This is a genomic window from Halomonas sp. BN3-1 (genome assembly GCF_003056325.1).
GTDB lineage: Bacteria > Pseudomonadota > Gammaproteobacteria > Pseudomonadales > Halomonadaceae > Halomonas > Halomonas litopenaei.
Map to the genome: position 1 here is coordinate 57,672 of NZ_PYVV01000018.1, position 57,671 is coordinate 115,342.

Annotated in this window: 50 protein-coding genes, 2 tRNA genes and 1 other RNA gene (2 of these 53 cut by a window edge); 16 read left to right on the forward strand and 37 right to left on the reverse strand. The window is 62.1% G+C overall.

Annotation, left to right across the window (positions count from 1 at the left end; all coding sequences use genetic code 11):
- The 15 genes from pnp to rlmE all read right to left on the reverse strand — a co-directional run.
- On the reverse strand, window positions 1-1,387 hold the 5' portion of the coding sequence (pnp, locus tag C9F12_RS20135) for a polyribonucleotide nucleotidyltransferase (protein ID WP_045992263.1). The gene continues 746 nt to the left of window position 1, outside the view; the window shows 1,387 of its 2,133 coding nt (coding positions 1-1,387); its start codon is at window positions 1,385-1,387; the stop codon falls past the left edge of the window.
- Window positions 1,388-1,707: 320 nt separating this feature from the next.
- Window positions 1,708-1,977 (reverse strand): 30S ribosomal protein S15, encoded by a 270-nt coding sequence (gene rpsO / locus C9F12_RS20140; RefSeq protein ID WP_045992264.1) that lies wholly within the window; start codon window positions 1,975-1,977, stop codon window positions 1,708-1,710.
- Window positions 1,978-2,067: 90 nt separating this feature from the next.
- Window positions 2,068-3,021 (reverse strand): tRNA pseudouridine(55) synthase TruB, encoded by a 954-nt coding sequence (truB, locus tag C9F12_RS20145; RefSeq protein ID WP_108450010.1) that lies wholly within the window; start codon window positions 3,019-3,021, stop codon window positions 2,068-2,070.
- Window positions 3,021-3,437, reverse strand: a complete 417-nt coding sequence (rbfA, locus tag C9F12_RS20150; RefSeq protein ID WP_108131787.1) for a 30S ribosome-binding factor RbfA — start codon at window positions 3,435-3,437, stop codon at window positions 3,021-3,023. Before rbfA ends, truB begins: the two co-directional genes overlap by 1 nt.
- Window positions 3,438-3,458: 21 nt before the next feature.
- Window positions 3,459-5,996, reverse strand: coding sequence for a translation initiation factor IF-2 (infB, locus tag C9F12_RS20155; RefSeq protein ID WP_045992267.1), 2,538 nt, complete (start codon window positions 5,994-5,996; stop codon window positions 3,459-3,461).
- 27 nt (window positions 5,997-6,023) lie between these two features.
- A complete protein-coding gene (nusA, locus tag C9F12_RS20160) occupies window positions 6,024-7,517 on the reverse strand; it encodes a transcription termination factor NusA (protein ID WP_108131788.1) in 1,494 nt (497 codons plus the stop codon).
- A 73-nt stretch (window positions 7,518-7,590) separates the two neighbouring features.
- Complete coding sequence (gene rimP, locus C9F12_RS20165; RefSeq protein WP_045992269.1) at window positions 7,591-8,052, reverse strand: ribosome maturation factor RimP; 462 nt, start codon at window positions 8,050-8,052, stop codon at window positions 7,591-7,593.
- Between the two features lie 211 nt (window positions 8,053-8,263).
- Window positions 8,264-8,340, reverse strand: a tRNA-Met gene (locus tag C9F12_RS20170).
- 136 nt (window positions 8,341-8,476) lie between these two features.
- A tRNA-Leu gene (locus tag C9F12_RS20175) sits at window positions 8,477-8,563 on the reverse strand.
- 17 nt (window positions 8,564-8,580) lie between these two features.
- On the reverse strand, window positions 8,581-9,015 hold the full coding sequence (gene secG, locus C9F12_RS20180; protein ID WP_045992270.1) for a preprotein translocase subunit SecG: 435 nt from the start codon (window positions 9,013-9,015) through the stop codon (window positions 8,581-8,583).
- Between the two features lie 4 nt (window positions 9,016-9,019).
- Window positions 9,020-9,766 carry a triose-phosphate isomerase gene (gene tpiA, locus C9F12_RS20185; protein WP_108131789.1) on the reverse strand — a complete coding sequence of 249 codons (747 nt, stop codon included), beginning with the start codon at window positions 9,764-9,766 and terminating at the stop codon, window positions 9,020-9,022.
- Between the two features lie 182 nt (window positions 9,767-9,948).
- A complete protein-coding gene (gene glmM, locus C9F12_RS20190) occupies window positions 9,949-11,298 on the reverse strand; it encodes a phosphoglucosamine mutase (protein WP_108450011.1) in 1,350 nt (449 codons plus the stop codon).
- The gene (folP, locus tag C9F12_RS20195; protein WP_108131904.1) at window positions 11,291-12,085 is read right to left on the reverse strand and encodes a dihydropteroate synthase; all 795 of its coding nucleotides are present in this window, start codon (window positions 12,083-12,085) and stop codon (window positions 11,291-11,293) included. The genes glmM and folP overlap by 8 nt, the downstream gene beginning before the upstream one ends.
- 181 nt (window positions 12,086-12,266) lie before the next feature.
- The gene (gene ftsH / locus C9F12_RS20200) at window positions 12,267-14,258 is read right to left on the reverse strand and encodes an ATP-dependent zinc metalloprotease FtsH (RefSeq protein WP_108450012.1); all 1,992 of its coding nucleotides are present in this window, start codon (window positions 14,256-14,258) and stop codon (window positions 12,267-12,269) included.
- Between the two features lie 303 nt (window positions 14,259-14,561).
- Window positions 14,562-15,230, reverse strand: a complete 669-nt coding sequence (gene rlmE, locus C9F12_RS20205) for a 23S rRNA (uridine(2552)-2'-O)-methyltransferase RlmE (RefSeq protein WP_045992275.1) — start codon at window positions 15,228-15,230, stop codon at window positions 14,562-14,564.
- A 282-nt stretch (window positions 15,231-15,512) separates the two neighbouring features.
- Between rlmE and yhbY the strand changes: the two genes are divergently transcribed.
- Window positions 15,513-15,839 carry a ribosome assembly RNA-binding protein YhbY gene (gene yhbY, locus C9F12_RS20210; protein ID WP_045992299.1) on the forward strand — a complete coding sequence of 109 codons (327 nt, stop codon included), beginning with the start codon at window positions 15,513-15,515 and terminating at the stop codon, window positions 15,837-15,839.
- Between the two features lie 113 nt (window positions 15,840-15,952).
- On the opposite strand, the gene greA is transcribed toward yhbY, so the two are convergent.
- The 4 genes from greA to dapB all read right to left on the reverse strand — a co-directional run bounded on the left by greA (window position 15,953) and on the right by dapB (window position 22,048).
- Window positions 15,953-16,429, reverse strand: a complete 477-nt coding sequence (greA, locus tag C9F12_RS20215; protein ID WP_108131792.1) for a transcription elongation factor GreA — start codon at window positions 16,427-16,429, stop codon at window positions 15,953-15,955.
- The gene (carB, locus tag C9F12_RS20220; RefSeq protein WP_108450013.1) at window positions 16,426-19,656 is read right to left on the reverse strand and encodes a carbamoyl-phosphate synthase large subunit; all 3,231 of its coding nucleotides are present in this window, start codon (window positions 19,654-19,656) and stop codon (window positions 16,426-16,428) included. Before carB ends, greA begins: the two co-directional genes overlap by 4 nt.
- Window positions 19,657-19,707: 51 nt before the next feature.
- Window positions 19,708-20,853: a glutamine-hydrolyzing carbamoyl-phosphate synthase small subunit gene (gene carA / locus C9F12_RS20225; protein WP_108450014.1), complete on the reverse strand. Its 1,146-nt coding sequence runs from the start codon at window positions 20,851-20,853 to the stop codon at window positions 19,708-19,710.
- 376 nt (window positions 20,854-21,229) lie between these two features.
- Window positions 21,230-22,048: a 4-hydroxy-tetrahydrodipicolinate reductase gene (dapB, locus tag C9F12_RS20230; protein ID WP_045992279.1), complete on the reverse strand. Its 819-nt coding sequence runs from the start codon at window positions 22,046-22,048 to the stop codon at window positions 21,230-21,232.
- Window positions 22,049-22,200: 152 nt separating this feature from the next.
- On the opposite strand from dapB, the gene C9F12_RS20235 reads away from it, so the two are divergent.
- Window positions 22,201-23,241, forward strand: a complete 1,041-nt coding sequence (locus tag C9F12_RS20235; RefSeq protein ID WP_108450015.1) for an esterase-like activity of phytase family protein — start codon at window positions 22,201-22,203, stop codon at window positions 23,239-23,241.
- A 44-nt stretch (window positions 23,242-23,285) separates the two neighbouring features.
- Here C9F12_RS20235 and C9F12_RS20240 read toward each other — a convergent pair whose 3' ends face one another.
- The 3 genes from C9F12_RS20240 to C9F12_RS20250 all read right to left on the reverse strand — a co-directional run bounded on the left by C9F12_RS20240 (window position 23,286) and on the right by C9F12_RS20250 (window position 25,709).
- Complete coding sequence (locus C9F12_RS20240) at window positions 23,286-24,107, reverse strand: class I SAM-dependent methyltransferase (protein WP_108450016.1); 822 nt, start codon at window positions 24,105-24,107, stop codon at window positions 23,286-23,288.
- A gap of 146 nt (window positions 24,108-24,253) precedes the next feature.
- Window positions 24,254-25,189, reverse strand: a complete 936-nt coding sequence (locus C9F12_RS20245; protein ID WP_240184310.1) for a DMT family transporter — start codon at window positions 25,187-25,189, stop codon at window positions 24,254-24,256.
- A complete protein-coding gene (locus C9F12_RS20250) occupies window positions 25,179-25,709 on the reverse strand; it encodes a MarR family transcriptional regulator (RefSeq protein ID WP_108450018.1) in 531 nt (176 codons plus the stop codon). Before C9F12_RS20250 ends, C9F12_RS20245 begins: the two co-directional genes overlap by 11 nt.
- A gap of 182 nt (window positions 25,710-25,891) precedes the next feature.
- Between C9F12_RS20250 and corA the strand changes: the two genes are divergently transcribed.
- Window positions 25,892-26,857: a magnesium/cobalt transporter CorA gene (gene corA, locus C9F12_RS20255; RefSeq protein WP_108450019.1), complete on the forward strand. Its 966-nt coding sequence runs from the start codon at window positions 25,892-25,894 to the stop codon at window positions 26,855-26,857.
- A 22-nt stretch (window positions 26,858-26,879) separates the two neighbouring features.
- Here the strand turns inward: corA and C9F12_RS20260 are convergent, their stop codons facing one another.
- The 5 genes from C9F12_RS20260 to grpE form a co-directional block, all read right to left on the reverse strand.
- A complete protein-coding gene (locus tag C9F12_RS20260; protein ID WP_045992284.1) occupies window positions 26,880-27,152 on the reverse strand; it encodes a DUF2218 domain-containing protein in 273 nt (90 codons plus the stop codon).
- 105 nt (window positions 27,153-27,257) lie between these two features.
- Complete coding sequence (locus C9F12_RS20265) at window positions 27,258-28,172, reverse strand: DMT family transporter (RefSeq protein WP_108450020.1); 915 nt, start codon at window positions 28,170-28,172, stop codon at window positions 27,258-27,260.
- A 225-nt stretch (window positions 28,173-28,397) separates the two neighbouring features.
- Window positions 28,398-29,534, reverse strand: coding sequence for a molecular chaperone DnaJ (dnaJ, locus tag C9F12_RS20270; protein ID WP_045992286.1), 1,137 nt, complete (start codon window positions 29,532-29,534; stop codon window positions 28,398-28,400).
- A 90-nt stretch (window positions 29,535-29,624) separates the two neighbouring features.
- The gene (dnaK, locus tag C9F12_RS20275; protein WP_108450021.1) at window positions 29,625-31,550 is read right to left on the reverse strand and encodes a molecular chaperone DnaK; all 1,926 of its coding nucleotides are present in this window, start codon (window positions 31,548-31,550) and stop codon (window positions 29,625-29,627) included.
- Between the two features lie 159 nt (window positions 31,551-31,709).
- The gene (grpE, locus tag C9F12_RS20280) at window positions 31,710-32,354 is read right to left on the reverse strand and encodes a nucleotide exchange factor GrpE (RefSeq protein ID WP_045992288.1); all 645 of its coding nucleotides are present in this window, start codon (window positions 32,352-32,354) and stop codon (window positions 31,710-31,712) included.
- Window positions 32,355-32,763: 409 nt separating this feature from the next.
- Here grpE and recN point away from each other — a divergent pair, with 409 nt between their 5' ends.
- Complete coding sequence (gene recN / locus C9F12_RS20285) at window positions 32,764-34,437, forward strand: DNA repair protein RecN (protein ID WP_045992289.1); 1,674 nt, start codon at window positions 32,764-32,766, stop codon at window positions 34,435-34,437.
- Window positions 34,438-34,665: 228 nt separating this feature from the next.
- On the opposite strand, the gene fur is transcribed toward recN, so the two are convergent.
- Window positions 34,666-35,112 (reverse strand): ferric iron uptake transcriptional regulator, encoded by a 447-nt coding sequence (gene fur, locus C9F12_RS20290; protein ID WP_045992290.1) that lies wholly within the window; start codon window positions 35,110-35,112, stop codon window positions 34,666-34,668.
- A 72-nt stretch (window positions 35,113-35,184) separates the two neighbouring features.
- Between fur and C9F12_RS20295 the strand changes: the two genes are divergently transcribed.
- Entirely contained in the window at window positions 35,185-35,640 is a 456-nt protein-coding gene (locus tag C9F12_RS20295; protein WP_205254742.1) for an outer membrane protein assembly factor BamE, read from the forward strand.
- A 148-nt stretch (window positions 35,641-35,788) separates the two neighbouring features.
- On the opposite strand, the gene C9F12_RS20300 is transcribed toward C9F12_RS20295, so the two are convergent.
- Together C9F12_RS20300 and C9F12_RS20305 are read right to left on the reverse strand one after the other, a co-directional pair.
- Window positions 35,789-36,088, reverse strand: a complete 300-nt coding sequence (locus C9F12_RS20300; RefSeq protein WP_045992291.1) for an RnfH family protein — start codon at window positions 36,086-36,088, stop codon at window positions 35,789-35,791.
- Window positions 36,089-36,176: 88 nt separating this feature from the next.
- Entirely contained in the window at window positions 36,177-36,611 is a 435-nt protein-coding gene (locus C9F12_RS20305) for a type II toxin-antitoxin system RatA family toxin (RefSeq protein WP_045992292.1), read from the reverse strand.
- A 221-nt stretch (window positions 36,612-36,832) separates the two neighbouring features.
- Here C9F12_RS20305 and smpB point away from each other — a divergent pair, with 221 nt between their 5' ends.
- The 3 genes from smpB to C9F12_RS20320 all read left to right on the forward strand — a co-directional run bounded on the left by smpB (window position 36,833) and on the right by C9F12_RS20320 (window position 40,049).
- Window positions 36,833-37,324: an SsrA-binding protein SmpB gene (smpB, locus tag C9F12_RS20310; RefSeq protein ID WP_045992293.1), complete on the forward strand. Its 492-nt coding sequence runs from the start codon at window positions 36,833-36,835 to the stop codon at window positions 37,322-37,324.
- A gap of 54 nt (window positions 37,325-37,378) precedes the next feature.
- Window positions 37,379-37,758: a transfer-messenger RNA gene (ssrA, locus tag C9F12_RS20315) on the forward strand.
- A gap of 1,157 nt (window positions 37,759-38,915) precedes the next feature.
- Window positions 38,916-40,049, forward strand: coding sequence for a mandelate racemase/muconate lactonizing enzyme family protein (locus C9F12_RS20320; protein WP_108450024.1), 1,134 nt, complete (start codon window positions 38,916-38,918; stop codon window positions 40,047-40,049).
- Window positions 40,050-40,558: 509 nt separating this feature from the next.
- On the opposite strand, the gene C9F12_RS20325 is transcribed toward C9F12_RS20320, so the two are convergent.
- Entirely contained in the window at window positions 40,559-41,959 is a 1,401-nt protein-coding gene (locus C9F12_RS20325) for an aldehyde dehydrogenase family protein (protein WP_108450025.1), read from the reverse strand.
- Between the two features lie 194 nt (window positions 41,960-42,153).
- Here C9F12_RS20325 and C9F12_RS20330 point away from each other — a divergent pair, with 194 nt between their 5' ends.
- On the forward strand, window positions 42,154-42,900 hold the full coding sequence (locus tag C9F12_RS20330; protein WP_162816541.1) for a GntR family transcriptional regulator: 747 nt from the start codon (window positions 42,154-42,156) through the stop codon (window positions 42,898-42,900).
- Window positions 42,901-43,022: 122 nt separating this feature from the next.
- On the opposite strand, the gene C9F12_RS20335 is transcribed toward C9F12_RS20330, so the two are convergent.
- The 6 genes from C9F12_RS20335 to thpD all read right to left on the reverse strand — a co-directional run bounded on the left by C9F12_RS20335 (window position 43,023) and on the right by thpD (window position 49,471).
- On the reverse strand, window positions 43,023-44,009 hold the full coding sequence (locus C9F12_RS20335) for an NAD(P)-dependent oxidoreductase (protein ID WP_108450027.1): 987 nt from the start codon (window positions 44,007-44,009) through the stop codon (window positions 43,023-43,025).
- Window positions 44,010-44,038: 29 nt separating this feature from the next.
- A complete protein-coding gene (locus C9F12_RS20340; RefSeq protein ID WP_108450028.1) occupies window positions 44,039-44,803 on the reverse strand; it encodes an aldolase/citrate lyase family protein in 765 nt (254 codons plus the stop codon).
- A gap of 55 nt (window positions 44,804-44,858) precedes the next feature.
- Window positions 44,859-46,358 (reverse strand): tripartite tricarboxylate transporter permease, encoded by a 1,500-nt coding sequence (locus C9F12_RS20345; protein ID WP_108450029.1) that lies wholly within the window; start codon window positions 46,356-46,358, stop codon window positions 44,859-44,861.
- A gap of 13 nt (window positions 46,359-46,371) precedes the next feature.
- Complete coding sequence (locus C9F12_RS20350; protein WP_108450030.1) at window positions 46,372-46,836, reverse strand: tripartite tricarboxylate transporter TctB family protein; 465 nt, start codon at window positions 46,834-46,836, stop codon at window positions 46,372-46,374.
- Between the two features lie 85 nt (window positions 46,837-46,921).
- Complete coding sequence (locus C9F12_RS20355) at window positions 46,922-47,878, reverse strand: tripartite tricarboxylate transporter substrate binding protein (RefSeq protein ID WP_108450031.1); 957 nt, start codon at window positions 47,876-47,878, stop codon at window positions 46,922-46,924.
- A 666-nt stretch (window positions 47,879-48,544) separates the two neighbouring features.
- Window positions 48,545-49,471 (reverse strand): ectoine hydroxylase, encoded by a 927-nt coding sequence (thpD, locus tag C9F12_RS20360; RefSeq protein WP_108131822.1) that lies wholly within the window; start codon window positions 49,469-49,471, stop codon window positions 48,545-48,547.
- 613 nt (window positions 49,472-50,084) lie between these two features.
- On the opposite strand from thpD, the gene C9F12_RS20365 reads away from it, so the two are divergent.
- The 7 genes from C9F12_RS20365 to C9F12_RS20395 all read left to right on the forward strand — a co-directional run.
- Entirely contained in the window at window positions 50,085-50,273 is a 189-nt protein-coding gene (locus C9F12_RS20365) for a DUF3008 family protein (protein ID WP_108131823.1), read from the forward strand.
- Between the two features lie 109 nt (window positions 50,274-50,382).
- The gene (locus tag C9F12_RS20370; protein WP_108450032.1) at window positions 50,383-51,057 is read left to right on the forward strand and encodes a response regulator transcription factor; all 675 of its coding nucleotides are present in this window, start codon (window positions 50,383-50,385) and stop codon (window positions 51,055-51,057) included.
- On the forward strand, window positions 51,057-52,472 hold the full coding sequence (locus C9F12_RS20375) for an ATP-binding protein (RefSeq protein WP_240184311.1): 1,416 nt from the start codon (window positions 51,057-51,059) through the stop codon (window positions 52,470-52,472). The genes C9F12_RS20370 and C9F12_RS20375 overlap by 1 nt, the downstream gene beginning before the upstream one ends.
- A gap of 461 nt (window positions 52,473-52,933) precedes the next feature.
- On the forward strand, window positions 52,934-55,453 hold the full coding sequence (locus C9F12_RS20380; RefSeq protein WP_108450034.1) for an EAL domain-containing protein: 2,520 nt from the start codon (window positions 52,934-52,936) through the stop codon (window positions 55,451-55,453).
- A 155-nt stretch (window positions 55,454-55,608) separates the two neighbouring features.
- Window positions 55,609-56,055 carry a manganese-binding transcriptional regulator MntR gene (mntR, locus tag C9F12_RS20385; protein ID WP_108131827.1) on the forward strand — a complete coding sequence of 149 codons (447 nt, stop codon included), beginning with the start codon at window positions 55,609-55,611 and terminating at the stop codon, window positions 56,053-56,055.
- Between the two features lie 267 nt (window positions 56,056-56,322).
- Window positions 56,323-57,330 (forward strand): zinc ABC transporter substrate-binding protein, encoded by a 1,008-nt coding sequence (locus tag C9F12_RS20390; RefSeq protein ID WP_108450035.1) that lies wholly within the window; start codon window positions 56,323-56,325, stop codon window positions 57,328-57,330.
- Between the two features lie 55 nt (window positions 57,331-57,385).
- Window positions 57,386-57,671, forward strand: partial view of a metal ABC transporter ATP-binding protein gene (locus tag C9F12_RS20395; RefSeq protein WP_045993172.1) — the 5' portion only. The gene runs 551 nt beyond the window's last position; only the first 286 of its 837 coding nucleotides appear in the window; its start codon is at window positions 57,386-57,388; its stop codon lies off the right edge, out of view.

The following is a 57,671-nucleotide window of genomic DNA, read 5'->3' on the forward strand; positions in this document are numbered from 1 at the left end:
CCACCGGTGCCTTGATCGGCACGCCGGCGTCCATCAGTGCCAGCGAGGTGCCGCAGACAGAGGCCATGGAGCTGGAGCCGTTGGACTCGGTGATCTCGGAGACCACGCGAATGGTGTAGGGGAAGTCCTCTTCCGCCGGCAGCATGGCCTGGACACCACGACGGGCCAGACGACCGTGGCCGATCTCGCGACGCTTGGGACCGCCCATGAAGCCGGCCTCGCCCACCGAGTACGGAGGGAAGTTGTAGTGCAGCAGGAAGCGGTCCTTGCGCTCGCCTTCCAGCGACTCGATCAGCTGGGAGTCACGCAGGGTGCCCAGGGTCGCGACCACCACCGCCTGGGTCTCGCCACGGGTGAAGATGGCGCTGCCGTGGGTCTTGGGCAGGGTACCGGCCTCGATGGCCAGCGGACGCACGGTCTTGTGGTCGCGGCCGTCGATACGCGGCTCACCCTTGATCACGCGGGCACGTACCACACGCTTCTCGAGACCGGCGAAGGCGCCTTCGACCTCGGAGGCCTCGAACTTGCCGTCTTCTTCACCGGCCAGCTTCTCGACGGCCTCGGCCTTGAGTGCGGACAGGGCATCCTGGCGCTGCATCTTGTCGGTGATGCGGTAGGCTTCGCCGACCTTGGCTTCGAAGCCCTGGGCCAGGGCTTCCTTGAGCGCGGTGTTCTCGGCGGCGGGCTGCCACTCCCACTTGGCCTTGCCGGCCTCGGCGGTCAGCTCGTTGATCGCCTGGATGACGGTCTGCATTTCCTGGTGGCCGAACAGCACGGCGCCCAGCATCTCGTCCTCGAGCAGCTCTTCGGCCTCGGACTCGACCATCAGCACGGCCTTCTCGGTACCGGCCACGACCATGTTCAGCTCGGAGCCGCCGAGCTCCTCGACGGTCGGGTTGAGGAAGTAGCCACGCTCTTCATTGAAGCCCACACGAGCGGCGCCGATGGGACCATTGAAGGGCACGCCGGAAATCGCCAGCGCCGCCGAGGTGCCGATCATCGCGGCGATGTCCGGATCGTGGTTGCGATCGGTGGACAGCACGGTACAGATGACCTGGACTTCGTTCATGAAGCCCTTGGGGAACAGCGGACGGATCGGACGGTCGATCAGTCGCGAGGTGAGGGTTTCCTTCTCGGTGGGACGCCCTTCACGCTTGAAGAAGCCGCCGGGAATCTTGCCGACCGCGTAGGTCTTTTCCTGGTAGTGGACAGACAACGGGAAGAAAGGCTGGCTCGGGTTGGCCTCCTTTCTGGCCACCACGGTGCACAGCACCACGGTGTCGTCCATGGTGACCATCACGGCACCGGTGGCCTGGCGGGCGATGCGCCCGGTTTCCAGGGTGACGGTGCTGCGACCGTACTGAAACGTCTTCTTGACCGGATTCACGGCGACTTCCTTTACTTTTCGATGTTTGGGTCGTTTTTGACTCGGCGACTATTTTAGGGGGTCAAGCCCGTGAGGGCCACCACAAAGGTCAAGGGAGTTTCAAGTGGCCGCCGCTGCCTGCCGCGACCGCGCACAACGCTGTACCACCAACGACAACGGGCAGCCCCGTGGGGCTGCCCGTTGTCTGACGCCGCTTCCCGAAGGAAGCCTTGTCGCGCTTGCTGCTCGTGCGTCTTGGCGACGCAGACCCAGACGCTGGTTCAGGGACGATGAAGAGCCTCGAAGTCCTGACGCCCAGGTCTTTGCAAGCGCCTTGCGTCTTAGCGACGCAGACCCAGACGCTGGATCAGGGACTGATAGCGCTCGAAGTCCTTGCGCTTGAGGTAGTCAAGCAGCTTGCGGCGCTGGTTGACCATGCGGATCAGGCCACGACGGGAGTGGTGATCCTGCTTGTTGGTCTTGAAGTGATCCTGCAGGCCGTTGATGTTGGCGCTGAGCAGGGCCACCTGAACCTCGGGGGAACCGGTGTCGCTGTCACCACGGCCGTATTCGTTGACGATTTCGGCCTTCTGTTCGGCGGTAAGTGCCATCTGTCTCTCCAGTAAGCAATATGCCTGAATGATGAATGTCGGAGACCACGCATATTTGCAGTCTCCAGCTGCCGCAACCCCTTGAGGGGGTCAGTCTTGCCCTGAGCCCGCGACGAACGTGCTCAGAAGGCGCCGGGGCACGATATCCCCGGTAGGCTCGACCAGACCGAGACCGATAAAGGACTCACCCTGATAGAGGCGATACAACGACTCCTCGGCCATGGCCGAATCGCCGCCCTCGAGCTCACCGCGTGCCGGGCGTCCAAAGCGCAGGGCCTGGACACCTGCCTCACTGAGGCGATGAGCCGGGAGGTGTTGAAGCAGACTGTCGATCGGTGCCAGGCGCGCTTGGCGCTGGCCGTCGTCCTGGGCCTCGAGCGTGTCGAAATCGACCATGCCGTCGGCATCGAAGGGGCCGGTCTTCAGCCGTCTGAGCTGCGAGATATGCCCTTCGCAACCCAGCGCCTTGGCCATGTCCTCGGCCAGCGTACGCACATAGGTGCCCTTGCTGACCCGGACCTCCAGGTCGAATCCAGGGGACTCGCCCTCGAGGCTGGCGGAAAGTAGCCGAGCATCATACACCCTTATCCGCCGGGTTGCACGATCTACGCTTTTGCCCTCTCGCGCCAGTTCGTAGAGCTTGCGCCCCTGGTGCTTGAGCGCGGAATACATCGGCGGCAGTTGATCCTGCTCGCCGATGAAATTCGCCACTACCGACGCGACGTCGCTGTGCTCCAGCGCCGGCACCGGCGCCTCGGCGATGACCTCGCCTTCGGCGTCACCGGTATCGGTGCTCTGCCCGAGCTCGACCCGGGTGCGGTACACCTTGTCGGCCTCGAGCAGCTGGTTGGAAAACTTGGTAGCCTCGCCGAACAGCACCGGCAGAAGTCCTGTCGCCATGGGATCCAGGGTACCGGTATGACCGGCCTTCTGGGCCTGGTACAGGCGCCTCGCACGCTGCAGTGCAAAGTTGCTGGACACGCCCTTGGGCTTGTCCAGCAGCAGTACACCATCGATCGGCAGTCCTCGACGACGACGGGCCATCAGTCCTTGGCCCCGTCCTCGCCGCTGTCGTTCTCGTCATCCCCCTCGGGTTGGCGAGAGCGATCGCTGGCCACCGCCTCTTCGATCAGCGATGACAGGTGCTGACCACGCACCACGCTTTCGTCATAGTGAAAGCGCAGTTCCGGCACGTGACGTAGCTTGATGCGACGCGCCACCTGGCTACGCAGGAAACCGCCGGCGCGCTTGAGCACCTTGAGGTTTTCCTTGATCCGTTCCGGGTCCTGCTCACCCAGCAGGGTGATGTGGACATCGGCGTAGCCGAGGTCACGACTGACCTCGACCCCGCTCACGGTGACCATCCCCAGGCGCGGGTCCTTGACCTCGCGCTGGATCAGGACCGCCAGCTCCTTCTGGAGCTGGTCGGCCACTCGGTCGGTACGCTTGAATTCGCGCATGGATGACGACTCCTCGAACGCTTACAGCGTGCGCTCGACCTTGACCTGGTCAAAGACCTCGATCTTGTCGTTGACCTGGACATCGTTGTAGTTCTTCACCCCGATGCCACACTCCATGCCGTTGCGCACTTCCTGGACGTCGTCCTTGAAGCGGCGCAGCGACTCGAGCTCGCCTTCGTAGATGACCACGTTGTCGCGCAGCACGCGGATCTTCTTGTTACGGAAGACCGTACCCTCGACCACCATGCAGCCAGCCACGGCACCGATCTTGGGCGCGCGGAAGACGTCACGGACCTCGGCAATACCGACGATCTCTTCCTTCCACTCGGGCTCGAGCATGCCGCTCATGGCCTGCTTGACCTCGTCGATCAGGTGGTAGATGACGCTGTAGTAGCGCAGCTCCAGACCTTCACGCTCGATGATCTCGCGGGCGGCCGCATCGGCACGCACGTTGAAGCCGACCACGATGGCCTCACTGGCCAGCGCCAGGTTGGCATCGGTACCGGTGATACCGCCAACGCCGGAGGACACCACGGACACCTGCACCTCGTCGGTAGACAGCTCCTCGAGGGCGCCCTTGATCGCTTCCAGGGAACCCTGGACGTCGGCCTTGAGCACGATGTTGACCTTGGCGGCCTCGCTCTGGCCCATCTGGGAGAACATGTTCTCCAGCTTGGCCTTCTGCTGGCGTGCCAGGCGAATCTCGCGGTACTTGCCCTGGCGGAAGTTGGCGACTTCACGCGCCTTCTTCTCGTCGGCCACGACCATGAAGTCGTCACCGGCTTCCGGGGTGCCATCGAGACCCTGAATCTCCACCGGCATGGCGGGACCCACGGCGTCGACCTGCTTGCCGAGTTCATTGGTCAGGGCACGCACACGGCCGTAGTGCAGACCGGCCAGTACGATGTCGCCCTTCTTCAGGGTACCGTTCTGGACCAGCACGGTGGCCACCGGGCCACGGCCCTTGTCGAGGCGAGACTCGACCACCACACCCTTGCCGGGTGCGCTCGGTACCGCCTTGAGCTCGAGCACCTCGGAGACCAGGTGAACGGCTTCCAGCAGTTCCTCGATGCCTTCGCCAGACTTGGCGGAGACGTGGACGAACTGGGTGTCGCCACCCCACTCCTCGGAGATCACGCCGTGCTGGGACAGCTCATTCTTGACCCGGTCGGGATCGGCTTCCGGCTTGTCGATCTTGTTGACCGCGACCACCATCGGCACTTCGGCAGCCTTGGAGTGCTCCACCGCCTCGATGGTCTGGGGCATGACGCCATCGTCGGCCGCCACCACCAGGATGACCACGTCGGTGGCCTTGGCACCACGGGCACGCATGGCGGTAAACGCCGCGTGACCAGGGGTGTCGAGGAAGGTCACACCGTCGCTGTCGTCCTCGACGTGGTAGGCACCGATGTGCTGGGTGATACCGCCGGCTTCACCGGTGGCCACCTTGGCACGACGAATGTAGTCGAGCAGCGAGGTCTTGCCGTGGTCGACGTGACCCATGACCGTGACCACCGGAGAGCGGGTGATTTCCTCGCCCTCGTAGGAGATGGCTTCGAGCACTTCGGTCTCGAGGGCATCGTCCTTGACCAGCTTGGGCGTGTGGCCCATTTCTTCCACCACGATAGCCGCAGTGTCCTGGTCGATGGTCTGGTTGATGGTCACCGCAGCGCCCATGGTGAACATGGCCTTGATGACCTCGTTGGCCTTGATCGACATCTTGTCGGCCAGTTCGGCCACCGAGATGGACTCGGGAATCGAGACCTCACGCACGATCGGCTGGGTCGGCTTCTGGAAGCCATGCTTGCCGTTGCCCTGGCTGCCGCCACGACGGCTGCCACGACGCTCGGCGCGCTTGGCCTTCTTGCCACCGCCACGACGACGCTCTTCGCGGTCGCTGCGATCGTCGTCGTCACGCTCGCCACGGCCTTTCTTGCCGGTCTTGGCGGCGGCCTTCTTGACGGCGGCACGACGCACGTCGCCACGACCTTCCTTGGGCGGCGCCGGCGGCTCGTCGCCAGCCGGGGCAGAGGTGTCGAGCTCGGGCACCGGAATGTCGGGCACGACGGCGGCCTCTTCGGCCTCGCGCTTGGCCTTGGCGGCCTGCTCGGCGTCCTGGCTCGCCTTCTGCTCGGCGCGCTGCTTGGCTTCTTCGGCCTCCTGGGCCTCGCGACGTGCACGGGAATCGGCCATGTCGCCGACCAGCTGACGCGGACCGTGGTCCTCGACCGGCGCCGGGGCTTCTTCCTGGGCCTCGTCACGCTTGACGTAGGTGCGCTTCTTGCGGACCTGGACCTCGATGGTCTTGCCGCGCTCGCTGGTCTTGATCTTGCTGCGCGTCTTGCGGGTCAGGGTGATGCGATTGCGCGCAGCCGCGCCCACACCGCTGCCACCGCCATGGCTCTTGGTCAGAAAGTCCAACAGCTTGCGCTTGTCTTCCTCGGACACGGCGTCGGCTTCCGACTTGTGCTCGAGTCCGGCTTCTTTCATCTGTTCCAGCAGACGGGGCACTTCACGCCCCACCTTCGCTGCAAAATCCTTAACGGTCATCTCTGACATTACGACCCTCCTCAGCCCGTGACCCTGTTACTGTTCGCTCTCGAACCAAGGCGCACGGGCGGTCATGATCAATGCCGCGGCGCGCTCTTCGTCCACCTCTTCGATGTCCACCAGATCATCGACAGACTGTTCAGCCAGATCTTCCATGGTCTTGATGCCACGGCTGGCCAGGATGAAGGCCAGATGGCGCTCCATTCCGTCCATCTCCAGCAGATCATCCGCCGGCTGGGCTCCGTCCAGTTCCTCCTCGGAGGCAATGGCCAGGTTCAAGAGCTCGTCCTTGGCGCGAGCTCGAAGCTCCTCGATGAGGTCTTCGTCGAACTCTTCGATTTCCAGCATTTCCTCGACCGGTACGTAGGCCACCTCTTCAAGCGAGGTGAAACCTTCCTCGACCAGCAGCCGAGCGACATCATCATCGATGTCCAGGTGCTGAACGAAGTGCTCGACCAGACTGTCGATTTCCTGGTCGCGCTTGGCCTCGGCGTCGGCTTCGGTCATGACGTTGATACGCCAGCCGGTCAGCTCGGACGCGAGACGCACGTTCTGGCCACTACGGCCGATGGCCTGGGCCAGGTTGTCCTCGGCGACGGCCACGTCCATGGCGTGGGCATCCTCATCCACCAGGATGGAGGCGACGTCGGCCGGGGCCATGGCGTTGATCACCAGCTGTGCGGGATTGTCGTCCCACAGCACGATGTCGACGCGTTCGTTCTGCAGCTCGGAGGACACCGCCTGCACGCGCGAACCGCGCATGCCGACGCAAGCGCCCACCGGGTCGATGCGACGGTCGTTGGTCTTGACCGCGATCTTGGCCCGGGAGCCCGGATCACGCGCCGCACCCTTGATCTCGATAAGCTGCTCGGCGATCTCGGGAACCTCGATCTTGAACAGCTCAATGATCATCTGCGGGTTGGTGCGCGACAGGATCAACTGGGCGCCACGCGCCTCGGCGTCGACCTTGACCAGCAGTGCGCGCACCCGCTCGTTCATGCGGTAGCGCTCACCGGGGATCATCTCACTGCGAGGCAGGAAGGCCTCGGCGTTGTCGCCCAGGTCAATGATCAGGCCGTCACGTGTCGTCTTCTTGACGATACCCGCGACCAGTTCACCTTCACGCTCGGCATAGATGCGCACGACCTCGGCACGCTCGGCCTCGCGCACCTTCTGCACGATGACCTGCTTGGCGGTCTGGGCGGCGATACGACCGAAGGCCGCATTCTCGATGCGCTCCTCGACCACGTCACCCAGGCCCAGCGGCGGATCCCGCTTTTCGGCGAAGGTCAGCTTGATCTCGGCGTCGGGTCCGTCGAAGTCATCGTCCTCGACCACCACCCAGCGGCGGAAGGTCTCGTACTCGCCGGTCATCCGGTCGATGTGTACGCGAACGCTGGCTTCCTCATCCTCGAAGCGCTTGCGCGAGGCACTGGCCAGCGCCGCCTCGACGGCTTCGAAGATGACCTCGCGGGGGACACCCTTCTCGTTGGAGATCGCGTCAACGACCGCCAGAATTTCTTTACTCATGCCTTAAAGCCTCGCCAAAAAACCGATCCTTGTTCTCTCTTGTCGCGCATCAGTCGTCGCGCATCAGTGAGCGTCACTCGTCAAACTGAGGAACCACCCGCGCCTGATCGATGCCGTCGATCGGAAAGCAGTATTCCTCACCGTCGATCTGCACCAGCACCTCGTCACCCTCGGTTCCGGCGAGCACGCCCTGGAACTTGCGCCGACCCTCGAAGGGAGCGCGCAGCTTCAGAGCCACGTGATGGCCAGCGTAACGGGAGAACTGATCGAGACGGAACAGCGGACGATCCATCCCGGGCGAAGATACCTCGAGACGGTACTCCCCGGCGATGGGATCCTCGACATCCATGATGGCGCTGACCTGTCGACTGATATCGGCACAGTTGTCGACACTGACGCCATCGGCGTGATCGATGTAAATCACCAGACGGGAATGTTTTCCCTGGGACAGATAGTCGATACCCCAGAGCTCGAACCCCATGGCCGTTACCACCGGTTCGATCAACGCATTGAGCGCAGCATCTTTGGTCGCCACGAATGAAAGCTCCTACAGCCGTTGCATCAGCACCTGGCCGGGAGTGAACAGGAAAGTCAGGTGGCTGATTGGCGTTCGCGCCGCCGGGCGAGCCCCGGCAAGCTGCTAACAAAAAGCCCCTTCACAGGAAGGGGCTTTTTCCAAGAAACCTGTCACCATCTGGCAGAAGTTCGCATGCCCCTTGAGGATACCTGCATGCCTGCCAAGAAGATGGTAGCGGGGACCGGATTTGAACCGATGACCTTCGGGTTATGAGCCCGACGAGCTACCAGACTGCTCCACCCCGCATCAATCTAGGCCGGTGAGTATACTGCGCCTTGACCAGGGCGTCAAGGCATTTCACCGAACCGCCAACCCTGAGAGAAGATCACCGGTCATCACCGGGAGAGCTTGTCATCCACGCCGTCATTGCAGAATACGAGGATGGTGCCGAAGGCGGGACTTGAACCCGCACGACCGTAAGGTCACTACCCCCTCAAGATAGCGTGTCTACCAATTCCACCACTTCGGCTAGGGGAGTTCCGGAGATCAGCCTTGGCTGTCCTCCAGCACTGGCGCTGCATTATCCACGTCGCTTGAACCTTCGTCAAGCGTAGGCGCAGAATTTTCCTGACTTTCTTCCTCAAGCGCAGGCGCACTGTTCTGGGTGCTTTCGTCATCCAGGGTCGGCGCGCTGTTCTGCTGCTCGATCACCTCGGCGTCGGGAATACCCGCCTCTGGCGCGGAATTGCCCGCTTCGGAGGCGAAGTAGGCCAGGGTCAGGGAAGTGGCGAAGAAACACGCCGCCAGCGCCCCGGTCGCCTTGGACAGGAAACTGCCGCTGCCACGGGAACCGAAGACGGTCTGGGAGGCACCGCCACCGAAGGAGGCGCCGGCATCGGCGCCCTTGCCCTGCTGCAGCAGGATAAGAACGACCAGGGCGATGGCGATCGCCACATGGATCATGAGAATGGCAACTTGCATGGATTCAACCTGCTGACTGACAAATGGCTAGAAAATCGTCGACCTTCAGCGATGCTCCGCCGATCAGGCCGCCGTCGATGTCCGGTTGGGCCAGCAATTCCGCCGCGTTGTCGGGCTTCATGCTGCCGCCGTAGAGAACCTGCATGGACGCCGCCAGGGCGCCATCGTAACGTTCGAGTCGTGCACGAATCGCCGCATGCACCTGCTGCGCCTGCTCAGGCGTTGCGGTACGACCGGTGCCGATCGCCCAGACCGGCTCGTAGGCCAATACCAGGCGCGCGCGCTCGTCACTGTCGAGGGCTTCCATCACCGCCTCGAGCTGACCGAGCACCACCGCCTCGGTACGCTCGGCGTCGCGCTCTTCCAGGGTTTCCCCCAGGCACAGCACCGGCGTCAGCCCCTGACCCAGCGCGGCCTGCACCCGTGCCAGCACCGCCGCGTCGTCTTCTCCGAACAGGGTACGCCGCTCGGAGTGTCCGACCAGCACCATGTCGGCGCCGACGTCTGCAAGCATGGCGCCGCTCACCTCGCCGGTGAAGGCTCCGCTCGGCTGGTCGCTCAGGGTCTGGCCGGCCAGCCTGACGCTCTGCGGCAACCGCTCCCTGGCCACCCCGACATAGGGAAAGGGAACCGCCAGGGCCAGCGTCACCGCCTGCGGCAATTCGGCGCCGGACAGCGCCTCGGCGAAGGTATCGATCAGGCTCAGCGAGCCATTCATCTTCCAGTTGCCGGCGATCAGCGGTGCACGCATGGAACATCCTCTTTCAAGGTGGGCCGAAATGGTATAGGAGCGGCCCTGTCAAGACAAGATTTGCCGCGGGATCGAAGCCTTCGGTCCCGCGCTGGAGCAATCCGACAAGACGCTCTCGCCGGCATCTGGGTCCACCAGGCCTCGCGTCATGGCACCGCGAAACCGGGCGGTGAGATCAGGGTTCAGCCGACCAGCTCACGCACGTCATCGGCCAGACGCCTGGCCAGCCCTTCGACATCCAGATGAGGGCGTCCCTCGACCATGACGCGAATCAGCGGCTCGGTCCCCGAGGGGCGCAGCAGCACGCGGCCCTCATCGCCAAGCTCGGCCTCGACCGCACGGGTGGCCTGTTCGAGACTCGGGTCGGCCATCACCGCCTTGGCGTCGACGCCCGCCGACAGGCGCACGTTGACCAGCGACTGAGGCGCCTTCTCGAAGCCGTGCAGCAGGCGTGACAGCGGCTTTTCCTCACGCACCATGTAGGACAGCACCTGCAGCGCCGAGACGATACCGTCGCCGGTGGTCTGCACGTGGCGACAGACGATATGCCCCGAGGACTCGCCACCCAGCTGCCAGTCGTTGGCGGCCAGGCGCTCCATCACGTAGCGATCGCCGACCTTGGCACGTTCGAAGGGCACGCCCATGGACTCCAGCGCTGCGGCCAGCCCGAAGTTGCTCATCAGGGTACCGACCACACCACCACCCAGCTCGCCACGCTCGTGACGGTCCTTGGCGATCAGGTAGAGCATGTCGTCACCGTCGATCTCGTGACCGTCGGCGTCCACCATCAGCACGCGATCGCCGTCACCATCGAAGGCGATACCCAGATCGGCGCCTTGCTGGATCACCGCCGCGCGCAGCGCCGCCGGATGGGTCGAGCCCACCTCCTGGTTGATATTGAGGCCGTCGGGCTCGGCCCCGACCAGGCTGACCTTGGCCCCGAGCTCCTTGAACACCGCCGGCGCGATGTGATAAGTCGCGCCATGGGCGCAGTCCAGCACGATACGCAGGCCGTGCAGGTTGACCCGGTCGGGGATCGTCGACTTGCAGAACTCGATATAGCGCCCGGCGGCGTCGTCGACCCGGCTGGCCTTGCCCAGCTCCCCCGGTGACACCGTGGTCAGGGTCTCATCCAGTGCGCGCTCGATGCGCTCCTCGATCTCATCGCCCAGCTTGGCGCCCTCGGCCGAGAAGAACTTGATGCCGTTGTCCTGGTAGGCGTTGTGGGAAGCGGAGATGACGATCCCCGCATCGGCGCGAAAGGTCCGCGTCAGGTAGGCGATACCCGGTGTCGGCATCGGACCGAGCAGCATCACGTCAACGCCCGCCGCCGACAGTCCCGCCTCGAGGGCCGACTCGAACATGTAGCCGGAGATACGGGTGTCCTTGCCGATCAGTACCCGCGCCCGCTGACGGCGAGGCTCGAGCACGCGGCCGGTAGCCCAGCCCAGCTTGAGCATGAAGTCCGGCGTGATCGGCGCCTGACCGACGGTACCGCGAATGCCGTCCGTGCCAAAATAGCGTCTAGCCATGGTGTTCTCCTTCCTCGAGAACGGCCCAGGTCATGTTCACCGCGTCCACATGGGGCCCCACATCGTGAACGCGTAGTATCCGTGCGCCTCGCTCCACCGCCAGTGCCGACAAGGCCAGACCGCCCGACAGGCGCTCCTCGACCGCACGGTCGAGCACCTTGCCGATCATGCTCTTTCGCGACATCCCGACCAGCAGCGGGAGCCCCAGGGCTTCCAGGCGCTCCAGGCGATGCAACAGGCGAAGATTATGCTCCACGGTCTTGGCGAAACCAAAACCTGGATCAAGCAACAGCCGTTCTCGCTTGAGACCGGCGGCCTCGCACTCGGCGATGCGCCTTTCGAGAAAGTCTGCGACCTCTTCCTCCACCGGCCTGTCATAGCGGGGCGCATCCTGCATATCGCCCGGCTCGCCGAGCATGTGCATCAGCACCACCGGCAGCCCGGTACCGGTCGCCGCCGCGACGGCGCCCTCACGGCGCAGGTTGCGTACATCATTGATCATGCCTGCCCCGGCCTGGGCGCTTTCGCGCATGACCTCCGGCGTCGAGGTATCCACCGACACCAGGGCATCCAGCTCCCGTACCAGCGCCTCGACCACCGGGATCACCCGGTCGAGTTCCTGCTGCGCGGTGACCGGCGTCGCACCAGGTCGCGTGGACTCGCCGCCCACGTCGATGATGGCGGCACCCTCGGCGAGCATCTGTTCGGCATGGCGCAGGGCGTCGTCGATGACCACGTGATGGCCACCATCGGAAAAGGAGTCGGGAGTGACGTTGAGGATCCCCATGATGCGGGGAAAGGTCAGATCGAGGCGGTGTCGACCACAGGGCAGTACAGCGGGGTAACGAGCGTCCATCGAAGAGGATGTCCTGGGAAATCTGGGTATTCACCAAAGAATACTAATGCGAGAGGCGGGTCATGCAACGCCAGAGGCGCCCCGCGGGGCGCCTCTGTGAGCGGGCGGGCCGTCAGCTACCGGCGGGGCCGCCAAGGGGGTCGGAGGGGCGACGGCCGGAGCCTTTGTCATCCTCTTCCTCGTCCCCGTCGCTGGTGTCGGCGCTGGACTCCGGCTCCTTCGACGGCTCGGGATCACCGGTGACCGGAGAGCCGCCGCCGGAACCGGGCTCATCCCAGTCCTTGGGCGGACGTGGATCACGCCCCTCCATGATGTCCTTGAGCTGATCCGCGTCGATGGTCTCGTACTGCATCAGCGCTTCGGCCATGGCGTCGAGCTTGTCGCGATTGTCCTCGAGGATCTGACGCGCCTGCTCGTAGCAGCCGTCGATGATCTTGCGCACTTCCTTGTCCAGACGCGAGGTGGTTTCGCCCGACTTCAGCTTGCCACCACTCTGACCAGAGCCGCCGAGGAACTGGTGAGACTCGTCCTCGTCGTACATGATCGGCCCCATCTCCTCGGACAGGCCCCACTTCGCCACCATGTTGTGGGCAAGTTCGGTGGCACGCTTGATGTCGTTGGAGGCGCCGGTGGTGACACCGTTCGGCCCCAGCGTCATCTCCTCGGCGATGCGACCGCCGAACAGCGAACAGATCTGACTGATGATCTGCTGGCGCGACAGGCTGTAACGATCCTGCTCCGGCAGGAACATGGTCACACCCAGGGCGCGGCCACGCGGAATGATGGTCACCTTGTAGACCGGGTCATGCTCCGGCATCACCAGACCGATGATGGCGTGGCCCGACTCGTGGTAGGCGGTGTTGAGCTTTTCCTTCTCGGTCATGACCATGGAGCGGCGCTCGGCCCCCATCATGATCTTGTCCTTGGCCAGCTCAAGCTCTTCCATGCCCACCAGACGCTTGTTGCGACGAGCGGCGAACAGCGCGGCCTCGTTGACCAGGTTGGCCAGGTCGGCACCAGAGAAGCCAGGGGTACCACGGGCGATAAAGGTCGGCTTGACGTCATCGGCCAGCGGCACCTTGCGCAGGTGCACGTTGAGGATATGCTCGCGACCCCGGATATCGGGAAGCGGCACCACCACCTGACGGTCGAAGCGGCCCGGGCGCAGCAGCGCAGGGTCGAGCACGTCGGGACGGTTGGTGGCGGCGATGACGATGATGCCTTCATTGGCCTCGAAGCCATCCATCTCGACCAGCAGCTGGTTCAGCGTCTGCTCGCGCTCGTCGTTACCGCCGCCCATGCCGGCGCCGCGCGAACGACCCACGGCGTCGATCTCGTCGATGAAGATGATGCAGGGTGCCTGCTTCTTGGCCTGCTCGAACATGTCGCGCACACGGGAAGCACCCACACCGACGAACATCTCGACGAAGTCAGAGCCTGAGATCGAGAAGAACGGCACCTTGGCCTCGCCGGCGATGGACTTCGCCAGCAGGGTCTTGCCGGTACCGGGAGGCCCGACCATCAAGACACCGCGGGGGATGGTGCCACCCAGCCGCTGGAACTTGGTCGGATCACGCAGGAAGTCGACCAGCTCCTCGACTTCCTCCTTGGCCTCGTCACACCCCGCCACGTCGGCAAAGGTGGTCTTGATCTGATCCTGGGACAGCAGTTTGGCCTTGGACTTGCCGAAGCTCATGGGGCCGCCCTTGCCGGCACCACCGCCCTGCATCTGGCGCATGAAGAACATGAAGATGGCCAGGATCAGCAGAATCGGGAAACTCGCGATCAATAGTCGCGTCCACAGACTCTGCTGTTCCGGCTTCTTGCCCACCACGGTGACATTGTTGGACAACAAATCGTCCATCAGCTTCGGGTCCTCCGCCGAGGGGCGGATGGTCTGGAAGCTGGAGCCATCGTTGCGCTCACCGCTGATCGTGTAACCGTCGATGGTTACACTGCGTACCTGCTCATTTTGCACCTGTTCGACGAACTGGGAGTAGTTCATCTGGTTGGGTGCGTTCTCGACGCTGAAGTTGTTGAACACCGTCAGCAGCACCGCCGCGATGACCAACCACAGAATCAGGTTCTTCGCCATGTCGTTCAAGGGACCACCCTCAATTGCAAGAATCTGTCGGCCTAGGTGCCTAAGGGTTCGACACTACATGACCCGGCCTGGTTCAGCCAGCCTGATCGGATCCAACGAAGCGGCGCAAGCGCCCCTTCCGCCGGGACTCACCCTCGGAAAATGCCGAAAAAATGTCGATGCGATGACTGCCTGGCAGGCCATCGCACGCCATCATGTGTCCTTTCCTGCCTGTACCATGCCTCAAGACTGGCACAGCCAGGCCACTTTTGCCGGTATCGCTCCGGTAGGCGCGGTCTATCAGACGTCGACCGGCGCCGATGCTCAGCCCTTGAATCCCTGGGCCAGCAGGTAGACCTCGCGGGAGCGTGCCCGCGATGCCCCCGGCTTGCGCGTCACCACCTTTTGAAAGGCGCCGCGCAGCTCCTTGAGATATTCGTCGAAGCCTTCGCCCTGGAACACCTTGGCCAGGAAGGTACCCCCGGGACGCAGCGTCTGACGAGCCAGGTCGAGCGCCAGCTCCACCAGGTACATTGCCTGAGGCTGATCGATGGCCGCCATACCACTCATATTGGGGGCCATGTCCGACATCACAAGGTCCACCGGGCGATCACCGAGCCTTGCCAGCACCTCTTCCAGCACGCTTTCCTCGGTAAAGTCACCCTGTACGAAGTCGACCCCGGCCAGGGCGTCCATCTCGAGGATATCCGAGGCGATGACCACGCCGGCGTCACCGACACGCTCTGCGGCGATCTGGCTCCAGCCGCCCGGCGCCGCACCCAGATCGATGACGGTCATGCCCGGCTTGAACAGCTTGTCCTTGTCGTCCAGCTCCACCAGCTTATAGCTGGCCCGGGAACGGTAGCCGTCCTGCCAGCTCTGCTGAACGTAGCGATCATCGAAGTGTTCCTTCAACCAGCTGGCGCTGGTCTTGCTCGCGCTGCTCTTGCCGGATGAGGATTTTTTACCGGAGGGGGGACGGGATGCTGCCACTGAGCCACCTGAAAGAAGATTTCCTGAACAATTGCCGGAAGGGCGTTGCTCGAAGTGCATTTGCTGCGGACACCCGGCATGGCCGCCGGAGCCGAACCGCGTGGCGGGGAGGCTCGCCGCAGGAACCGAGGGGCGGGCTGCACGACGCATCGAGCGGCTTTGCCACCGCCGGCGAACGGCTGCCTGGAGATTGTCATGCACAAGCGCTTTCACCGCACGGGGAATCCCCGTACCATGTGCTGTCACGCGCCCTACGGCCAAAACGGAATGAAGCAAGATACCATGAGCTTGTCACAGGCACAAAAGAAAGCAATGCGCAGCATCGGCCACCACCTCGACCCGGTGGTGACGGCCTCGGAGAACGGTATTTCCGAAGGCATGCTGGCCGAGCTCGAACGAGCCCTGAACGACCACGAACTGGTCAAGGTGAAGCTCGCGATCCCCGACCGCGACGACCGCACCGCTGTGCTCGACGAACTCGTCGCCCAGAGCCGCTCCGAGCTGATCCAGAAGATCGGCAAGGTGGCCCTGCTGTACCGCAAGAACCCCAAGGCCAACCCGAAGCTGTCCAACATCACGCGCTTCGAGAACCACCACGGCCGCCACTGACGCACCGGCGTCGCTGCGCCACCACCGGGCGCCGACGAGCCTGTCGCCAGAAAAGACACCGCCCCGCCAGGATTCCTGGCGGGGCGGTGTCGTCTGGATCGAAGGAGCCGGGTCTAGATGTGCTCGACGCCGGTGATCTCGTACTCGACCTCACCACCCGGGGTGCGGACCAGCACGACCTCACCCTCTTCCTTGCCGATCAAGGCACGGGCGATGGGCGAGGTGACCGAGATGCGACGCTGCTTGATGTCGGCCTCGTCCTCACCGACGATGCGGTAGGTCACCTCTTCGTCGGTATCCAGATTCAGAAGCTCGACGGTCACGCCGAAGATCACTTTGCCGGTCTTGGGCAGCTTGGTGACGTCGATGACCTGGGCGTTGGACAGCTTGCCCTCGATCTCCTGGATACGCCCCTCGATGAAGCCCTGCTGCTCGCGAGCGGCGTGGTACTCGGCGTTCTCCTTGAGGTCGCCGTGCTCACGCGCTTCGGCGATGGCAGCGATCACTGTCGGGCGAGCCTCGCTCTTGAGCTGTTCGAGCTCTTCACGCAGGCGTTGCTCACCGGCGACGGTCATCGGGACCTTGTTCATGTATTCGCTCCTGCATGCAGTTCCTGTAGCCGCCGCACGGTCACGGCATTGCCGTACTCGAGCGCCAAACAAACGGCACTGGCCCCTGCCAGCGTCGTGGCATAGGGAACCTTGCGGGCGAGTGCGGTGCGGCGGATCACCGAGGAGTCATTGATGGCCTGGCGGCCCTCGGTGGTATTGACGATATAGGCGATCTCGTCGTTCTTGATGGAATCGACGATGTGTGGCCGGCCTTCGTAAACCTTGTTGACGACCTCGACGGGCAGACCAGCCTGTTCAAGGGCTGCCGCCGTTCCTCGGGTCGCACAGAGTGTGAAGCCCAATGTTACCAGAGAACGCGCCACTTCGATAACACCCGCCTTGTCCGGTTCGCGAACCGACAGGAACGCCTTGCGATCGCCGGTCAGCGCCGGAATCGCCTCACCTGCACCGAGCTGAGCCTTGTAGAAGGCCTCGGCGAAGGTGTCGCCGGACCCCATCACCTCGCCGGTGGACTTCATCTCCGGCGACAGGATCGGGTCGACGCCAGGGAACTTGTTGAACGGGAACACCGCCTCCTTGACGCTGTAGAAGTGCGGCACGATCTCGCGCTCGAAGCCCTGCTCCTTGAGGCTGACGCCAGCCATGCAACGGGCGGCCACCTGGGCCAGCGAGGTACCGATGCACTTGGACACGAAGGGCACGGTGCGCGAGGCGCGCGGGTTGACCTCGATGACGTAGATCTCGCCGTCCTGCCAGGCCAGCTGGACGTTCATCAGGCCCTTCACGCCAAGCTCCACGGCCATGCGCTTGACCTGCTCGCGCATCTCGTCCTGAACCTCGGCCGGCAGCGAGTACGGCGGCAGCGCACAGGCAGAGTCGCCTGAGTGCACACCAGCCTGTTCGACGTGCTGCATGATACCGCCGATCACCACCTGCTCACCGTCGGACACCGCGTCGATGTCGATCTCGATGGCGGCGCTCAGGAAGTGATCGAGCAGCACCGGCGAGTCGTTGGAGACCTTGACCGCGTGGGTCATGTAGTTCTCCAGCTCGCTGGCGTCATAGACGATTTCCATGGCGCGCCCACCGAGCACGTAGCTCGGGCGCACCACCAGCGGGTAGCCGATCGCCTCGGCCTTGCTGAAGGCCTCGTCAAAGCTTCTGGCGGTGGCGTTGGGCGGCTGCTTGAGGCCCAGCTTGTCGATCATCTGCTGGAAGCGCTCGCGATCCTCGGCGCGATCGATGGCGTCCGGGGTGGTACCGATGATCGGCACTCCGGCGGCCTCGAGCGCACGCGCAAGCTTCAGCGGCGTCTGACCGCCGAACTGCACGATCACCCCGACCGGCTTCTCCTTGTCGGCGATCTCGAGCACGTCCTCCAGGGTCACCGGCTCGAAGTACAGACGATCGGAGGTGTCGTAGTCGGTGGACACGGTCTCCGGGTTGCAGTTGACCATGATGGTCTCGTAGCCGTCGTCGCGCATGGCGAAGGCGGCGTGGACGCAGCAGTAGTCGAACTCGATACCCTGACCGATACGGTTGGGGCCACCGCCCAGCACCATGATCTTCTTACGATCGCTGACCTCGGCCTCGCACTCCTCCTCGTAGGTGGAGTACATGTAGGCGGTGTCGGAGGCGAACTCGGCGGCGCAGGTGTCGACGCGCTTGTAGACCGGACGGATACCGGCGTCATGGCGCGCCCTGCGCACATCGTCCTCGGACACGCCCAGCACCTTGGCCAGGCGAGCATCGCCAAAGCCCTTGCGCTTGAGACGATAGAGTTCGCGCGCGTCCAGCGACGACAGCGGACGGCTGGACAGATCCTGCTCGATCTTGACCAGATCCTCGAGCTGCACCAGGAACCAGGGGTCGATGTTGGTCAGCTCGAACACTTCCTCCACCGACATGCCGGAGCGCATGGCATCGGCGATGAAGAAGATACGCTCGGCGCCGGCGGCCTGCAGCTCGCCCTTGATCAGCGCCATGTTCTCGTCGCTGAACTCGGTGACGATGGGATCGAGACCGTCGTTGCCGGTCTCCATGCCACGCAGCGCCTTCTGCAGCGACTCCTGGAAGGTGCGGCCGATGGCCATGACCTCGCCCACCGACTTCATCTGGGTGGTCAGACGGTCGTTGGCCTGGGGGAATTTCTCGAAGGTGAAGCGCGGAATCTTGGTGACGACGTAGTCGATGGACGGCTCGAAGGACGCCGGGGTGCGACCGCCGGTGATGTCGTTCTGCAGCTCGTCCAGGGTGTAGCCCACCGCCAGCTTGGCGGCGATCTTGGCGATCGGGAAGCCGGTGGCCTTGGAGGCCAGGGCAGAGGAACGCGACACCCGCGGGTTCATCTCGATGACCACCATGCGGCCGGTCTCGGGGTCCACGCCGAACTGGACGTTGGAGCCACCGGTCTCGACGCCGATCTCGCGCAGCACCGCAAGGGATGCGTCGCGCATGATCTGGTATTCCTTGTCGGTCAGCGTCTGGGCCGGCGCCACGGTGATGGAGTCACCGGTGTGCACGCCCATGGGGTCGAAGTTCTCGATGGCACAGACGATGATGCAGTTGTCGTTCTTGTCACGAACGACCTCCATCTCGTATTCCTTCCAGCCCAGCAACGACTCGTCGATCAGCAGCTCGTGGGTCGGCGAAAGCTCGAAGCCGCGCCCACAGATCTCCTTGAACTCTTCCTTGTTGTAGGCCACGCCGCCACCGGAGCCACCCATGGTGAAGGACGGCCGGATGATCACCGGGAAGCCCAGCTCGCCCTGGATCTCCCAGGCCTCATCCATGCTGTGGGCGACCTTGGCCTTGGGGCACTCGAGACCGATATTCTTCATCGCCTTATCGAAGCGATCGCGGTCCTCGGCCTTGTCGATGGTGTCGGCGTTGGCACCGATCATCTCCACGCCGTACTTTTCCAGTACGCCGTGGCGATCGAGATCCAGCGCGCAGTTCAGCGCGGTCTGGCCGCCCATGGTCGGCAGCACGGCGTCGGGACGCTCGGCCTCGATGATCTTCTCCACCGCCTGCCAGGTGATCGGCTCGATGTAGGTGGCATCCGCCATGGCCGGATCGGTCATGATGGTGGCCGGGTTGGAGTTAACCAGGATGACGCGAAAACCCTCTTCGCGCAGCGCCTTGCAGGCCTGGGCGCCGGAATAGTCGAACTCGCAGGCCTGGCCGATGACGATGGGGCCAGCGCCGATGATAAGGATGCTTTTCAGGTCTGTACGCTTGGGCATGGTGCTTCCCGCAAGAAAATTGGACGATGAACCGGAGTCTGTGTCGGCGCCTTAGCGACGGCTGCGCATCATGTCGATGAAGCGGTCGAACAGCGGCGCCACATCGCGGGGGCCGGGGCTCGCTTCGGGGTGGCCCTGGAAGCTGAACGCCGGAAGGTCGGTACGCTCGATCCCCTGCAGGGTGCCGTCGAACAGCGAGCGGTGGGTGGCGCGCAGGTTATCCGGCAGCGTGGTCTCGTCGGCGGCAAAGCCGTGGTTCTGGCTGGTGATCATCACGTGGCCGCTGTCCAGATCCTGCACCGGATGGTTGGCGCCGTGGTGGCCGTGATTCATCTTGACCGTAGTGGCACCGCTGGCCAGCGCCAGCAACTGGTGGCCCAGGCAGATGCCAAACACCGGCACTTCGGTCTCGAGGATCTCGCGGATGGCGTCGATGGCGTAGTCACACGGCTCGGGGTCGCCGGGTCCGTTGGACAGAAAGACGCCGTCGGGGTCGAGCGCCAGCACCTCGGACGCCGGGGTCTGGGCCGGCACCACGGTCAGCTTGCAGCCGCGACTCGCCAGCATGCGCAGGATGTTGAACTTGACGCCGTAGTCGTAGGCCACCACATGGAAGGGCCGCTCGGCCCCTTCGGTATCGGCGTAGCCCTTGCCCAGCGTCCACTCGCCCTCGTTCCAGACGTAGCGCTCGCTGCAGGACACCACCTTGGCCAGGTCCATGCCCTTGAGCCCGGGGAAGGCGCGGGCGGCTTCCAGGGCGCGCGCTTCGGCGTCGTCACCCAGGGCCTCGTCGCCGGCCACGATGGCACCGTTCTGGGCACCCTTGTCGCGCAGGATTCGAGTCAGCCGGCGGGTATCGATGTCGGCGATGCCCACCACGTTCTGGCTGGCGAGATAGTCCGAGAGGCTCTGGGTAGATCGGAAGTTGCTGGCGACGAGCGGCAGATCGCGGATGACGAGGCCCGCGGCGGCGATGCTGGCGGACTCGACGTCCTCGGGATTGATGCCGGTATTGCCGATATGGGGATAGGTGAGGGTGACGATCTGTCGGGAATAGGAGGGGTCGGTCAAAATTTCCTGATAGCCGGTCATGGCCGTATTGAACACCACCTCACCACTGGTCTGCCCATCAGCGCCAATGGCCGTGCCGTGGAATACGCTGCCATCTTCCAGGGCCAAGATTGCGGGTTTGTTCAACGCTACGTCCTCCCAAAGCTCGTCAAGGTATCTACGACCGCCGCCATACGCTCGCCGGCGTCGGCGACCTGTCGCCAGGCCATTCGGCACCGACCCGGCCCATCGTGCGTCAAGCACACAAGGAGCCGGGCCGTAAAAAAGCGGGACGAAACCCGGTGTTTGACCGGTTTCATCCCGCTTGTTGTCATTCGCTCGGAATGCAGAGCCGGCACCTATGCTGCGAGAGACGTACTAAACGCTCTCGACGCGACACTTTCATGCCCGGCCCGGCCAAAATTTTTGGAATGTTACAGCATCTGGGCCGGGCTGACTACCCCGGAACAAGCACTTTGCCATGGGCAACACCACCCGCGACGTCGCCAGAGGCCTACAAACCTCAGTCCAGGCCCAGCACGTCGGACATGCCGTAGCGTCCCGCCTCACGCTCGGCGACCCAGCGTGCTGCGCGCACCGCGCCCCGGGCGAAGGTCATGCGGCTGGACGCCTTGTGGGTGATCTCGATGCGCTCGCCTTCGGTAGCGAACATCACGGTGTGCTCCCCGACGATATCGCCGGCACGCACCGTGGCGAAGCCGATTTCCTTGGGATCGCGAGGACCGCACTGGCCTACCCGCTCGAACACCCCGTGCTCCTTGAGGTTGCGATCCAGCGCCCCGGCGACCACCTCGCCCATGCGCAGGGCGGTACCGGACGGCGCATCGACCTTGTGACGATGGTGAGACTCGATGACCTCGATGTCATAGCCCTCGTCGCCCAGCGCCTTCGCTGCAGTCTCCAGAAGCTTCAGGGTCAGATTGACGCCGACGCTCATGTTGGGCGCAAACACCGTGGGCACTCGCTCGGCATAACCGTCGAGCTCGGCCTGCTCGTCATCGGACAGGCCGGTGGTGCCGATGACGATGGCCTTGCCATGCTCGGCACAGAAGGCCAGGTTGGCCAGGGTCACCTTGGGTGCGGTGAAATCGATCAGCACGTCGAAGTCATCGACGATGGCCTCGAGGGAGTCCACCGCCGCCACGCCCTGGCGGCCGACGCCGGCCAGCTCGCCCAGATCGGCGCCAGCCAGCGAACTGCCCGGCTCGACGATGCCGCCGGCGAGGACGGCGTCGTCGTCCTGCATCACGGCGTTGACCAGGGTGCGGCCCATGCGGCCGGCGACGCCGACGATGGCGATACGGGGGGCGGTACGGCTCATGCAATCTCCTGGAGAAACGAGAGTTCGAACAGACAGGCGGATCAACGTAGATACGCCAAAATGTAAAGGGATTCGGCGCAGTATACCAACGTCGCTCCCTCTTGCCTCGCCCTGGCCTTCACGCTGACATTCCCGCCCGACAGGACCGCCCCATGCCGTTCAGAAAAATGCTCCGATTGCCCCTTATCAGCACGCTGGCAGCGTCCCTGTGGCTTGGCGGCTGCACCGCCCAGGTCAAGCCGACCAGCTTGCAGGGCGAGGCCCCCGCCCAGCCGGGGCTGAGCATGTGCGGCACCCTGGCACTACCGAGCCAGTGGCGTCCCACCGAAAACAACACCAGCGTTCCCCTGGGTGGTCTCTCGGCCATGGCCTGGGACACAGACGACAACCTGCTGCACCTGGTATCCGATCGCGGACGCGTACACCAGGCAAGGCCAGTACTTGAAGATGGCCGGCTGGTGGACCTGCGCCCACTCGCCAGCCACCGATTGAAGGCGCAGGACGGTACGCCGCTGGAAGGCAAGGCCGCAGACGCCGAGTCGCTGGTGCTGGCGGGCGCCGATGATGGCGTCACCGGCAACACCGAACTACTGATCGGCTTCGAGCAGGATCATCGCGTGCAGCGTTTCGCTCTCGACGGGATGCCGAAAGGCGAACCACTGCGCTCCACGGCCAGCCACAACGCCGGTGATAACGAAAGCCTGGAAGCGCTGGCCCGAGTGCCGGGCATCGGGCTGGTGGCGGGCCTGGAGTCACCCCCCGACGACATGAACGCGCAAGATGGCGTCAGGCACACCCTTCTGTTCAGCCTGGCGGAGAACGGTAGCGACACGCGCCGGTGGCATTACCCACTGGCCTCACCGGCCGACAGCGCCCTGACCGAGCTGCTGGCGCTGGAGGACACTGTAACCGAGACTCCACCGCGGCTGCTGGCGCTGGAACGGGCCTTTTCTCCGCCACGTCCGCTGACCATCAGCTTAAGCCTGGTGGAGCTGCTGCCACCGCCGCAGGTACGGGTGACACGCCTGGCCAGCCTGTCCGCCGGAGAAGGCTGGCGCGTCGACAACATGGAGGGGCTAGCGCGATTGCCCAGTGGCGAATTTCTGATGGTCAGCGACGACAACTTCAGCGCCCTGCAGCGCAACCTGCTCGCCTGCTTTCGACTGCCCGAGGAGGCGCTCCCACGATACTGACCCCATTCGCGCTATCGGCCGACGATGTCACTCGGCCACCCTGCTTAGCGGCGGGCCACCAGCAAGTGATGATTGAAGCCGTCAGGGCCCCACAGCCAGGCCGACTCAGCATCGGTGAAGCGCAGCGGCTCGCGCCTGACCTGAGAGAAGCCGACCGACTGCAGCGTTGTGACCACGGTGCGACCAGGGATCGCCACGTGGTCCACCGGCAAGACGTCGTCACCGGCGCGCACCTGACCAGGCACCAGGCTCCAGGGCCGGGGCCGCTCGCCCGGCGCCACACCCGGGTCGTAGCGATAGCTGGTCAACGCCTCGAGGCGATCCATGCGCGCCGGGTCAAGCACATAGTCGTGGGTGATATCGAGCCACACCAGCAGGCCACCGGGCTTGAGCGCCTCGAACAGGTTACGGCAGGCACGGGTGAGCATGGCCTGGTGCTGGATGAAGTGAAAGGCGAAGACACTGACCAGGGTATCGAAGGGCGCCTCCGGCAGAACAAGCTTGCGATAGGCGTCCTCGACCCGAAAGCCGAGGCCCGGTGCCTGGTGGCGCCGGCTGGCCAGCGCGACCTGGGAGGGGCTGATGTCGATACCCAGCACCTCTTGCGCACCCTTGCTTTTGAGCTCGGCCGCCAGCGCTCCGTTGCCACAGCCCACATCAAGAAGACGCTTGCCGACCAGATCTTCCTCCAGATTGAGATAGTGAAGAACGGAACCGGTGAAGGTGCCGTATCGCTCGTCGCGGGCCAGCTGGTCGTAGCGCTCGCTCAGCGCCTCGGAGAAGACGTCGTTGGCAAGGCCGCGGTCGCCAGGCTGCTGACAAGGGGAAACGGCTTGTGCGCCGAGAAGGGGGCTGGCTGACGGCATGGGGGGGGGGGCTCCTTGGCATTGATGCGCCTTTGCCCCACCTTTACAGCTTCATATAACCACCACCACACCGCACTAAGCCAAATCCGTACACCGCCCACCTCTTTGCCCAATGATGCAAAGATGTCTGAGTAAAACTCGCCTGCTCACGCCTGGCTGCGCAGCTTGACGTCCCGCCGCAGCAGCAGCGCGATGGCCAGCACGACCAGCAGACTGCCCGGCAGCCATTCGAGTGCAAGACGTTCAGGCGCCTGGGCAAACAGCAACAGCATCGACACAAAGGGCACCAGATAACCGTAGGCGGCAACCGCCGCCGGGGTCAGGATGGCGGTCGCCCGCTGCTGCAGCCAGAAGGTCATTCCGCTGGAGAAGAGCCCGAGATAGGCCACCACCGTCAGATCGAACAGCGTCATTCGGCCCAGCGCGGCCGGATCCCCGAAGACCAGACCCGAAAACCCGATCAGCAGTGCCCCCATCACCAGGCTCCACAGGGTACGCACCCCCGCGTGCTCAGATAGCCAGCCCTTCGCCAACCCCAATTTGGACAACACCGGATACATCGCCGAGGCGATGCAACCAGCGAAGAAGGCGGCTTCGCCCACGCCGAACTGCATGCGGGCAAAGGAGCCACCGGCCTCGGCCCAGGCCAGCCCCACGGCGCCGACGGCGCCAAGTACCAGCAAGGCCAGCAGCGCCAAAGCACGGTGCTCGACCCCCACCAGCCGGCCCAGGCCGTAGGCCAGCAGCGGCACGCTGACGAACAGCGTGGCCATGGACAGCGCCGTGGTCAGGTGCGCCGCCCAGAACATGGTGCCGAAGAAGCTCGCCAGACAGAGCCCCATCAACCCATAGAGCCCGAGCCCGGCCAGACTCGGCCGGAGACCAGGCGCACCCCACACCAGCGGCAACACCGCCAGAGCGGCAATCACGAAGCGCATTGCGGTCAGTGACAGTGGCGGAAGCCCTTCACTCAACATCCCCACCGCCGGAAAGGACAGCCCCACCAGCGTCGCCCACACCAGCATCCCGGCGTGGGCCCACCACACACTGCTATCGCTGGACACCCGGCAATCAGTCGTCATCACGGCTGACCTCCCCTTCCAGCGCCAACAGCAACTGGCGTAGACCAGCCGCCAGGCCTGCCGCCTCATCATCTGCCAGGGTGGCGCGCATCGAAGCGAGTTCAGCCAGGTAGGCGTCCAGCAGCGCCGGCATCATGGCCTTTCCCGACTCACTGAGACGAATCAGTACACTGCGACGATCTTCAGGGTTGGCAACACGCTCCACCAGGCCACGACTGGCGAGCCGATCGAGGCGGTGGGTCATGGCCCCTGAACTCAGCACCACCGCCTCGCACAGGGCGTTCGGTGTCAGCCCCTCGTGCACGTCGCGCCGGTAGAGGGTCGCCAGCAGGTCAAACTCGCCTTCCTTCAAGCCGTGCTGCCGGAATACCGCCTGAACCCGACGGTCGACATGCTTCAGCACGCGATACAGCCGGGTAAAGATGCCCATGTCGCCAGGGTCGCGATCCGGGAGAACCCTGCACCACTCCGCCATCAGTCGATCGATGGCATCGTTCGACCCGGTGGACGGAACCTGCATATCACTTATCTCCAAGAAAAGTATCTTCACTTGAAGATAGTTATTCCGACGCAAAATGCCAAGCCCCTCATGCCACCACCACCGAACAGCGATGGTCGCCTGGGCGCAACATGCAGTCGGCAACCGCGACGTAGCGTCTACCTTTTCCTCAGAACCACGATAACAACCGCAAGGGGACAACGATGATCGTCAACTGCGTGGCGTATGAAGAAGGACGGCGTCTTTGCAACATCGACAGAGGCGAGATCGGTGATTACCGCTCGCGCTCGAACTGCTTCGTCTGGGTAGCACTACACGACCCGGACGCCGAGGAGCTCTCTACCTTTCAGGACATCTTCGAGCTGCATGAACTGGCCGTGGAGGATGCCCTGGTCGGCGAACAGCGTCCCAAGGTGGAGGAATACGGCGACGCTCTGTTCGTCGTCACCCAGGTGATCAGCGTCAGCCAGGGCGAGGTGCAGCATGGCCAGCTAGCCATCTTTGCCGGTCCCGGCTATGTGTTGTCGGTACGTCAGCACTCCGGGCGTGGTTTCGCCGATGTACGCGCCCGCTGCGAGCGCGAGCCCGAGCTGCTCAAGCAAGGGCCGGCCTTCGTGCTATATGCGCTGATGGATGTCGTAGTGGACCGCTACTTTCCGGTACTCGAAGAACTCGAGGCCGAACTGGAAAGCATCGAGGACCAGATCTTCGTACGCGGCAGCGCCCGCGCCAGCCTGGAGCGGCTGTATCAGCTCAAGCGCCGCACCATGTGCGTCAAGCACGCGGTGACCCCACTGGCCGAAGCCAGCTCCCATCTGTTCGGCGGACGCGTCCCGGCGCTGTGCTACGAGACCCAGGACTACTTCCGCGACGTCTACGACCACCTGCATCGTATCGAGGCGGCCATCGACACCATTCGCGAAACCATCATTACCGCCATCCAGGTCAACCTGTCGATGGTGGCCATCGACGAGAGCGAGGTGCATAAGCGCCTGGCCTCCTGGGCGGCGATCTTCGCGGTGGCGACCATCCTCGCCGGCATCTGGGGGATGAACTTCACCCATATGCCGGAACTGGACTGGCGGCTGGGCTATCCGCTGGCGCTGGGAATGATGGTCCTGTGCTGCGGCGCGCTCTACCGACGCTTCCGTCGCACCGGCTGGCTATAGCGCCGATCGCGTCCAGCCAAACTCACTGCCAGACGACGCTGAGCGGCTCCTTGCCCGCCATCCGCTCCAGGTGGCTGGCCACCACGTCCTTGAGCCGCTCCAGCCGCTCGGCGTCCTCGGCCTGGAGGTCGACGCTGAGCTGCGAGTCGGACGCCTTCATCCAGCACTCGCCGCCTGGGAACACCACGTGACCGCTCTCGGCATCCACCTCGAGCTTGTGGGCCCAGTGCTTGCACAGGCGATTGATCAAGCGTTGCCCTGATGCGGTCTCGACGAAGGCTCGGGATTCCACCATGCTTTCCACCGTTTCTGAGAATACGAATATATCGCAGAATCATATCCCCCATGTCCTCTCGGCGTCAGGCAACGGCGTGTTGCTGTTCATCGTACCCACGCATGTCTAGCCGTTCCCGGGCGGCGAGCGCCGGCGCGGCCACCCCAGGCGACGGCCTTCCATGGCGGCCAGGGCGGCACCGCCGAGCAACAGCGGCAGCGCCAGCAGAAAGCCGCTCGACAACGGCTGGCCAAACAGCCAGAGATCGGCCAGTACCGGCCACACCAGGGCGATGTACTCGAAGGGGGCAAGCCTCGACACCTCGGCAAAGCGCAGCGCCAAGGTCATGCAGATATGCGCCGCGCCGCCCAGCAACCCGGCCAGGATCAGCAGCGTCAGCGTCTGGGTCGGCAGCGCCACCCAGCCCATCGGCAGAGTCGCAAGCCCCGCCAGGGTGCAGGCCAGCACGAAGTAGAAGGCGATGGCACCGGCCCCCTCGGTGCGCGAGATGCGCCGCACCGTGACCAGCGCCGCAGCCGTCAACGACGCCCCCAGCACACCGAGCGCGTAGCCCGACAATTGGCCGGCCTTGTCGGCGTTACCGATATCCGGCGCCACCAGCACCGCCACCCCGCCCACGGCGAGCACCAGTGCCAGCGCCCGCGACGGGGTAAGGCGCTCGCCCAGCAGCACCACGCCGCCGATCGCCATCAGTACCGGTGCCAGTTGCGCCAGCAGGGTGGCTTCGGCTACGGGCAGACGCGCCAGGGCCGCAAAGGTGGCAAACATCGAAGCGGCGCCGAGGCTCGAGCGCAACAGATGGCCCAAGGGGCGCCGGGTCGCCAGCCCCGCCGGAAACTCTCGACGCCAGGCCAGAAACAGCACGATCGGCAACAGCGCAAAGGCGGAGCGATAGAACACTACCTGGCCCAACGGCACCTCGTCGCTCACCCACTTCACGCAGACCAGCATGGCGGCGAACAGCACCCCGGAGGCGATGCGCAGCACGATGCCCGCCAGGGGCCTACCCCTATCACTCATGATCATCGTCCCTGTTCAGAAGAGCCGCGCCGTCCACAAGCCCTGCCCCACCCAATCAAGCCACCCAGCAAAAGCGCCCACGAGAACCGCCCGAGCGCGTCGCCCCGCTGACGGCCCTTGTGCTGCCGACAAAAAAACCGACCCCCGGCGCCAGGCGTCGGGGGTCGATCATCGTCACTAAGCCCTGGTCGGCGCAGGATCACTCCTGGCCCGAGGGTACGCGACTTACAGCTTCATATCTTCGAAGAACTTCTTCACGCCGTCGAAGAAGCTCGACTTCTTCGGCGAGTGCTGGGCGTTGCTGCCACCCAGGCTGTCCTGGAACTTGCGCAGCAGATCCTTCTGTTCCTCGCTGAGCTTGACCGGGGTTTCCACCACCACCCGGCACAACAGATCGCCGGCGGGGCCGCCGCGTACCGGCTTGACACCCTTGCCGCGCAGTCGGAACAGCTTGCCGGTCTGGGTTTCCGCCGGAATCTTCAGCTTCACCCGACCATCCAGCGTCGGCACTTCGAGCTCACCGCCGAGGGCTGCGTCGACGAAGTTGATCGGTACCTCACACTGCAGGTGACGCCCTTCGCGCTCGAAGATATGGTGCGGCTTGATCGCGACCTGCACGTACAGGTCCCCGGGCGGACCGCCGTTGATACCGGCTTCGCCCTCGCCATTGAGACGAATGCGATCGCCAGAATCGACGCCGGCCGGAATCTTCACCGACAGGGTGCGGGTCTCGCGCACGCGACCTTCGCCATGACAGGCGTGGCACGGCACCTTGATGTGCTGGCCGCTGCCGTGACAGGTCGGGCAGGTCTGCTGCACGGCAAAGAAGCCCTGCTGCATGCGAACCTGACCGTGTCCGTGACAGGTCGGGCAGGTTTCCTTGGTGGAACCCGGCTCGGCACCTTCGCCGTCGCAGCGCTCACATTCGATGTGACGCGGCACACGGATGTCGACACTGGTGCCGGCCACCGCGCTCTCGAGGTCAAGCTCGAGGTTGTAGCGCAGGTCGCTGCCCCGCTGGGGCGCATTGGGGTTACGACGTCCGCCGCCACCGCCGAAGATGTCACCGAAGACATCACCGAAGATGTCACTGAAGCCGCCAGCCCCGGCGCCGCCAAAGCCACCACCGCCCTGGCCGTCGACGCCGGCATGGCCAAACTGGTCGTAGGCCGCACGCTTCTCGCTGTCGGTCAGGACCTCGTAGGCCTCGGACACTTCACGGAATTTTTCCGCCGAGGTGTCATCGTCCGGGTTACGGTCCGGGTGGTACTTCTGTGCCAGGCGCCGATAGGCCTTCTTGATGTCCTTCTGATCGGCACCGCGCTCGACACCTAGTACCTCGTAGTAGTCTCTCTTGGACATGGGTCTGTCCGCCTCCGTCGCGACGCTCAGCAACACCAACGCGGGAGTCCGGCTCCCGCGTTGGCGTCATCCGAGGTTCAGATGTCGTGGTTACTGCTTTTTCCGGTCGTCGTTGACTTCTTCGTACTCGGCGTCGACCACGTCATCTTCCTTCTTGGCGCCAGCGTCGGCGTCACCCGCCTGCTGGCCAGCGTCCGCCTGTTCGGCGTACATCTTCTGCGCCAGGTTGCCGGAGGCCTCGGTCAGGGCGTCGAGCTTGGCCTGGATGGCATCCTTGTCATCGCCCTGCAGCGCTTCCTCGAGCTCCTTGATGGCGCTCTCGATGGCCTGCTTCTCGTCTTCGGAGGCCTTGTCGCCGGCTTCCTCAAGGGTCTTGCGAGAGGCGTGGATCATGCCGTCGGCCTGGTTGCGCAGCGCCACCAGTTCCTCGAACTTCTTGTCCTCGTCGGCGTGGGCCTCGGCGTCGCGGACCATCTGCTCGATCTCGTCGTCGGACAGGCCGCTGGAGGCCTTGATGACGATGGACTGTTCCTTGCCGGTGGCCTTGTCCTTGGCGGACACGTTGAGGATACCGTTGGCGTCCAGGTCGAAGGCGACCTCGATCTGCGGCACACCGCGCGGCGCCGGCGGAATGTCCGACAGGTCGAAGCGACCGAGCGACTTGTTGCCGCTGGACTGCTTGCGCTCACCCTGCAGCACGTGAATGGTCACGGCGGTCTGGTTGTCGTCCGCGGTGGAGAACACCTGGGTCTTCTTGGTCGGGATGGTGGTGTTCTTCTCGATCAGCGGCGTCATCACGCCACCCAGGGTCTCGATACCCAGTGTCAGCGGAGTCACGTCCAGCAGCAGCACGTCCTTGACGTCACCGCCGAGCACGCCGCCCTGGATCGCAGCACCCACGGCCACGGCTTCGTCCGGGTTGACGTCCTTGCGGGCGTCCTTGCCGAAGAACTCGGCGACCTTGGCCTGAACCATCGGCATACGGGTCTGGCCACCGACCAGGATGACGTCGTCGATCTCGGAGGCGGACAGGCCGGCGTCGGACAGCGCGGTCTTGCACGGCGCCAGTGAACGGCTCACCAGCTCTTCCACCAGCGACTCAAGTTTGGCCCGGGTCACCTTCACGTTGAGGTGCTTGGGACCGGTGTTGTCGGCGGTGATGTAAGGCAGGTTGACGTCGGTCTGCTGGGCGCTGGACAGCTCGATCTTGGCCTTCTCGGCGGCTTCCTTCAGGCGCTGCATGGCCAGGTTGTCACCGGACAGGTCGATACCGCTGTCGGCCTTGAACTGGTCGACCAGGTAGTTGATCAGCTTGAGGTCGAAGTCCTCACCACCCAGGAAGGTGTCGCCGTTGGTGGCCAGCACCTCGAACTGCGTCTCGCCGTCGACGTCGGCCACTTCGATGATGGAGATATCGAAGGTACCGCCACCCAGGTCATAGACCGCGATGGTCTTGTCACCGCGTGACTTGTCCATGCCATAGGCAAGGGCAGCCGCGGTCGGCTCGTTGATGATGCGCTTGACCTCGAGACCGGCGATGCGACCCGCGTCCTTGGTGGCCTGACGCTGGCTGTCGTTGAAGTAGGCCGGCACGGTGATGACCGCCTCGGTCACTTCTTCGCCCAGGTAGTCCTCGGCGGTCTTCTTCATCTTCTTCAGCACTTCCGCGCTGACCTGGGGCGGTGCCAGCTTCTTGCCCTTGACCTCGACCCAGGCGTCGCCGTTGTCGGCTTCGGTGATGGTGTAGGGCACCATCTTGATGTCCTTCTGGACAACGTCATCCTTGAAGCGACGGCCGATCAGGCGCTTGATCGCGTACAGGGTGTTTTCCGGGTTGGTCACCGCCTGACGCTTGGCCGCCTGACCCACCAGGGTCTCGCCATCATCGGTGTAGGCGATGATGGACGGGGTGGTACGTGCGCCTTCTGCGTTCTCGATTACCTTGGCGCTGTCGCCGTCGAGCACGGCCAGACAGGAGTTGGTGGTACCAAGGTCAATGCCGATGATGCGTCCCATAGGAAATCCTCGAATTCGTGTCTTGCGTAACTGAAGTTTGGCTTGCGGCGTTCGCCGCGGGGTTGCCGACTATCTGGGGGGCGTCTCCGCCGATTTCAAGGCCCCATGTTCAACTCCTGTCGACAACCCGTATCGGTCAGGCCCCGTGGGCCGGATGTTTCAGCCGGCCGCCTGGCTCACTACCACCATCGCCGGGCGCACCAGGCGTCCGTTGAGCACGTAGCCCTTCTGCATCACGTCGATGACGGTGTTGGGGTCGACCTCGGGGTTCGGCACCATGGCCATGGCCTCGTGGTACTGCGGGTCGAACGGCTCGCCCTGGGGCTCGACGATCTCGACGCCGAACTTGGCCAGTACGTCGAGCTGCATCTTCAGGGTCATGGAGACACCCTCGCGATGCACCTCGGAGGCGTCCTCACCCATGGCCTCAAGCGCCTTTTCCAGGCTGTCGACCACCGGAAGCAGGTCCTTGATGAACTTCTCCAGCGCAAACTTGCGCGCCTTCTCGGCCTCGGCTTCCGCCCGCCTGCGCACGTTCTGCGCCTCGGCGGCGGCACGCAGGGCCTGGTCCTTGGCCTCGGTCACGCTCTGCTCGAGCTCCTCGACGCGGGCCGCCAGCACCTCGGCCTCGGGGTTGTCACCGCCTTCCACGGCCTCGGCCTGTGCCTCATCCTCAGCCTGATCGACGATGTCCTCGAGTTCGCCCTCGACGGCCTCGGCAGCATCGACCGCCTGCTCCGGCTCGCCTTCCTGCTCCTGGCGAGCGAGTTCGTCATCCAACGGGGTCTGGGGATCTTTGGCCATGTGCAGCCTCCTGAAGAAGTCCAACAATTGCGGTAGCACCGCCTGTACAGTGGCTGGTCCGGGGACCAGAGGTTGCAGAGGTATATGGGGTTGGCCACAACAATCTCAAGGGGAAAGACGCAGATCCTGATCAGACTTTCCCCGGCAGGCCCAGGATTTGCCGCAGCGCTGACCCGCAACCACTGAAGTTGCTGCGCAAGGATGCATTGAGGGCGCGCCTGGACTACTGTATAAACAGACACCACATGGATGGATAAACAGTAATGCCAACCCCCATCCATTGCGCCATATCGATGCTCTAGCGATTGCGCGAGCGATTGCGCGAGCGATTGCCGCACCCATCGCCCTGTACGACCGCCACCCTTGCACTGACCGTCGCACCGCTCGGTGACGCCACCAGGAGGCACGCATGCTGACCGAACTCTCGATCCAGGACTTCGCCATCGTCGACCACCTCGAACTCGAGCTCGAGGGCGGCATGACTGCCATCACCGGCGAGACCGGCGCCGGCAAGTCGATCCTGCTTGGCGCCCTGGGCCTGTGTCTCGGCGAACGCGCCGACGCCGGCAGCGTGCGCCACGGCCAGTCCAGAGCCGACCTGAGCGCGCGCTTCGACATTGCCAACCTGCCCAACGCCCGGGCCTGGCTTGCCAACCGAGAACTGCCCGATGACGACTGCCTGCTGCGTCGCGTGGTCACTAAAAGCGGTCGCTCCAAGGCCTGGATCAACGGCCAGCCGGCCACCATCGCCGACCTCAAGTCGCTGGGCGAGACCCTGATCGAGATCCACGGCCAGCACGCCCACCAGGCCCTGCTGGCCGAGGACACCCACCTGCGCCTGCTCGACGACCTGGCCGGCCACCGTGAATCGGTGAGCCGACTGGCCGAGCTCTATCGGGAGTGGCAGTCCACCCGGCGACAACTGAAACGGCTGGCCGACGACGGCGATGAAATCCGCGCCCGTCGCCAGCTGTTGCGCTATCAGGTGGAAGAACTCGACCAACTCGGCCTGGGCGAAGACGAGCTCGAACAGCTCGAACGTGAACAGGAGCTGCTGGCCCACGCCGAGTCGCGCCTGGCGGAGACCCAGTTCGCGCTCGACTGCTGCGATGGCGAGGAAGGCGGTGCCCTACCCCTGCTCCACCAGGCAAGCCAACACCTGGCCGCCCTGCCCGGCAGCGACAAGGGAGCCCTGGCCAACGCCATCGCCTTGCTGGGTGACGCCAGCATTCAGCTCGAGGAAGCCGGCCGCGAACTGCATCAGGTGGTCGCCGACGTGGAGCTGGACCCGGAGCGCCTGGCCTGGGTAGAGCAGCGCCTGGGCGAGGCTCACCGCATCGCTCGCAAGCACCATGTACTGCCCGACGAGATCGTCGCCCTGCACCAGCGCCTGACGGCAGAACTTCAGGGGCTGGAGGGCGGTGACGAGGACCTCGAGGCGCTGACCGAGAAGGCCGACGCCCTCAAGGCAGAATGGCGTGCCCTGGCAGAGACCGTCAGCGCCGCTCGCCACAAGGCCGCCAAGCGTTTCGGCAAGGAAGTCCAGCAGCAACTGGCGTTTCTGGCCATGGGCAAGGCCCGCTTCGAGGTCGACGTCAGTCGGCGCGATGCCGCTACCCCAGAGGGCATGGACCGGGTGCGCTTCCTGATCGCCGCCAACCCCGGCCAGCCGCCACGCCCGCTGGCCAAGGTAGCCTCCGGTGGCGAGCTGTCGCGTATCAGCCTGGCCATCCAGGTGATCGCCGCCCAGCACTCCACCATCCCCAGCCTGGTGTTCGATGAGGTCGACGTCGGGGTATCCGGTGCCACCGCCGAGATCGTCGGCCAGTTGCTCAAGCGACTGGGCCAGGGCGGCCAGGTACTGACGGTGACCCACCTGCCCCAGGTCGCCGCCCAGGCCCACCACCATCTGCACATCGAGAAGAAGGCACGCAAGGATTCCACCCGCACCCGCATGGCACACCTCGACGAAGCCGGGCGGGTCGGCGAGCTGGCACGCATGCTCGGCGGCGTCAAACTCTCGGACCAGACCCTGGCCCATGCCCGCGAGATGCTCGACGCAAGCCAAAGGGCGCACCACTAGGCCCGGCGAACCCAGGCAGCACAGAAAAGCGCTACTGAAGAGCAGTACGCAAGAAAAAGCAGCATTTTACAGTGAGCCCACAACGCAAGCGCCACGCCCCCAACTGACGGGGACGTGGCGCTTTTGTGTACCCACTGGCCGAACAGCGCTGATCACATCTTCCAGACACGAGAAAGCCTCCGCCCGGGGGCAGAGGCTCTTGCTCAGCGCTACGCGCAGAGGGATCCGTTACTTCTTGGCGATGCCTTCCTGACGCGTCGCCTTGGAACCCTTGGGTCTGACGTAGAGGACCAGCGCGTGATCGACGAGTTCGAAGCCGTGCTCCTCGGCGATCTCCTGCTGCCGACGCTCGATGGTCTCGTCGAAGAACTCGATGATCTCACCGCTTTCCAGGCACACCATATGGTCGTGATGCTCTTCCTGGGAGAGCTCGAAGACCGCATGGCCACCGTCGAAATTGTGTCGGATCACCAGGCCCGCCGACTCGAACTGAGTCAGCACGCGATACACCGTCGCCAGGCCCACATCTTCACCGGCTTCGAGAAGCGTCTTGTACACGTCCTCGGCGCTGAGGTGGTGCTGATCGGTGGCAGATTCGAGGATCTGCAGGATCTTTACGCGCGGCAGAGTGACTTTCAGTCCAGCCTTGCGCAATTCATGGTTCTTGTCGGCCATGGTTGCTCTTCGCAGTATCAGGTAGGGTCGGGTATGATCGACCGACCCCACGATAGTGAAGAACAGGCGCAAATGCAAAAGTTGACCGGAATTGTCACCCTTTCACTGGCCCTGGCGCTGACCAGCGGCTGCACCTACTTCAGCGTGTACAAGCGCGACCTGGCACAGGGCAACCTGGTGACCAACAGCATGGTCGAACAGCTGCGCCCCGGCATGTCCCGACAGGAGGTCATCAACCTCATGGGCTCGCCGCTGCTGGAGGCCCCGTTCAGCGCCGACCAGTGGGACTACGTCTACCGTCTCGACGAAGCTTACGGCGACGTGATGCAAAGACGCGTCACCCTGACCTTCGCCGGCAACAACCTGGTCAATATCGACCGGGAAGGCGACTTCAGCATGAACCCGGACGTGGCAGGCAAGCATAGCTACGGCGTAGGCCCCACCAGCGGCGGCGGCGACGATAACCCCGAGGGCGAAGCCAATATCGAGCCGATCTACAACCGCACCGTGGATTCCGAGCGCGAGTAAGCCGTTGGCGCCAGCGAGAACACGCATCAGGGTGGCCACAACGGCCACCCTGGTTGGTTCTACGCCTGGTTGGTTCTACACCTAGGTGCTTCCATGCGCAGCGCCTTCGCTCAGACGGCGACGCACCTGCCCCGGCCGCCCAGGGTCGCTAGGAGGAAGAGCGGCTACGAGCCGCCCTCTCTGCCCTCGCCGCCTTGGGATCGATCTTCAACGGTCGATAGACCTCTACGCGATCACCGTCACGCAGTATCTGCCGTGAGGGTTCTTTCAACGCCTTGCCGAAGATACCGAGACTGGCCTCGCTGAAGGTTTCCACAGGCAGTTCGGGAAACAGCGACGGCAGGTCGGCCAACGCCAGCGCTTCGCTGGCGGTCGTGCCCTTGGCGACGCGCAGCGCGACAAGACGTTGCTTGTGCGGCAAGGCAAAGGCCACTTCCACGCGAAGCACCTCGTCGCTTGCGTCTTCCTTTATATCTGGCCCCGCCGAGTGATCGGCGGGTGCCGGCTCGACGCGAGGAGCCGAGGGTCTTGCGCTGTCAGCGCCCATAGAGCTCATCGGCACGCCGCGTGAAGGCATCCACCTGCTGGCCCGCGATCTGCTGGAAGACCTTGCCAAAGGCCATGCCGAGCAGCCGGCTGGAGAACTCGAAGTCCATCTCCAGGCTGACCTTGCACACGTTCTCGCCCATGGTGATGAATTTCCAGCGTCCGTCCAGTCGCTTGAACGGCCCCTTTACCAGCGACAGCTCGATACGGTCAGGCTCGTGCAGGTCATTTCGGGTGACGATGGTCTGCTCGATGCCGGCCCGCCCTAGGGTCATTTCGCCGATCAGGTGCGATTCGTCCTTCTCTAGCAGCCGCGCGCGACGGCAGCCCGGCAGAAACTCCGGATAGCGCTCGAAATCGTTGACCAGATCGAACATCTGCTTGGGGGTGTGCCGCACCATGGCGGACCGATTGACGGTTGGCATTGACCTCTCCGCTGACTTCCAGAAGCCCAGGGCGTATCATGAGCGGTTATTTCGGCCTCAAATGGTAGCACGCTTCCCCGGCAGAACTGGAGACAGCCGAAAGGGGGACCGACGGGCAGCGCCGCCGTGGCAACCGCCTGGCGTCGACCCGGAAGGCTACACATCGGGCCGCATCGGTTACGACACCGCTTCCACGACCGATTCAGACATCAAGAGGTTCCATGGCCAGCAAGAAGGGAAAGGACAAGGGTCCCGGCAACAACACCATCGCCCAGAACAAGAAGGCGCGCTTCGAATACCATATCGACGAGTCCTTCGAGGCCGGGCTGGTGCTGGCGGGATGGGAGGTCAAGAGCCTGCGTGCCGGCAAGGCCCAGCTCACCGACACCTACATTCTGGTGAAGAACGGCGAGGCCTGGTTGCTCGGCAGCCATATCATGCCGCTCAACACCACCAGCACCCACGAGGTGGCGGACCCCACGCGCACGCGCAAGCTGCTGCTTCACCGCAAGGAGATCGCCAAGATCTTCTCTCGCACCCAGGACAAGGGGCACACCTGTGTGCCGCTGAAGCTGTACTGGAAAGGCAGCCGGGTGAAGTGTGAGCTGGCGCTGGTGACGGGCAAGAAGCTCCATGACAAGCGCGCCACCGAGAAGGATCGCGATTGGCAGCGTCAGAAGGGCCGCGTCATGCGGGAACAAAACCGCGCCTGAGCCGTCAGATGTAGTACAGACCGCCGGATCTTTGGTACACTGGCGGGGCGTTACGGGGGCGACATGGTTTCGACGCTGATGACAACCCCTGAGGTGCATGCCGAGAGCGTGATGTATCTCGTAAATCCAACATCACGACTAAATAGTCGCAAACGACGAAAACTACGCTCAGGGCGCGCTGGCAGCGTAAAAACTGCTAGCTTCTAGTCCTACCCGGCGGCGACGTGCTCATCCGTTGCCAATGGGCTACGAGCCAAGATAGGTGAGATCGCGGTTGGCGCTGTCCTCTCGTCAATCGCTAAACTTTGGAGGAATCGCGTTTCGGGATCCTGCCCGTCGGAGCCCGAGGCGTTAAATCAAATGACGGAACTAAGCATGTAGAGCCAATGGGCGAGTGTCGGCGGACGCGGGTTCGATTCCCGCCGCCTCCACCAACACCGACAAAAAAACCTCCTTTATGGAGGTTTTTTTGTGCCCGACAGTTTCCACAGGCAAAGAAGACCCAAGGGCGAGGTCGGCGCTCTCTACAGACCCAGGGGTTCGATTCCCGCCGCCTCCACCAACACCAGAAAGATGCCACCTTCCCAAAGGTGGCATTTTTCGTTTCAGCCCCCTGGATAAAGAAGCCTCTAGGGCGAAGTCGGCGCTCTCCACAGGCCCCGGGCTTCGATTCCCGCCGCCTCCACCAACACCGACGAAAGAACCTCCCTTGTGGAGGTTTTTTTGTGTCTGCAAGGTCCACGACCCAAGGGCGAGGTCGGCGCTCTCTACAGACCCAGGGGTTCGATCCCAGCCGCCTCCACCAACACCGACGAAAAAGCCACCTCATCTGAAGGTGGCTTTTTTGTACCCGGAAGATACAAAGGTCAAAGGTGAGCCAAGGGCGAGGTCGGCGCTCTCTACAGACCCGGGGCTTCGATTCCCGCCGCCTCCACCAACACTAGAAAGATGCCACCTTCCCAAAGGTGGCATTTTTCGTTTCAGGGCGCCCCCCCTGAAAAGCAGAGCCAAGGGTGAGGTCGGCGCTCTCTACAGCCCCGGGGGTTCGATTCCCGCCGCCTCCACCAACACCAGAAAGATGCCACCTTCCCAAAGGTGGCATTTTTCGTTTCAGCCTCCTAGATAAGGAAGCCTCTAGGGCGAAGTCGGCGCTCTCCACAGACCCCGGGGTTCGATTCCCGCCGCCTCCACCAACACCGACGAAAAAGCCACCTCATCTGAAGGTGGCTTTTTTGTGTCCGACAGATCCCAACGGAAAAGAAGAGCCAAGGGCGAGGTCGGCGCTCTCTACAGACCCCGGGGTTCGATCCCAGCCGCCTCCAGCAACACCGACGAAAAGGGCTTGCCAAGACGCCGATCCCATCGAGCAACGCGATTTCCATGGTGTCGAAAGAGCCGGCTAGTGCTAAAGTCATATTGTTATGTTTTTAATCACGCAGGAAACTTTGATAGAAGCACGAACCTCGTCAGGTACCGCAGGTGGACTCCGGCCCAGCGCTGCTTGAAAGCCTTGTCGTCGACATCACGATACTTCGGTCATCCAGATGGCTCCTGGTGGCGATCAGGCACTCTTGAAAATGGATCTGAAAACATGAACAAACCTCTCGTCATCCGCGAAGCAAGTGCCTTCGTCTATCGCTGCCCTCTGGAAACCCCGGTCGAGACTTCCTTCGGCACCATGTCGGACCGCCCTATGGTCGTGGTTCGTGTTACCGACGAGGATGGTCACCACGGCTGGGGGGAAATATGGTGCAACTTCCCGATGGTAGGGGCTGAGCACCGCGCACGACTGGTCAGCAGTGTATTTCGGCCCCTTCTACTGCAGCAACGCTACGAATCTCCCCAGCATGCGTTCGATCACCTTCAGGCGAGCACCCGTGTACTGATGCTGCAGTGCGCGGAACCGGGCCCCTTTGCCCAGTGCCTCGCTGGTATCGACCTGGCTCTATGGGACCTCTGTGCACGTCGTGAGCAACAGCCATTGTGGCGCTATCTGGGCGGCGCCTCCGACCGCATTTCGGTGTACGCCAGCGGACTCAACCCTACCGAGCCCGAGCGCCTGGCCCGCAAGATGGCAGACCGGGGCTTTACCCGCTTCAAGCTCAAGATCGGTTTCGGCTCTCAGCGCGACCGAACCAACCTGCTGGCGTTACGCGACACCCTCGGGGACGACGCCAGCCTGATGGTAGACGTGAACCAGGGCTGGGATTTGCAGCAGGCCCGCGAACAACTACCGGCCCTTGAAGACCTGAATCTGAAGTGGATCGAGGAGCCGTTGTTGTCCACAGCACCCTGGCAGGAGTGGAAGGCTCTGGCGGAGCTAACCGACATTCCGCTGGCAGCCGGAGAGAACCTGATGGGCGAAGAACGCTTTCAGCAAGGAATTGATAGTGGTGCACTCGCCATCGTTCAGCCCGACGCGGCCAAGTGGGGGGGTATCAGTCGAGGGCTGCCTCTGGCCAAGATGATCATGCAGGCAGGCCTTGGCTACTTCCCCCACTACCTGGGTGGCGGCGTTGGCTTGCTGGCCTCCGGTCACTTGCTCGCGGCCGCTGGAGGCGAAGGCGCACTGGAGATCGACTCCAACCCCAACCCGCTTCGTGGTGATCTGGCCGGGCCTCTTGGTCAGATTGAGCGTGGCACGGCTCATCTGGGAGAATCACCAGGCATCGGCAGCCTTGACGGCCTGGAGAGCCTCACAAGCTACCTGGTCAAGGAGTTCTGACGGCTTGGAGGTGAATGACGCGACTTCTGACGCTATTGTCCGGCGCTGGTCCCGATGATGTTCATGCTTGAGCAAGAACGTTCGTCGTATATACCAGCGTCCCTCGCCAGGGTGAAGCCTCACATCGCAAGCTTGTCGACATCCTGGCGCTCAGTGGCCAGGCTATCCGGGACCTCGGCCCGCTCCTCCGCTCTCCTGGCTTGGAGAGCGTAGACGGTTGACCTGAGCCCATCGCTACAAGAAACAACTAACACACGATCACAGGACGGTAGACGGCCGCTACCAAGCGACCGTCTACCGTCCTGTGGACACGTTGCCACACTCGTCCCGCTTGCGATCGAAGGCCGAGCCCCCTGCCTTGCTATCAACACCCATCCCACTGCTACAAAGAAATGGGAGCCGGCGTCAGCAATTTTCGCCGGACAGGCACCCGCCTTGCGGGTGCTCTGTCCATGGCAAACCGTTGGAAGGGTGCCAGCGACGCACTCTCGTCGACCGACGCGCCTCTGCTATACCTTGGCTCTTTGATAGATTGAGTGCTCAGTCGTATAAAAATGAATGACAGATTGTCCGTTCGAGCCACCAACCCCCAAGGCGCTGTCCTTCACTCCGACGAAGGGCAGGTGGTTCTCGGGGAAGCTACCGCAGTTGACATGCAGCATCCCCGCATCGCAACGGGACAGGAACTCATCGACAGTTGCACAGTTCTCGGAATAGAGGCACGCACTCAAGCCATATGCAACGTCATTGGCAACCTCAAGGCCTTCCTCGATGTTGCTATAAGAAATCACAGCAATCACCGGACCGAACACCTCCTCACGTGCGACTTCCATCTCGCGGGTAACACCGCCAAGTACCGTCGGCGCGTAGTAGAAACCACCACCCTTACTGGCGACATGCTCACCGCCAGCCACGACCTTCGCCCCTTCTCCCTGCGCTCGCTCCACGAAGGTAGCAACGCTATCCAATTGTGCTTTGCTAATAAGAGGACCAATACCTCCGCCATCCTTGTTGTCAGGCTCAGGTCTCTTCTGTACAGCCTGCGACGCCAACAGCTCGACCATAGACTCCACCAGGGACTCGTGCACCAGAACGCGACTGATGGCGGTGCAACGCTGACCGGATACGGCAAATGCTGCCGTTGCGACTTGCTCGGCGACAAGAGCGAGATCATGTGAATCGTGGACAATGACCGGATTCTTCCCTCCCAACTCGAGACTTACCTCAGCAAGGTGCGAGACGGCCATTTGCGCAACTTTCTTTCCCACAGATGTTGACCCGGTAAAGCTGACAGCAGCAACACCATCGTGCCCCACCAGGGTACTGGCTAAAGCGCCGTTACCGACTACCGTCCTGACCAGCCCCTTGGGAAAGAAGGCATCAGCGATCTCCTGAAACTTGACCAAGGCTCCGGGCGCCAGGGACGCAGGCTTGAGAATGATGGCATTGCCATAAAGCAATGCCGGTATCGCCTTCCTCATGGGTGTACTAAAAGGAAAGTTCCAGGGATTGATACCTACCACAACGCCCCTTGGGCGTCGAACCGTGTATGTCAGCGTGCCAGGAACCTGTGAGGGCAGCACCTCCCCCGATGGGTTGGAGGCACGCGCTATCATGGCCCGCCCTTCTCCAAGAGCCTTGGCAACCTCACCATGGCTCTCTGCCAACACCTTGCCGGTCTCCATCGTCATGACACTAGCTATCTGGTCCTTCTCTCCCTCCAGGGCATCGAGGAACTCTCCAATAATAGCGCCCCGCCTAGGTTGAGGAATTTCGGCCCATTCGGACTGGGCGGATTGTGCAGACTGAATGATGACATCCAACTCGCTTTCTTCAGTGATCACGTAGCTTGCCACCAGCTCATCAGGAGCTGCAGGGTTGTAAGTATCTAATTTGTTTACATTGTTCATCAGAGCCACCTCATGCATCAGTATTGAAGAATTATTTGAAACACCATTGCCACTTGAATGTGGCTATTCAGTCAGATTCCCTACACCGCGCCACCGGCAAGCTGGCAGACATGCTCATCTCTGCCCCCCACCAAGTTCTTGAAAAGGAAATAAAAAGCCTCTATCTTGTAGAGACGACTACAAAGGTTGACACCATGACCGCGAAGCTCTCGATCAATCACCAGATCTCCAGAAAGAAGGGGCAACCCCTTTACATGCAGGTAGTGGATGTTATTCGAAGCCACTTGACAGAAGGCGTGTGGAAGCCTGGCGACGAGCTCCCTTCTTTTGACAAGCTTGCGAGTGAACTTGGTGTTTCCCGCATCACGATTCGAGACGCCATCAGCATTCTTTCCGATGAAGGCCTTCTTGTCTCGACGCGTGGACGTGGAACCATCGTCACGGAAAAAAGTCGTGGGCACCGCCGCTTTCGTCTTGAGACGACCTTCGAGGAACTGGTCAGCACATTGCGTACGGACCATCCCGACCTGACCACACTCGAATTGAGCCGTGGCCCGCTTCCTTCGGGGTTTCGTGGATCCCCTGTCGGCGAATATCAGTCCATCAAGCGCATACATGTTCGCGATGATCTGCGCTACTGCGTTATCAAGATTCATATCGCGACGTCGCTCTATGACCAGGAGAAGGATCTTTTTCTGTCATCTCTCGCTCTTCCGATTTTTGCAGAAAAATTCGCAGATCACGTTCATCGTATGACGCAAAAAATGAAATTCGGAAAGTGTGACGTCACTACCAGCCAACTACTTGGCTACCCTGCAGGGGACCCGGTAGCGTTTGCATGGCGATCACTGACTAATGACAAGGACGAAATCATCTACGCAGCAGAAATCACCTACAGGGCGGATATTGTCGAAATCGATCTCGACCTCTTCTCTAGATAGAGAACTTCTAGATAGAGAACTTCTAGACAATAAAATTCTGGATAGAGTTCTTATAGATAGAGGCTTTATAGATAGAGGCTTTATAGATCAAGCCATTTCCACAAGGCTATCCGCCCCTGCAACTACAACCGTATTCGACAGTCGCTACGTTCCAAAACCTCCTGGTTGACCAACCTCTCTGGTACCTTTCCACTTTCGATTGTCTCGATATCCTCGCAGATCATCAGCCCAGCCTTCTCAATAGCTTGAACCGTATCAGCTCCACTATGCGGTGTAAAAACAGCCCCTGGGGATGAGAATATCGGATGCTCGGTATCAGGCGGCTCAACGATGTAGGTGTCTATTGCTACCCCACCGATGCTTCCTGAGGCCAGTGCTTCCGCGGCTGCATCTAGATCAATCACGTCACCCCTGGCCAGGTTGATCAAACAAGCACCTTGGCGCATCATGGCGATTCTCTCTGCATTGACGAGCGCCGTGTTGCCTTCCCCGCCAAACACGTGCAGCGAAATGACATCCGATGACGCCATTACCTCCTCAAGTGTCCCAAGTTGTATCCCGTGACGCTCGATAAACGAGTGGTCTGGATACTTGTCGGTTGCCATCACCTTCATCCCCAGCGCCATAGCCTTGCCAGCAACAAGCTTTCCAATGTGGCCAAGACCTACGATGCCCAGCGTTTTTCCGGCGACCTCATTGCCTACCTGACGATTCCACCGCCCCCCAACGACGTCCTGATGCGCCTGGGGGATGTGGCGCAACATCGAGAACATCAAGCCTATCGCCAGCTCGGCCACTGCATTACCGTTGGAACGCGGGGTATTCAAAACGGCGATACCGTTTCGTGTACAGGCATCGACATCGACATTTTCATATCCGACACCAAACCGAAGGATTGCTTTCAACTCCGGCATCGCTGACAACAAGCTTTCGTCTACTCTGTGAAGCCCTGCAACGAGATATTGTGCGCTTGCCACCTGTGTGGGATCCGTTTCGCACTGCGACACGAAATCGCCAAACGACTGGAAGCTCCAGCCAGCGTTGGAAATCGCCTCCATCACAGGAGGCGACGTGGAAAACTTTGGAGAGCTTGAAACAATGCGTGCCATATATTTCTCCTCGCTGTAGTGCTCGGCTCTCAGCTGACGTAGGACGAGGCAACTTGGCGTGAATTCCGGATCAACACATTCACATCACTGGCGACAGAAACGAAGTCGAAATCGGCTTCGATAAATGCCTTCGCCTGTTCCGGAGTCGTGGCTAACGTCCCGGCAAACTTCTCTGTCCTGCGTACAACGCTCAAGGCGTCAATAATCTTGTCGGTCACTTCCTTGCTCCCTGCTTGCCCAGGCATTCCCATACTGGCCGACAGGTCGCCTGGACCAAAGAACACCGCGTCGACACCATCGACAGCAAGGATTTCGGGAAGGTTGTCCAATGCCTCCAGCGTCTCCACCTGCACGATAAGAAACAGGCTACCGGAAGCATTGGCGACGTAGTCACCGATAGCACCGTAGCGGCTGGCACGGTGAATTGCGGCCATACCCCGCACTCCACGCGGCGGATAATGCATCTGCTCGACTGCCTGCTTTGCTTCCTCTGCGTTCTGCACAAAGGGCAGCATCAGCGTCGAAGCGCCAGCATCGAGGTATCGCTTGATCAGCAGCGGGTCGTTCCAGACGAGGCGGACCATAGGTACCGTCGGTGTGCCATCCAGTATCCGGAGATGGTGGATGACATCCTGAAGTTCGACAGGCGCGTGCTCGGTATCAATATTCATCCAGTCAAACCCACACCAGGCGAGACCTTCCGTCGCATCAAAGCTATTGAGTACACTCCACATGCCAACGGCGGGTCTATCACGAGTCACCAGCAATTGCCTGAAAGCATTGATCATGGTCATTTTATATTCTCCTAATTTTTTCACTTTCCGTAACATTAAACAGAATCTTCAGTCGTTATTTCTGTTTCTTGTAATCCAGTGCCTTTCTTGTCTCACGAAACGCCGATACCAGAACGATGGATGCGGCAAGAAGGAGCAAGATCATTGCCAAGGGGTACTCGAGAGACATAAAGGACAAGAAATTATTATCTGTAATAATCAACCCTTGCCTGAGGCTCTCTTCAAATATGGGGCCCAGTACGAGACCAATTACGATTGGTGCGATAGGCACCTTGAGGAAGCGAAGAGCAACACCGACAATCCCGAAGAAGATCCCGACGCCAACATCAAACATTCGTCCCGAAGCACCATAGGAACCCACCACCGAAAGCACCAGTACAGCCGTCATCAACAAGGGTTCGGGTACGCGAAGCGTCCGAGTAAGAATGGGAGCCATCACCAGGGCGGCGACAAACATCAAGATGTTGCAAACTATCAGTGCGACAAAGGTAGAGTTCATCAGTCCTGGGTTTTCCGAGAACAACCTTACTCCTGGTTGAATACCTTGGATAATCAGGGCAGACATCATGAGTGCAGTGACCGGATCTCCCGGTATCCCAAGCGCCAAGGTAGGCACGAGCGCCCCCCCGGTCACCCCATTGTTGGATGCTTCGGCCGCAATAATGCCTTCGGGTTCTCCTGTCCCCAACTTGTCCCGATAACGTCCGCTGCGCTTTGCCTCCGCGTAGGAGATAAAACTTGCTGTAGCGGCTCCCGTACCCGGCAGAATACCGACGAAGGTACCAATAAGACAGCTTCTCAATACTGTCTTCCAGCGCAGCAGGATCTCTTTGAGTTTCGGAATTTTCATCCCGACACGAACACCGCTTTCGCCGGCTGACACCGCCTTTGTTCCCAAGCGATAAAACACTTCACCAAAGGCAAAGAGCCCTACAATGACGGGCAGCAGAGGAAAACCATTCGACATGGCGAAAACATCGAAGGTAAAGCGTGCCTGACCTGTCATCTGGTCGATCCCAACCGTCGACAGAAAAAGACCAAACACTCCAGCCAATAACCCCTTTATCAGACTACCTTGCGCTACTCCAATAATACATGTCAGAGCTACAGTGATCAGGGCGAAGGTTTCTATCGCACCGAATCCAAGCGCAAACTGAGCCAATCTTGGTGCAGCAAAGATCAGCACCACAGTGGAGAAGAGCCCACCAATCAAGGACGCAGTAGCGGCCCATCCAAGTGCTGCGTCTGCGTGACCCGCCCGGGTCATCGGATAGCCATCGAGGCAAGTCGCTGCAGACTGGGGCGTCCCAGGAGTATTGATCAATATTGCAGAAATTGACCCTCCGAACACGGAGGAGCAATAGACCGCGATGACCAGCGAGATGGCTGCCACCTGACCCATGGCGAAGGTAAAAGGCAGTGCAATGGTAATAGCGAGGATAGAGCCCAACCCCGGCAGTGCACCGACAATGATGCCGAAGATAGTCCCCAACGCCATTGCCAGGATAACGTCAGGCTGCAGTACTGCCCATATGGATGACACTAACATTTCCATTAGACCATTCCTCCTAAAACCCAACGCTTAACATTGAGGACGGCAGGAAAATATCCAACCAGTGAGTAAAGGCGTACCAGACAACCAACGGAAAAATCGCCCCTACAGCAGCAACTACTTTCAGATTTCTATATCCCACGACACAGGGAAGTAAAAGACTAAAAATGATGGCTGAGACAAGAAATCCCAGCACAGGAATCACTGCTACGAATATCGACACACCGGCCACCACACTCCACAGCCGTTTGTGATTTACCTGCTCTGCCTCCTCATTCACGAGGAACCATGCTCTCACCAAAATCAGAAGAGAGAGCGACAGCCAGATAACAAGCAATGCCTTTGGAAATAGAACAGGACCGACGCCATAGTCAAACAGTGGATTTTTGTTGGCTTCCATTGCGCCAACTTCGTTGAGAAGTATTGCTCCTGTTATTAGACCTGTTGCGCCCAGCAGCATGTCTCTCGAGCCAGCATTCATTAGATCACCTCGTTCCAGGTAACGACCTTGTCCGCTATCTAAAATCACCGGAATAGGTGCTGGTCATGCAAGGGCTGTAAGATTCCTATTGCCCTACCGACATGCCAGCACTACTGAGCAGCTCAAGATTTGCTGCGGCATCGTTCTCATAGACTTCCTGAAATGCTTCGCCAGCCAGGAAGGCGGGGGTGATCTTTTGATTATCGAGCGCAGTCATCACTGACTCATCCTGAAGAGCCACACCTACACTCTCAGCGAACTTGGTGACGTATTCTTCCGGTACACCTTGAGGCGCCACGAAACCCAACCAGTTCTCCAGCACGACGTCATAGCCCAGCTCTTTCATGGTCGGAACGTCGGGGTAGCCGTCGCAGCGCTCTTGGCCCCAGCAGGACAGTACCTTGAGGTCAAACTGTTCGGCGACGTAGCTCATTTCCGTGGTGCCATCCAGCTCCCCGCCCATGATCGCCTTGGTGACCTCTCCAGACGCCTTGTAGGGGATATGCTTGATGTCCAGTCCCACCATGTGGCTCAGGGCAACGACGGCCAGGTGAGGCATGGTCCCGATCCCTGTCGATGCCAGACGCAGGTTGCCCGGATTCTCCTGGGCGTAGGTCACCAGCTCCTCAAAGGAATTGAACTCGGAATCTTGACCCACGACGGTTGCATAGGTCGTCACGCTAACCTCCGCAACGGGGAGGAAGTCATCGGACTGATACGGTAGCGGACGAAGCAGAGGCTGAATGGTGACGGGCCCCTTGGGAGTGAAGAACATGGTGTAGCCATCGGCATCCGCCTGCATTGCCTCGGCTGCGGCTATGGTGCCTGCGGCGCCAGTGACATTGCGGATCACGATTTCGGCACCCAATTCGCGCTCTAGCGCGGGCTCCAGTGTCCTCACCACCAGGTCCGTGGTTCCTCCAGCGTTGAACGGGACCAGTACAGTGATGGGTCGATCAGGATAGTCGGCGAGCGCCAGACCACTGGTCGCTGCCATGGTTAGACCCGCGATGACGCTGACTACTCGGTGTGCTGTTGTCATTGTCTCACCCTCATTTGAGCGTTGGCCGGTATCCGGCGTTGTCGATGGAAGAACTCTGGTAGGTGCATGGCGCCCGGGGCCAGAGGAACATCCGGTAGACCGCCCCTGTTCATGCGACGGCCATGGGCCGCCCGACCGAACCGTGGCCAGAACAACCTCCGAGGGCTCCTTGCCATCGTCGATGCGGCGGACAAAACAACTATAGTCATATTTTTATGTTTTTAGGCGTAGACCTTCGTCTTAAGCGGGTCATCCCCATGGTCGGCTCGTGACCACAGCGACTTCGCCAGCACACGCAAAGGCACCGTCCAGCGCGTCCGAGACCCTCAAGGCCTTTGCTGGCGGCCGCTTTGGTAGAACCCTGCGAAGACCGCTGCCCCAGCGAAACAGGCGGCGAACGCGATCTCGTGCCTGGATTCCCGCCCCCGCCCCCAGCCAAAAAAATGCCACCTTGTGTATCAAGGTGGCGTTTGCTGCTGGAGGTTCTCGAGTCCCAGCGACGATGGCCAGGTAAGCGAGTGACAGTGCCGGTCATGGCGGAGAGGTAGGTGACGTCGGCGCTCCCAGCCAGCGGGTGAGCATCCTCGGTGCCCTACTTTAGTCTCCCAAGGTCTCTATCTCGTCAGCCGCTCTGTTCAACCTTGCTGCACTCACCCTCTCCGGCTCTTATTCTTCCTGACGCTTTCCTTCGACAGGTTTGAGCGGGCTGTAGTCCTTGCGCGTGGCCAGGAACTCGGGGCGAGGCTTGTTGCCGCAGTAGGGATCGTGGAGGGTATTCTCGACACTGTTATAGACGAAGAACAGATTGCTCCTCGGCCAGCAGGACATATTGATATTGGAGCCGTGCAGCGTATTGCACTCGAACATCACCAATGAGCCAGAATCGCCTTTCGGCGCCTCTATATCGTTCTCCAGCATCAGTTTCTTCAGGCTGGCGGCATCAGGAACACCGATGTCCTGGCTCTTCAATGACTCCTTGTAGTTGTCCTCCGGGGTGCGCCCGACACAAGGAACGAACTGCTTGTGGGACCCTGGTATCAGCATCAAGGGGCCATTGAATTCACCGTTATCCGTCAGGATGATCGAGCAGCTCAGTGACCGCATCCGAGGCATGCCGTCTTCGCTATGCCAGGTCTCGAAGTCCGAGTGCCAGTCAAACCCCTTTCCCTTGAAGCCGGGCTTGTAGTTGATACGAGACTGATGAATGTAGACGTCGCTACCGAGTATCTGCTGCACCATGGCCAATAGCCTCGGGTCCCGTGTCAGACGGCTGAAACGATCCGAGACCTGATGTATGCCGAAGATTGACCGGATCTCCTGTTTTCCGGGCTCCAGCACCGTCCCTTCGGACAATTTGAGGTCTTCGTCCTCTTCGTACTCCCGCAATTCCTGGATAAAGGCATCCATCTCTTCCTTGTCGAAGAAGTTCTCGAAAGAGAGAAAGCCTTTTCTATCAAACTCATCAAGCTCTTCTTCGCTGAGGGGGCCATTCGCTCGCTGCTGTTCATCGCAATGAACGACCGGGTCGATGCGCTCGAACATGCCCAGCTTGCGCTCCAGGCGTGTCGGAAAAAGATCCTGTGTATCTCGCATGGTGGCTTGCTCCCTTGTCATGGCAGAATCGCTGAACGAAAGACGAAGACGCTATGCCTGGCCGAGTCACCAATGAACCGTCGCGGACAAGACTCGATGGGCGCTTTATGTCAAAGCTGTTGCAATAGCGTCTGAACAACGTCAATTCGAAAGTCATCAAGGTAATCCTTTACGTCGCCATCAGACGCTGCCAGAGCAGGACGCTGTTTCGTACTTATTATTGAAAAGAGTTGTAACGCCGTGTGACTTCACTTCTTCACATTACTTCGAATCTCGACGGTCAGATTCGGCGGCGGCCAAGGTAGCACCGCTATGCCCAGGCAAAAGCGCAAAAACCTCCAGCGAAAGGATACCTCCACGAAAGAACACAGGCCGACACACTCCCTGGCGAACGTCGCTCTTCCTTCCATGTGATTTCGCCCACTCGCCTCTGGATACGTTTCGGTATTCAGGCAACTGGCGTTGAAGACGTTCATGGCAAGTGATTATGCTGGGACTGATCCGGGTCGAACCTGGCGGAGTCTGGCTTTTCGTCGTTGGATCTGTAGAGCCTGCCAGGCAGCAAACTATTTACGCCGGTACGACAATCTTCTTTCCCTTCAAGGAGGTAACCATGCCAGCGAAATCGAAAGCCCAGCAGATGGCGGCAGGAGCGGCCCTCGCTGCCAAGCGCGGAGAACAGAAGGTGAGCGAACTCGACGGTGCCGCCCGGTCGATGTACGACTCGATGAGCGAAGACGAACTGGAAAAGATGGCGTCGACCGAGCGTACCGGCAAGCCCAGGCACGATTCGCAGTCCTAGCCAGAGAACAGCGTCGGATCAAGGCTCCCGTCGATCCTTAAGCGTAGATTAAGGTTTTGCGCCCCATACTGCCTGAGAGACAGTTGGGTAGATCGACGGAGAAGACGCCATGCGGGCACTACTGGTGGAGGATGACCCTCTGTTGGGGGACGGTATCAAGGTCGCACTTGAACGAGAGGGCTATGCAGTCGACTGGTTCACCTGCGGCAAGCCGGCCCTCGAGGCGCTGACCCTGGAGGCGTTCTCGGTGGTGATCCTCGACCTTGGCCTGCCCGACTGCGATGGACTGGAAATCCTGAGACGCCTGCGCCAGCAAACTGCCCTGCCGGTCCTGATCCTGACCGCCCGTGACGCCGTGGAAGAACGTATCCAGGGCTTGGACGCCGGGGCAGACGACTATGTACTGAAGCCCTTCGACCTCCAGGAACTGCTGGCGCGCCTGCGCGTGGTGATTCGACGAGCGGCCGGTCGCGCCATTTCCACCATCGACGTCGGCACACTGTGCATCGATGAGGCTCGCCATTGTGTCGACTGGAAGGGACGCGGTATCGCCCTGAGTCGTCGCGAGTTCGCCCTACTGATCGAGCTCGCCCGTCATCCCGGCCAGGTACTGTCGCGTCCCCGCCTGGAGAGCCTGCTCTACGGCTGGGGCGAAGAACTCGAGTCCAACGCGCTGGAAGTTCACGTGCATCATCTTCGCAAGAAGCTGCACAAGGAGATGATCACCACGGTGCGCGGCATCGGCTATCGCCTCAATACCGACTTCCTGGCCATCACCCCGTGATGTCGATCCATCGCTATCTTTTCCGCACCCTGGCCCTTTCCCTTGCCATGGTGGCGCTATTGTCGGTGGTGGCCGCCTGGCTGATCTCGCAAAACGAGCTGGAGGAGATCCTCGATGCCCAGCTCGCCTTCACCGGCAGGGGGCTGATGAGCATGCTCCCCGAGGCACCCGAGGCAGACGACTATCAACGTCTGGCCCGATGGATGGACCAGCGCAAGGCCAGCGCCCACCTGTACACCGACAGCGGCACGTCCGATGACCTGCCGGTGGCCCCCGGCCAGACCTATCACCACGAAGAGCGCAAGATGGGCTTCGGACTGTGGACCGAGACCGGCCAGCCGGTGGTGATTGGCCCTGGATGGCAAGACGTCGATCGACAGCCCCAGATGCCGCCACCTGGTGAGCAGGGTTTCGAGTGGCGATCGCTGGGAGAGTCTCGCTGGCGAGTCTTTGCCCTGCATGACCCGAGTCGTGGTCTGTGGCTACAGATCGGTATCGAGCGGGACTTCTTTCTCGACATCATCGAGCGCATCGCGCTCAATCACCTCTGGCCCATGCTACTGCTGATGCCGCTGAGCCTGTTGCTGGTGCTGCGTCATATTCGGCGCGGCCTGCGCCCCATCGAGCGACTATCGCAGCAGGTGGAGCATCGCGACTCCGCCGACCTCAGCCGCATAGAACTGGACGTACCGACGGAACTGGCTGGCCTCAGAGGGTCGCTCAATGACTTTATCGGGCGACTCAAGGCGACCCTGGAAAAGGAGAGACGTTTTACCGCCGATGCCGCCCACGAGCTGCGCACTCCGCTGGCGGCCCTCAAGATCCACCTGGACAACGCCCTGGCGGGCGAAGGCGACGCCCTGCCCAAGGCTCGTCAGGGTGTCGAACGACTCCAGCGCGTGGTAGAGCAGCTACTGGTACTCGCACGGGTCGATCGACACACCGCCGCTGCACCGGAAAGCGTAGACCTGCGCTCCCTGCTGCTGGACCTCGCGGCCGAGCTCTGGCCGCTGGCCGACGCCCGTGGCCAGCAACTCCGCCTGGAAGACGTCGACCCGACCACGGTCAAGGGCAATGCCACGGAGCTCGGCATCATGATCCGCAATCTGCTGGACAACGCGCTGCGCTACACACCCGACGGTGGCACCATCGAAGCCATCCTCCAGGCAGAGCCCCAGGGTGTTCGCCTAAGCATCCTCGATAGCGGCCCCGGCATTCCCGATACGCACATGGAGCGTGTCGCCGAGCGCTTCCACCGCGCCAGCGACGCCACCATCACCGGTAGCGGTCTGGGCCTTTCCATCGTGCTTGCACTGGCTCATCAGCAAGAGGTCGAAGTCAGCCTGAACAACCGTGAGTCTGGAGGGTTGAACGCCACGCTCCGCTGGCGTCAGCACGCCAGCGCCGCGAGGTGAAACGCTGTCACTGACCGTCGCCGGCCCACCCGGAGGAAAACGTCACAGCTGTCCGCCCATTTGCTCCAAAGCTCATTGTGAAGGGGCACGGAAATACCAGAATGCTTGCCTGATGTAACAGGGGGTCACGTAAAGCTTTGCCCGAATCGGCAACCAAGGTCGACTCGACTAAAGACAACGGCACTTTATCAGCGCTGTCTCAGTGCCTGACAACGCCTGCCTACTATGATTTTCTTCTCTGAGGCGGGCGCCGGTATTTACACTTTTTTCACCGCCAGGACAACAATATAGCGCCCCGTATCACGCAAGCATTGACCGACAATTCTATACTCAAACGCGGATCCGTCACGTTCGCATGAAGACTATCCCGCCCGGCAGGTGCCTTTGCTCTACGCGCCAGGTCATGCTAATCAATGAAGAGGTTGTCTTAAGGCCTTACTACAAGGGACCCACCCCGACCCATGCCGCCCATCTTTATTACCTACCCGCAGGTCGCCCAGGCCATACAGGGAGTACACACGCCCTGGCTCGTCGTCCTGTCGTGTCTGGTGGCACTGGTATCGGTGTATTCGGCCATGGCCGTCGGCGAACGCGTTCACTCTGCGCGATGGCAACATCGACGCAGGGCCTGGTGGCTGGCCGGTGGCACCATGATGGGGCTAGGCATCTGGAGCATGCACTTCACCGGCATGCTCGCCTATCGTCTGCCCTTTCCCGCCCATCATGGTCTGTGGCTGACCCTGGCTTCTTTGCTGCCGGCGGTGGTCGCCGGCCTGATCGCCGTGGCGGCGATGGCTCGCAGGGGACTGTCCACCACGCGCAAGATCATCGCGGGATGCCTGCTGGGGCTGGGTATCGCCACCATGCACTACACCGGCATGGCAGCCATGGAAGCGCCTGCCAGCATGCGCTTCGCTCCCATTCCCTTGCTGCTGTCACTGGTGATCTCGCTGCCCTTTGGTATCGCCAGCATCTACAGCTTCCATGCGTCCAGAGATTTGCCCCGCGTGCAGGGCATTCGCCTGGGCAGCCTTCTGGCCGCGGTGTTTGCCGCCCTGGCCATCTGCAGCATGCACTATTCGGCCATGATGGCGGTGTACTTTCTGCCGGACCCAGGCTGGCAGGCGACAACACCAATGGCCCATCACGGCTCGCTACTGGCCACCGCCGTCGCCGTGCTGTCATTTCTGTTTGCAGTGGCCACCCTGGTCACGGTGCTTGTCGACAGGCGGCTACAGGACAGTGCCATGCGCATGCAGGTCTCGCGCCGCCAGTTGGTGGATGTCATCGAATCGATGCACGATGGCGTCGTACTGCTGGATCAGCGTGCCCGCATGATCATGTGCAACCACGCCTTCGAGACCCTGACAGGTGTGCCCCACACCGACCTCCAGGGCCACTCGATGCTCAAGCTCAACACCCTGCTGCGGCTCGATCAGCATCGCAGCCAGGTACTGCGCTCGCTGCGAGAAAATGGCGCCTGGATCGGCGATGTCGAGGTCCGACACCGCCAAGGTCGCCGCTTCCCTGCGCGCCTGAGCATCAATCGTGTACGCGCCGATGAAGACGGTAGCGGGCATTTTGTCGCCACCCTCAGCGATACCTCCGCCCACCATGACGCCCAGCAGCATATCCGTTACCAGGCCTATCACGACGGTCTGACCACCTTGCCCAATCGCAGTTCGCTGCAGGAACGCATCCACGCCCTGCAACTGGCCAGCGACATCAGTGGCCGGCACATCATGTTGCTGCTGGTGGATATCGACAACTTCAAGGGCATCAATGATGCCCTCGGTCAGGCCACCGGAGATCGCCTGCTCAAGGCGCTGGCGGCCCGTCTCAGGCCCTGGGCCAGGCAAGCCAACGATCTGGCCCGGCTGAGCAGCAATGAATTTGCGCTGCTCTACGACGGTCTCTCGGTCTCCCCTGAGAATGCCATGGGGCAGGCCAGGGAAAAGGCACGCAGCGTACTGGAATCCTTGAACGGCGACTATTCGCTGGCCGGCGAGCGCCACAGCTGCCGCGTCAGCGGCGGCTACCTGTTGTTTCGTGGCGGTGACCTCGGCGTCAGCGAACTGCTCAAGCGCGCTGGCCTGGCCCTGCTCGAGAGCAAGAGCGAGGCCGCCCAGCGTCCTTGCGCCTTTGAAGCCAGCATGGTCGAGCGCCTGAATGCTCGACTCAGGCTCGAGCGACAGCTCAAGGACGCGGTGGTCGGCGAGCAATTGCGCCAGTACCTGCAGCCTCAGGTCGATCACCAGGGCTCGATTACCGGCGCAGAAGTACTGCTGCGCTGGGAGCATCCGGAGCTGGGGCTGGTCTCGCCGAGTGCCTTCATCAGCCTGGCCGAGGACACCGGCCAGATCGTCGAACTGGGCAACTGGGTGCTGCGCAAGACCTGTGAGCTGCTGGCAGACTGGCAGCACGATCCCCACAGAAGCGCCTGGACCCTGTCGGTCAACGTCAGCGCCCGGGAATTCCAGCGCGCCGACTTCGTCACCGGCGTGGAGAGGGCCCTGACGGATACCGGGGCGCCTGCGAGCCAGCTGACCCTGGAGCTCACCGAGTCCTTGATGCTGGGTGAGGCCTATCCGGTCATCGATACCCTGACCCACCTGCGCACCCTCGGGGTGCGCTTCGCCATCGATGACTTCGGTACCGGCTACTCCTCTCTGGCCTACCTCAAGCGCCTCCCGCTGGACAGCCTGAAGATCGATGTGGCCTTCGTCCGCGATCTGACCGATGACCCCACTGCGGCCCCCATCGCCCAGACCATCATCGCCCTCGCCCAGACCCTGCAACTCGGTGTCATCGCCGAGGGTGTCGAAACCGTGGAGCAGCAAAAGCGGCTGCTGGAGCTGGGCTGTCGTTCATTCCAGGGTTATCTGTACTCGAAGCCCCTTCCCCTCCATCAATTCCTGGCCCTGTCGTCGCGCCGCCGACTGCCGGTAGGTGGATCGGCGATGCCACTGCTTCAGGGCTGACGATTTCCCTGACATGGGCATATACGAGAATGTCTCGACACGGGTACGCCTCTTCCCGCGGAACGCCTCTACGTGAGGTATCACCTTTGCTGAACTTGCATTACCGCCACCGATTGGCAAGATGGACACCCTGACCCGAGGCGACTCCATCCCCCATGAACGACCCCCTCAACCACGACGAACGCGCATCGCTGATTTCCCCGGAAAGTCACGTCGAGGGGTTTCGCAAGGCACGAGACGCCCGCCGCACCGAACTGATCGAAGACTACGTCGAGCTGATCTCGGATCTGATCACCGACGGCGGTGAAGCGCGCCAGACCGATATCGCCCGCCGCCTGGGCGTCGCCCAGCCCACCGTCGCCAAGATGCTCAAGCGTCTCGATGACGAGGGTCTGATCATCAAGCGCCCCTATCGCGGCATCTTCCTGACCGACAAGGGCAAGGCCCTGGCCGATGCCAGCCGCGAACGACACCAGATCGTCGAAGCCTTCCTGATCAAGCTGGGCATCAATCCCGAAACCGCGCGGGTCGACGCCGAAGGCATCGAGCACCATGTCAGCGCCGAGACCCTGGCCGCCTTCGAGCGCTTTCTGAAAGGCTGACGCCATCGCCGGAGCCCATCCCATCTGGCTTCGTGCCACGCTCTGCCAACCCTATGCCAGCCCTCTGCCAGCCCCGGGCCGCCTCCAGGCGACAGGGCCTGTAGGTGCGCTCCATCGCGCGAATAGCCTGACTCGATCACCTCGATTAGCGCTCTACGCTTGACGCGAGGGGCCTTAGGCGCCAAAACTTAGCCACGTCTATAAATGATAGCCAAATAGCACTTCGGTGCTGCTTGCGCGTCGTTCTTGCCCCGAGGAGCCCTGTTCATGCGTCGTTCAGCCCCGGCTTCGGCCCTGCTGACCCTGGCCTCGCTGGCCGCTCTGACCACCCCCCAGGTTCACGCCCAATCCGACGCTGCGAAGACGCAGGCGCCGCTGGATGTGGTCGTCACCGTCGGCATGCTCGGCGATCTGGTCGAGCAGGTGGGCGGCGACTGCGTCGCGGTCAACACCATGATGGGGCCGGGGATCGATCCCCACCTGTACCAGGCCAGCGCCCGTGACGTGCACGATCTCGATCAGGCCGAGCTGATCCTTTACAGCGGCTTTTCACTGGAGGGCCAGCTCGGCAAGGTGTTCGATCGATTTTCCCGGATCAAGCCCACCGCTGCGGTAAGTGAGCAGGCCGTCGGCGACGACCAACTTATCCACACCCAGGACGCCTATGGCGTCGACCCCCACCTGTGGATGGATGCAGGACTCTGGGCCCGGAACGTTCCGGTCATCGCGGAACTGCTGGGAGAGCAGCGTCCGCACTGTGCCGAGGCCATGCAGCAGCGCGCCGAGGCCTACCAGGCGTCACTGGCCGAACTCGATGACTGGATTCAGGCCAGCATCGACAGCGTCCCCGCCGAGCAGCGCATCCTGGTGACCGCCCACGACGCCTTCGGCTACTACGGACGCGCCTACGGCATCGAGGTGGCCGGCATCCAGGGGCTATCCACCGCCACCGAGACCGGCGTGGCCGATATTCGCCGCATGGCCGAGCTGGTGGTCGAGCGTGGCGTTCCCGCCATGTTCGTCGAGAGCACCATCAATCCGCGCACCGTCCAGGCGGTGATCGACGCCGCCGCCGATCAGGACCACCGGGTCGAGATCGGCGGTCAGCTCTATTCCGACGCCATGGGCGCCAAGGGCACCCTGGAGGGCACCTACATCGGCATGCTCAAGAGCAACACCGAGCATATCGTCAGCGCCCTGGGCGGTCAGCCCGCCCCCTTGCCCGAGGCCCTCGCGGCGCAGATCGCCTCCGCCAGCCAGGACGCCGACCAGTGAACACCACCACCCCGCAGCGCTTGAACGCCACCGCGAGGTCGACAGGAGCCACACCATGAGCGAGCAGCTCCACGAACCCGACCTGGCCCTCCACGTGGAGGACCTGACGGTCAGCTACCATGGCAAGCCGGTGCTGTGGGACATCGATTTCGACGTACCGCCCGGTGTCATGGCCGCCATCGTCGGCCCCAACGGCGCCGGCAAGAGCACCTTGATCAAGAGCATCCTCGGCCTGGTGCCCAGCGTCGCCGGCCACGTCACCCTGCATGGACGCCCCTACCGCCAGGCGCGGCGGCGGGTCGGCTACGTGCCCCAGCGCTCCACGGTGGACTGGGATTTCC

Excerpts from the sequence above, each read along its gene's own strand:
- C9F12_RS20330 (WP_162816541.1), top strand. The coding sequence starts at position 42,154 with ATGACCGCGAAGCTCTCGATCAATCACCAGATCTCCAGAAAGAAGGGG.
- greA (WP_108131792.1), bottom strand. The coding sequence starts at position 16,429 with ATGAACAAGGTCCCGATGACCGTCGCCGGTGAGCAACGCCTGCGTGAA.
- thpD (WP_108131822.1), bottom strand. The coding sequence starts at position 49,471 with ATGCGAGATACACAGGATCTTTTTCCGACACGCCTGGAGCGCAAGCTG.
- C9F12_RS20355 (WP_108450031.1), bottom strand. The coding sequence starts at position 47,878 with ATGACAACAGCACACCGAGTAGTCAGCGTCATCGCGGGTCTAACCATG.
- C9F12_RS20365 (WP_108131823.1), top strand. The coding sequence starts at position 50,085 with ATGCCAGCGAAATCGAAAGCCCAGCAGATGGCGGCAGGAGCGGCCCTC.
- C9F12_RS20295 (WP_205254742.1), top strand. The coding sequence starts at position 35,185 with ATGCAAAAGTTGACCGGAATTGTCACCCTTTCACTGGCCCTGGCGCTG.
- C9F12_RS20375 (WP_240184311.1), top strand. The coding sequence starts at position 51,057 with ATGTCGATCCATCGCTATCTTTTCCGCACCCTGGCCCTTTCCCTTGCC.
- C9F12_RS20240 (WP_108450016.1), bottom strand. The coding sequence starts at position 24,107 with ATGCCGTCAGCCAGCCCCCTTCTCGGCGCACAAGCCGTTTCCCCTTGT.
- C9F12_RS20250 (WP_108450018.1), bottom strand. The coding sequence starts at position 25,709 with ATGCAGGTTCCGTCCACCGGGTCGAACGATGCCATCGATCGACTGATG.
- yhbY (WP_045992299.1), top strand. The coding sequence starts at position 15,513 with ATGAGCTTGTCACAGGCACAAAAGAAAGCAATGCGCAGCATCGGCCAC.
- C9F12_RS20325 (WP_108450025.1), bottom strand. The coding sequence starts at position 41,959 with ATGAACAATGTAAACAAATTAGATACTTACAACCCTGCAGCTCCTGAT.
- dapB (WP_045992279.1), bottom strand. The coding sequence starts at position 22,048 with ATGAGCCGTACCGCCCCCCGTATCGCCATCGTCGGCGTCGCCGGCCGC.
- C9F12_RS20390 (WP_108450035.1), top strand. The coding sequence starts at position 56,323 with ATGCGTCGTTCAGCCCCGGCTTCGGCCCTGCTGACCCTGGCCTCGCTG.
- folP (WP_108131904.1), bottom strand. The coding sequence starts at position 12,085 with ATGGGGATCCTCAACGTCACTCCCGACTCCTTTTCCGATGGTGGCCAT.
- smpB (WP_045992293.1), top strand. The coding sequence starts at position 36,833 with ATGGCCAGCAAGAAGGGAAAGGACAAGGGTCCCGGCAACAACACCATC.
- C9F12_RS20370 (WP_108450032.1), top strand. The coding sequence starts at position 50,383 with ATGCGGGCACTACTGGTGGAGGATGACCCTCTGTTGGGGGACGGTATC.
- C9F12_RS20260 (WP_045992284.1), bottom strand. The coding sequence starts at position 27,152 with ATGGTGGAATCCCGAGCCTTCGTCGAGACCGCATCAGGGCAACGCTTG.
- nusA (WP_108131788.1), bottom strand. The coding sequence starts at position 7,517 with ATGAGTAAAGAAATTCTGGCGGTCGTTGACGCGATCTCCAACGAGAAG.
- grpE (WP_045992288.1), bottom strand. The coding sequence starts at position 32,354 with ATGGCCAAAGATCCCCAGACCCCGTTGGATGACGAACTCGCTCGCCAG.
- C9F12_RS20340 (WP_108450028.1), bottom strand. The coding sequence starts at position 44,803 with ATGACCATGATCAATGCTTTCAGGCAATTGCTGGTGACTCGTGATAGA.
- carB (WP_108450013.1), bottom strand. The coding sequence starts at position 19,656 with ATGCCCAAGCGTACAGACCTGAAAAGCATCCTTATCATCGGCGCTGGC.
- tpiA (WP_108131789.1), bottom strand. The coding sequence starts at position 9,766 with ATGCGTGCACCGCTGATCGCCGGCAACTGGAAGATGAATGGCTCGCTG.
- rbfA (WP_108131787.1), bottom strand. The coding sequence starts at position 3,437 with ATGCGCGAATTCAAGCGTACCGACCGAGTGGCCGACCAGCTCCAGAAG.
- C9F12_RS20245 (WP_240184310.1), bottom strand. The coding sequence starts at position 25,189 with ATGACGACTGATTGCCGGGTGTCCAGCGATAGCAGTGTGTGGTGGGCC.
- truB (WP_108450010.1), bottom strand. The coding sequence starts at position 3,021 with ATGGCCCGTCGTCGTCGAGGACTGCCGATCGATGGTGTACTGCTGCTG.
- C9F12_RS20380 (WP_108450034.1), top strand. The coding sequence starts at position 52,934 with ATGCCGCCCATCTTTATTACCTACCCGCAGGTCGCCCAGGCCATACAG.
- C9F12_RS20335 (WP_108450027.1), bottom strand. The coding sequence starts at position 44,009 with ATGGCACGCATTGTTTCAAGCTCTCCAAAGTTTTCCACGTCGCCTCCT.
- corA (WP_108450019.1), top strand. The coding sequence starts at position 25,892 with ATGATCGTCAACTGCGTGGCGTATGAAGAAGGACGGCGTCTTTGCAAC.
- C9F12_RS20350 (WP_108450030.1), bottom strand. The coding sequence starts at position 46,836 with ATGAATGCTGGCTCGAGAGACATGCTGCTGGGCGCAACAGGTCTAATA.
- rpsO (WP_045992264.1), bottom strand. The coding sequence starts at position 1,977 with ATGGCACTTACCGCCGAACAGAAGGCCGAAATCGTCAACGAATACGGC.
- fur (WP_045992290.1), bottom strand. The coding sequence starts at position 35,112 with ATGGCCGACAAGAACCATGAATTGCGCAAGGCTGGACTGAAAGTCACT.
- C9F12_RS20320 (WP_108450024.1), top strand. The coding sequence starts at position 38,916 with ATGAACAAACCTCTCGTCATCCGCGAAGCAAGTGCCTTCGTCTATCGC.
- infB (WP_045992267.1), bottom strand. The coding sequence starts at position 5,996 with ATGTCAGAGATGACCGTTAAGGATTTTGCAGCGAAGGTGGGGCGTGAA.
- recN (WP_045992289.1), top strand. The coding sequence starts at position 32,764 with ATGCTGACCGAACTCTCGATCCAGGACTTCGCCATCGTCGACCACCTC.
- C9F12_RS20235 (WP_108450015.1), top strand. The coding sequence starts at position 22,201 with ATGCCGTTCAGAAAAATGCTCCGATTGCCCCTTATCAGCACGCTGGCA.
- C9F12_RS20345 (WP_108450029.1), bottom strand. The coding sequence starts at position 46,358 with ATGGAAATGTTAGTGTCATCCATATGGGCAGTACTGCAGCCTGACGTT.
- dnaK (WP_108450021.1), bottom strand. The coding sequence starts at position 31,550 with ATGGGACGCATCATCGGCATTGACCTTGGTACCACCAACTCCTGTCTG.
- secG (WP_045992270.1), bottom strand. The coding sequence starts at position 9,015 with ATGCAAGTTGCCATTCTCATGATCCATGTGGCGATCGCCATCGCCCTG.
- C9F12_RS20265 (WP_108450020.1), bottom strand. The coding sequence starts at position 28,172 with ATGAGTGATAGGGGTAGGCCCCTGGCGGGCATCGTGCTGCGCATCGCC.
- C9F12_RS20305 (WP_045992292.1), bottom strand. The coding sequence starts at position 36,611 with ATGCCAACCGTCAATCGGTCCGCCATGGTGCGGCACACCCCCAAGCAG.
- dnaJ (WP_045992286.1), bottom strand. The coding sequence starts at position 29,534 with ATGTCCAAGAGAGACTACTACGAGGTACTAGGTGTCGAGCGCGGTGCC.
- glmM (WP_108450011.1), bottom strand. The coding sequence starts at position 11,298 with ATGGCTAGACGCTATTTTGGCACGGACGGCATTCGCGGTACCGTCGGT.
- mntR (WP_108131827.1), top strand. The coding sequence starts at position 55,609 with ATGAACGACCCCCTCAACCACGACGAACGCGCATCGCTGATTTCCCCG.